We start from the raw sequence: 56,555 nt of genomic DNA, 5'->3' as shown, positions 1-56,555 counted from the left end.
TATGTCCAGCTCGAACAGCGGCAGATGATCGTCATCGCCAAGGTCGGCATGCTGCTGCTGACCCTGCTCGCCTCTTGGCTCGCCACCCTGACGCTGCCGGCGCTGTTCTCGCTGGCGGTGCTGGCCTACCAGGGCATCATCCAGCTCTCGGTCCCGCAGTTCCTCGGCATCTTCTGGAAGCGTGGGAACCGGCAGGGCGCGTTCGCCGGCATGATCCTGGGCTTCGTCACCGCGGTCGGGCTGGAGTTCGCCTATGGCGGGCACTTGCCCTTCGGCTATGGCCTGACCTCCGGCTGCTTCGGCCTGGTCGTCAATCTGCTCGTCTACGTCGCCTGCGCCTATCTGCTCCCGCACTCGGCCGACGAACAGCGCCGGATCGAGGACCTGTTCGCGGTCGTGCGGGCCAGGAGAGAAAGGCAGGCGGAGGTAAACCCTCAGACCCGACCGGTTCTGGCCTGAGGAGGCTCGCGATGGGAAGCTTCTACACGTCCGAGCAACGGGCGCTGCAGGACCGCTTCGGCACGCGCCGGCTGGCGGACACGCAAGAGCGGGCGATCGTCAGCGACTGAACCGCCCCGGGATTTTCGGAGGCAGTTTGGTTTGGATCAAGCGGCCAAGGCTTGGACCTCGGCCTGGGCATATTAGCGCGCTTCCGCCTCGGCGGGAGGGATGTTGCCGATCGGTTCAAGCAACGTGCGGTGGTTGAACCACTCCACCCATTCGAGGGTGGCGAACTCGACGGCCTCGAACGAGCGCCACGGCCCGCGTCGGTAGATCACCTCGGCCTTGAACAGACTGATCACCGTCTCGGCGAGAGCGTTAATCGTAGGTGTCGCCGACGCTGCCGACGGAGGGTTCGATGCCCGCCTCGGCGACGCGCTCGGTGTAGCGGATGCTCACGTATTGCGATCCGCGGTCGGAGTGACAGACGAGACCGCTGCCGGCGAAGGGGCGGCGCTCGTGCAGGGCCTGCTCAAGGGCATCGCGCACGAAGTCCGCCCAGGCTGAGCGCGACACGCGCCAGCCCACAATCCGGCGGGCGAAGACGTCGATCACGGAGGCCACGTAGACGAAGCCGCCTCAGGTCGCCACGTAGGTGAAATCCGCGACCCATAGCCGGTTCGGGCACTCGGCCTTGAACTGCCGGTTGACCCGTCGAGCGGGCAAGCCGCGGCCGGGTCGAGAACGGTCGTGCGAACTCTGCGTCCTCGGACGACGCCTTGCAGGCCCATCGTCCGCATCAGCCGGACCACCGTGCACCGCGCCAACGCGATCCCCTCGCGGGCGAGTTCCCGCCAGACCTTGCCCACGCCGTAGACCCGGAAGTTGGCCTCTTACACGCGCCGGATCTCGTTCATGAGCGCCGCATCCCGCCTGGCTCGGGCCGGTAGCCTTGCGGGATCGGCCGCCGCGCAGCATGGGCGTGATACGTCGACGGGGCGATCGACAGGACCCTGCAGATCGGCTCGACCCCGCCAGTGGCGCGATGCTCGTCGATGAAGGCGATCATCTCCGTGATCGGCGGTCGAGCTCCGCCACCGCAAAATAAGCGGATGCCTTCCTCAGGATCTCATTGGCCAGCCGGAGTTCGCGCACTTCCCGCTCCAGCGCCTTGATCCGCTCGCGCTCGTCCGTCGTCTGCCCGGCCTGCACGCCCCAGTCACGTTCGGCCTATCTCACCCAGTTGCGTAGCGTCTCACCGGAGCGGCCGATCTTGGCGGCGATCGAGCGGAGCGCTCCATCCTGCGAGTCGTGCTCGCCCTGGTGCTCCAGCACCATCCGCACCGCGCGTTCGCGGACCTCAGGAGAAAAGGGTGGGGTATGCTTCGTCATGGCTCCAGTCTCTCAAGAGTTGGAGCCTCCGGGAAACCCGGGGCGGTTCAACATTGCGACGCGATGATTAAGTGCCTGAATCGCACCAACGATGGTCTCTCATCCGTGACGACTGAGCGCTCGGCACGAGGAGCCGCCGGTACGAAGCCCGCAGTCGCGAGATCAGTGGATCATCGTGTTCCGAGCCGAACATAGTCCGAGAGGCCCCGATACGCGAGGCGTTGCCTGCCCGTCCTCAAAAAGTGTCCCCAAACACGCGAGATTGGAGACCCATCGCCGGCTATACTTTGCCGTGCCTTCGTGAGGCGCAGTAGAATTTATTGCAACCGAGTTCTATTTACTGTGTCGTCCAGCTGCCGTTCTTTACGGCGCGCAGTTCGAGCTCGACCGGAAGCTTGGTCTGGCCATTCTCGTCGAAGCTGGTGTGACCCATGGCGCCGTCGTACTGCGTCTCGCGGATCGCCTTCGCGATGGCGGCCTTGTCCTTCGTGCCCGCCTTCTTCAACGCTTCGATGATGATGTTGGCCGCGTCGAAGGCATTCTTCGTGTAGGTCGTCGCAGGCTCGGAGAACTTGGCCGCTTGGTAATCCTGCGTCAGCTTCGCGAGTTGCGGATTGCCCTTCTCCTTCGCGATGCCGGCGATGGTGCCTTCAGCCGCCGGGCCTGCGATCTTGATGAACTCGGCGTCGTGGAAACCGTCGACACCGATCATGGGCGCGGTCATTCCGAGTTCCGCCATCTGCTGGCGGACGAGGGCGGCCTCCGTCACGACGCCGCCAAAATAGATGGCGTCCGGCGACAAGGGCTTGATCTTGGTCAGCAGCGCTCGGAAATCGGTCGTGCCGACCGGCGCGGCCTCCGTGGCGACGATCTTGCCACCTGCCGCCGTGTAGAACTTCTCGAAATTCTTCGTGTTCGCTGCCCCGTAATCGCTCGTGTCGGACACAATGGCGATCGACTTACCGATGTTCTTCGCCGCCCAGGCGGCCAGCGGCTCGTTGGTGTTGACCAGCGTCGTCACCACCCGGGAAATCATGGGGTTGTTGCGCTCGGTGATCTTTGGCGAGATCGCGCCCCAGACGACAAAGGGGACGCCGGCGCGCTGGAAGACCGGGATGGTCGCGAGCGCGACGCCGCTGTTCCAGTGCCCGGTCGCCGCAACGACCTGGCTGTCGTTCGTCAGCTTCAAGGCGGCGGACACGCCGGTTTGCGGATTGGCGGCGTCGTCGAGAATGACCGGCTCGATTTTGAAGGGCAGGCCCGCGGCGTTGGCTTGGTCGATCGCGAGCTGGAAGCCGTTGCGTGCGGAGAGACCCTGCTGGGCATTGCCGCCCGATAGCGGGCCGATGAAGCCGATCTTCACGCTCTCTTGGGCGAACGCGCCGCTCGCGCCGCCGGCCAGGATCGCGGCGGTCGCCAGCGCGAGGACAGCGCCAAACCGGCCCGCAAGAAACCTGGATCTAGAGCGCATTGACCCCTCCCTCAAAGGCGCCCGCGGCGGGCGCGTCGGCTCGGGCGACCCTCCGGCGGCCCACGCTCAAGCATCCGTTCTTCGATACCGCAGGCAAATCGGATGTTTGGAAGCCGAGGTGCTTTTTTTCCGAAGCAGCTGCGAGGGCGCCGGAGCGCCTGTTCCTTTCGCTGCGGCGAAGCGCAGGTTCAAAAAATTTAACCCCTGTCCCTCCCTTCCCCGGTCTACGGTCCGCGGAAGAGCCGGCACCCGCGTGGCCAGCCGCACGTTCGGGCGAGGGAGTATATGGCCGCGCAGATCACACAGCAGCTCCTGAATTTCATTACTCTCGGCGCGATCTACGCCCTTATTGCCGTCGGCTTCAGCCTGCTCTTCGGGGTGCTCAATATCATCCATTTCTCGCACGCGGACGTCGCACTGACGGCGCCGTTCCTGGCGCTCGCCATCGTGCCGGTGCTCGGCGGCGCCTTCGGAGTGGCCCCGCTCCCGGTCGGGTTCGCGCTGGCGGCTCTGCTCGCAGTTCTGGTGACGGGTGCCCTGGGCGGTGCGCTCTACGCCACGATCATCAAGCGGTTCCGTAACGCGCCCGCCATGATGGCGCTGGTGGCCACCGTCGCCCTCGGCATCGTGCTGCGCGAGCTGATACGGCATGTGTTTCCGAACGGCTCGAACCCCCACGCTATCCCGCGCCTCTTCACGGGCAGCATCGACCTGTTCGGGACCGCGGTGCCGCTGTTCAGCCTCGTGGCGATCACGGTGTCGGTCCTGTGCGTGGGCAGCCTCTTCCTGGTTCTCGGCCGGACCCGGCTCGGCCTGCACATCCGGGCAGTGTCGCAGGACCGCGACGCGGCACGCCTCATGGCGATCTCGCCGGAGCGGATCTTCCTGCTCACCTTCTTCATCGCATCGGCCATCGGCGCGTTGGGCGGCCTGTTCTTCGCGGGCTACGCGGGCATCGTCCGCTTCGATTTCAGCATCGATGTGGGGCTCATCGGCTTCTCGGCGGCGGTGGCGGGGGGCCTCGGCTCGATGCCGGGCGCGATCATCGGCAGCCTGCTCATCGCCGGCATCGACACCTTGGTGCAGGCCACCATCCCGAATGGCGCCTCCTATCGCCTCGTCTTCGTCTTCCTGCTGGTGATTGCCGTGCTGGTCTTTCGTCCAAGCGGGCTCCTGGGCCGCACCGTCGTCGAGAAGGTCTGAGACGATGTTCGCATCGACCCCTGCGTCGAATCCCGCCCCGGCGGCCGTCGCCAGCCCCGCCGTCACAGCGCCCCGGGCCATCGCCCTGGTCGCAGCGATCGAGATCGCGGGTGCCCTGTTCCTGCGCCAGTTCCTGCTCGCCGAGGATTGGCGCGTCGTCGTCGCGCTGCTCGTCCTGTTCGGCGCCGCGCTCGTCGCCATGCAGTATCGCCCGGCTTTGGAGGCACGGATCGAGACCGCCTTCGCCGATCAGGCGCGCTTCGCCATCCTGCTCGGTCTCGTCATCGTCCTCGCCTTCCCCTTCGTCGTGGAGAGGAGCACCTATGCGCTGCACCTCCTCGTCCTGGCGCAGCTCTACGCCGTGCTGGCGCTGGCGCTGAACTTTCAGCTCGGCAGCGCCAACATCCCGAACTTCGCGACCGGCGCCTCCTACGGGATCGGCGCCTACGCCTCGGCGCTCCTGGCGCTGAACTGGGACGTCAGCTTCTGGCTCGCCCTGCCGGCCGCCGCGATCGTCGCCACGTTCTTCGGATTCCTGCTCGGCGTTCCCTCGATGCGCACGCGGGAGAGCTATCTGGCGCTGGTCACGATCGCCTTCGGCGTCGTGATCCACCAACTCCTGAACAACCTCGACTTCACCGGCGGCCCGAACGGCCTCGTCGGCATCCCGGTACCCGAGCTGTTCGGGCATTCCTTCGCCGCGCCACTGGTCATCTTCGGCTACGAGCTGCCGTCGCAGGCGAACTTCTACTATCTCTCGGCGGTGCTCGTCGGGATCGCGATCCTGTTTGCCCGGCGCGTGCACGATTCGCGGGTGGGTCTCGCATGGAACGCGATCCGGGCGGACGAGCTCGCGGCGCGCTGTCAGGGCATCAACACGACCTGGTACAAGGTCCTGGCCTTCGCGGTCGATGCGTTCCTGGCGGGGTTTGCCGGCACGATCTACGCGTTCTACGTCGGCTTCATCTCGCCCGACAATTTCACCTTCCTGGTCTCGGTGACCATCATGACGATGGTCATCGCCGGCGGCATGGACAACACGCTCGGCGTCATCGTCGGCGCTTTCCTGCTCACGCTGCTGCCGGAGAAACTGCGCGCCTTCTCCGATTACCGGATCTTGTTTTTCGGCGTGACGGTGATCGCCTTCCTGATGATCCGGCCGCAGGGCATCTTCCCGCAGCGCCTGCGTCGCTACGGAGCCTGACCATGCGCGCCACCGACGCGGTCCCCGTCGTCCTGGAGGGACAGAACCTCACCATGCGCTTCGGCGGCCTCGTGGCGATGGCGGAGGTCGACTTCACCCTGCGACAGGGCGAGATCCTCGGCATCATCGGCCCGAACGGGGCCGGCAAGTCGACGCTCCTGAACATCATCACCGGGCTCTACAAGCCGTCCTCCGGGACGGTACGGCTCGCAGGCGAGCGGATCGACGGGATGCCCGCCCACCGGATCGTCGCCCGGGGTATCGCGCGCACCTTCCAGTCGAGCCGCCTGTTCGGCGACCTCTCGGTGATCGACAACGTCGTGATCGGCCGGCACGCGCACATGAGAAGCGGCCTGCTCGACGCCATCCTGCGCCGGGGCCGCGCGCAGGCCGAGTTGCACGACGCGGCCGAGCGCGCAGCCACCCTGCTCAAGGCTGTCTCCCGCGATCTCTACGCGCAACGCCACCGCCCGGCCGCCGAACTGCCGCAGGCCGACCGGCGGCGCCTCGAGATCGCCCGGGCATTGGCGAGCGAGCCGCGAGTGCTCCTCCTCGACGAGCCGTCCTCCGGCATGGACGACGCGGACACCGACGCGCTGATGGCCGACATCCGGGCGATCTGTGCGGAGCGGCCGAACCTCGCACTCATGATCATCGAACACGACATGCGCCTCGTCGCATCCCTGCCGCACCGCGTGCTGGTGCTCGATTACGGCCAGAAGCTCGCCGAAGGTACCTACGAAGACGTGCGCCAGATCCCCCGGGTGCAGGAAGCCTATCTCGGCAGAAAGGTGGTCCGGCATGCTCACGCTTGAGGGCGTCGACACCACTTACGGCGCGGTCGCGATGCTGCGCGACGTCTCCTTCGAGGTGGCGGAGGGCGAGCTGGTCTGCATCCTGGGGCCCAACGGCGCCGGCAAGACCACGACCTTCCGCGCCCTGTCGGGCCTCCTGCCGCTGGCGCGCGGGCGCGTGCGCATCATGGGGAAGGACATTGCCGGCCTGCGCACCGAGGCGCTGAGCGGCCTCGGGGTCGGCTTCGTGCCGGAGGGACGGCGGCTCTTCGCCGACATCACGGTCCGCGACAACATCCGCCTCGGCTTCGAGGCGCAGCGCGCCAGCGATTTCGCCGCCCGGCTAGAGGAGATGCTGGAGCTGTTCCCCCGCGTGCGCGAGCGCATCGGGCAGCGGGCGGGGACTCTCTCGGGCGGCGAGCAGGCGATGGTGGCGCTCGCCCGGGCCCTCATCGGCAAGCCGCGGCTCGTCGTGATGGACGAGCCATCGCTCGGCCTCTCGCCCAAGCTGATCGACGAATATTTCGACACCGTCGCCGAAGTGAACCGACAGGGTACGACGGTCCTCCTCATTGAGCAGAATGCCGAGACGGCGCTCTCGATCGCTCATCGGGGCGTCATGCTGGTGAAGGGCCGCGTCGTCGCGGCCGGCAGCGCCCGCGAACTTCTCGACACCGACGCCGTCCGGCATCTCTACCTGTGATCGCCGTCACGGCGAGGCAGGCAAGCCGGGAAGGGGACGCGATGGACACGCTCACGTTGCTCGATCGGTTGATTGCATTCGAGACGGTGAGCCGGGGCCCGAACCGACCCCTGATCGACTTCGTGCGCACCGTCCTCGCCGAGCACGGGATCGCTGCCGAACTTGTCGAGGCCGAAGACGGGGGCAAGGCCAACCTCTTCTGTACGATCGGGCCGAGCGACCGCCCCGGTATCATGCTGTCGGGCCATACCGACGTCGTGCCGGTCACCGGCCAGGATTGGACGAGCGATCCGTTCCGGCTGCGCATCGCGGACGGGCGCGCCTACGGCCGCGGCGCCGCCGACATGAAGGGCTTCGTCGCCTCGGCCCTCGCGATGGCCATGCGGGCCGCCGGCCGCGATCTCGCCGTGCCCCTCCACCTCGCCTTCAGTCACGACGAGGAGATCGGCTGCGTCGGCGTGCGCTCCCTGATCGACCGCCTCGCCGCACGGGGCTTCCGCCCGCGCCTCACCATCGTCGGCGAGCCGACCGGAATGCGCATCGCCACCGGCCACAAGGGTAAGCTGGCCGCCCGCGCCACTTGCCGCGGGGTCGCCGGCCACTCGGCCCTCGCGCCGCAGGCCCTCAACGCGATCCATCTCGCCTGCGATGTCGTCGGCGCCCTGCGCGCCCGCCAGGATGCACTGGCCGAGAGCGGCGCCCGCGACCCCGACTACGCGGTGCCCTACACGACGATCCATGTCGGACAGATCGCGGGCGGCACCGCGCTCAACATCGTGCCGAACCGCTGCACCCTCGATTTCGAGATCCGCAACGTCGCGGCGGACAATCCCGAGACGATTCTCGCCGAGATCGTCGCCGCCGGCGAGGCGATCGCGGCCGCGCAGCAGGCCGACTTTCCCGAGGCCCGCATCGCGATCGAGCGGCTCAACGCCTATCCCGGCCTCGCGACGCCCGTCGACTCCGAGGCCGTGGCGTTTCTGGGTTCCCTGGTCGGGTCCGGCGAGACCCACAAGGTGGCCTTCGGCACGGAAGGCGGGCTCTTCGCCGGCCACCTCGGCACGCCGACCCTCGTCTGCGGTCCGGGCTCTATGGACCAGGGGCATAAGCCCGACGAGTTCGTCACCCTCGCGCAACTCGCGGCGTGCGACGCCATGATGGACCGCCTCCTCGACCGGCTGGCGGCGTGAGCGCCTCCACCCTCCGCCTGCAGGTGTGTCGCGGCATTTCGGGAAAACCGAAGCACGGCCAACCCGAAATGTAATGGGCGAGGTCTGGTCCGAAAGATAACGTGCCGGTGGACGTGTCTCAGCGACCAATACCGGAAGAGTCAACGATGTCTGTCGAGACGGTGGATACGCTGGTCGTCGGTGCCGGCCAGGCGGGCGTGGCGATGAGCGAGCATCTGAGCCGGTGTAGCATCGGCCATCTCGTGCTCGAACGGGGCCGGATTGCCGAGCGCTGGCGCTCCGCCCGCTGGGACTCGCTGGTCGCCAACGGCCCCGCCTGGCACGACCGCTTCCCCGGCCTCGAGTTTCCCGGCACCGATCCCGATGCGTTCGTCGGCAAGGAGCAGGTGGCCGATTACTTCGAGACCTATGCCCGCATGGTCGATGCGCCGATCCGCTGCGGCGTGGAGGTGCGCGAGGTCCGCAAGCTAGCGCGGCGCCCCGGCTTCCGCGTCGAGACGTCGACGGGCGTGATCGAGGCGCTGAGCGTGGTGGCGGCGACAGGGCCCTTCCAGAACCCGGTCATCCCGCCCCTGGTCCCAGAGACACCGGGCCTGACCCAGATCCATTCGAGCGGCTATCGCAATCCCCGCGATCTGGCGGAAGGCGCCGTTCTCGTCGTCGGCGCGGGCTCGTCGGGGGGCCAGATCGCGGACGAATTGCTGCGCGCCGGCCGGACGGTCTATCTATCGGTCGGGCCGCACGACCGTCCGCCACGGGTCTATCGCGGGCGCGATTTCTGCTGGTGGCTCGGCGTCCTCGGCAAATGGGACGCCGCGACCCCGGGCCCCGGTGCCGAGCACGTGACCATCGCGGTCAGCGGCGCCCGCGGCGGCGAGACGGTCGATTTCCGCCGGCTCGCGGCGCAGGGAATGCTCCTCGTCGGCCGGACGGAATCCTGCCGCGACGGCGTGCTCACCTTCGCGCCCGATCTCGTCGACAATCTCGCGCGGGGCGATGCCAATTACCTGTCGGTGCTCGATGAGGCCGACGCCTATGTCGCCCGCAACGGCCTCGACCTCCCGGACGACCCCGGGGCCCGCGCGATCGTGCCGGACTCGCCCTGCGTGACCGACCCGATCCGGAGCCTCGACCTGGCGGAAGCGGGGATCACCACCATCATCTGGGCGACGGGTTTCGCCGCGGATTACCGGTGGCTCGCCGTCGATGCCTTCGACGAGCGGGGCCGGCCAAAGCACCAGCGCGGCGTCTCGGCGGAGCCCGGCATCTACTTTCTGGGTCTGCCCTGGCAGTCGCGGCGGGGATCGAGCTTCATCTGGGGCGTCTGGCACGACGCCGCGTATGTCGCCGACCACATCGCCACGCAGCGCCGGTATCTGGCCTACCACGCGGCCGCGAGCCGCGAGGCGGCCGCCTGACGCGGCTTGCCGGACCCCCGATTCCCTCTTTCCAGGAAAGCCCGATGGTGCACACGCGGATCCGACCGTTCAATACGAAGGATACCTATCCGGAACAGAAGCTCGACAACGACCTCTGCCACGCGGTCGTCACCCGTGGCGGCCGGACGGTCTACCTGCGCGGCCAGTGCCCGCAGGATCTCGACACGGCGCAGAACATCGCCAGCCACGATCCCGTCGAGCAGACCCACAAGGTGATGCAGAACATCCGCCAGCTCATCGAGGAGTGCGGCGGCCGGATGGAGCATCTGGTCAAGGTGGTGGTCTACATCACCGACGTGCGCCACCGCGAGGCGATCTACCGGACCATGGGCGAGTACATCCGCGGCGTGCACCCGGTCTCGACGGGCCTTGTCGTCCAGGCCCTGGCGCGACCTGAATGGCTGGTCGAGATCGACGGCACCGCCGTCATTCCGGACGACGTGCCATGACATTCTCGATCGCGGCGCGCTGCGCCGAAACCGGCATGTTCGGCGTCGCCGTCTCCTCGTCCTCCCCCGCCGTCGCGGCGCGGTGCGCTCACGCCCGCGCGGGCGTCGGCGCCGTCGCCAGCCAGAACGTCACCGATCCATCGCTCGGCACCCGCGCCCTCGACCTGCTCCGTCTCGGCGCCAGCGCCGAGCAGGTCATCGGAGTGCTGCGCGGATCCGCGCCGCACATGGACTTTCGCCAGGTACTGGTGGTCGATGCGCAGGGAGGGTCGGCGATCCATTCGGGCCCCCGGGCGCTCGGAATCTGGGCCGAGGCGCGGGCCGCGAACGTGGCCTGCGGTGGCAATCTCCTGGCCGATCCGGGTGTGCCCCAGGCGATGGTCGAGGCCTTCGGGCGAGCGAGCGGCCCCCTCGGCGACCGCCTGATCGCAGCGATGCGGGCCGCGCTCGCTGCCGGCGGTGAGGCCGGCCCCGTCCACTCGGCCGGCATGATGCTGGTGCGCGAGGTCCCGTGGCCCGTGGCGGACCTCCGGATCGACTGGACCGAGGAGTGCCCGATTGCCGGTCTCGCCGCGCTTTGGGAGCGCTACAAGCCGCAGCTCGACGATTATGTGACCCGCGCCCGCGATCCCTCCGCCGCCCCGAGCTACGGCGTGCCGGGCGACCTCTAGGCCCCCGGCGGCCCGGCGCGCTGCTACCGGGCCGCCGGGCCGCATGGTATGAGCCGTCACATGCGGTTCACCTTGCGACAGCTCGAATACTTCATCGCTGCCGGTGAAACCGGAAGCATCACGCTGGCCTCGGAACGGATCCACATCTCGCCGCCCTCCATCTCCACGGCGATCTCGCATCTTGAGAAGGAGCTGAACGCGCAGCTCTTCGTGCGTCACCATGCGCAGGGCCTGTCTCTTACATCGGCAGGGCGAACGCTGCTTAGCGAGGCGAAGCGCGTCGTCGCGCAGGCCGAAGGGCTGTATACCGTCGCTTCGCAGACGAGCCTGACCGTGCGCGGCTCGCTCTCAGTCGGCTGCATGGTGACGCTCGCGCCGATGCTGGTGCCGGAATTGAGCCAGTCCTTCATGACGGCGTTCCCAGCCGTCCAGGTAAGCCACGTCGAGGGGCATCAGGAAGATCTGCTTGAGGGCCTGCGCCGCTGTGAGACCGACATCGCCCTGATCTACGACCTGCAGCTTGCCGACGACATCGCATTCCACCCCCTCGTCAGCCTGCCGCCCTACGCGGTCGTCTCCGACAAGCACCGGCTCGCCGCGCAGGCGGCAGCCACGCTGCAAGAGTTGGCGGAGGAGGCCCTCGTCCTGCTCGACCTGCCCTTGAGCCGGGAATACTTCATGGCACTCTTCCTGAATGAGGGGCTGGTGCCGCGTGTCGCCGCGCGCTCGGCGCATCAGGACGTCGTCCGGACGATGGTCGCTAACGGTTTTGGCTACGCCCTCTTCAACGCACGGCCGAAATCGAGCCAAGCGCTCGACGGGCGCGGCCTGACCTCGGTCCGCATCGTGGGCGAGCACCGTCCGATGACGATCGGTGTCGCGACGCTGCGCGAGTTGCAGCCTTCGCGGCTGGTCGAGGCCTTTCACGCCCATTGTCGGGCTCACATCTCGCGCTCGTACATCCCCGGAATGATCGCTCCGGTCGGTTCAGAGCGGGTACGCGTCGAGTAATTTGAGGGAGGATGCTCGGTCTGGCCGCCTCGTCCGGACGTGGCGGCTTTTCTGGTAGCATAATACGCGTCATCTCGGGCGTGACCGGTCGATAACCAATATAGACTTGCGTGCCTCCGATCCGACATTTGTGAAAATACGCTCGACATCGACCTCGACGAAAAGGCAGTCTCCGGCCTCCGCCCAAACCCCACGCTCAGCTCGGATCCGGCCGACCGCTCGCGCTACCGCATTGCGATGTTGCGCGAGGCCACCCCCGCGGCGGCTCGCAGACTATCCACGACGCCTTCCATGTCGGGCGCCGGGTGCGGTTCACGCCCCCGCGCAACCACGTCGCGCCGGCCCAGGCCCCCACCACCTGCTGATCGCGGGCGGCACTGGCGTGACGCCGATCATCGCGATGGCCTACGCTCTCGCGGCCAGGGTGGAGGATTTCGCCTGGCACTCCTGCGCTTACAACGGCGTCACCGCACCGTTCCTGGTGGAACTGGAAGCTGGCTCGTTCGGCAATAGCCTCCAAATGCATCTGAGTGGCGAGGAGAACGGCCGCGTTTCGATCCCCAGTTGTGCTGGCAGCCGAACCCAGCTCCATCCACACCTATGTCTTCGGGAGCATGCGCCTGCAGGACGGCGGTGCGGCGCCGCCGATCTCAGCGGGGGCATGGCCCACCTCCACCGCAAACGCTTCAAAGCCGATGTCGACCGCTGGGGCGACGCGTTCCACATCACTACGGCGCGCTCCGGGATCCTTGTCGAAATTACGCCCGAGCGCAGCGTCTGCCAAGTGCGGGCCAAGCATGGGGTCGAGATCGAAGTCTCCTATGAGCAGAGATTGTGCGGCACCTGCGTGACTTGTTCGCTCGACGGAGTGGTCGATCATCGGGATCTGTTCCTGTCTGAAGTCGATAAGTCCCGGGGGCACCATCACGATATGCTGTTCTATTGGAGCAGCTCGGCTTGTGAGTCTGAGTTGCGCCATCAATAGACCTTGACTCGTCGCCGAAAAGCCAGCCTTCAACTCGCGCCTACAGATGTCATTCTGGCTGTTTTCCGCGGTTGACCGATCTCGGCAGTTCGTGCCGGAAATAGCGTCTAATCGAATTCCAGAGCGCCTGACAGCGGTCAATCGGAATGACACCAAGGCAGTCGCGTTACGACGAATTTGCGGAAGCTGACCAATGAATCGATTTAGTCAACTGATCTTCCAGCTAGGTCGTCGACCGCCGTGAGGATCTCGTGACCGGCGTTAACGCGGCTAAACGCATCGGCGGTCTCGGCGGTGCGGCGTCGGAATGCAGGTTCGTCGAGCACGTGCAGGATTGCCAAGCGAAGGGCCTCTACGGACGGCACGTCTGTCGCAAGGTCGATCCCGACACCCGACCAACTAATGCGCGCGCCGACCTCGGCCTTGTCCTCCGTCCGGCCGGCCGAGACGATAGGTACGCCCGCAGCGAGCGCCTGCGATACGCTGCCGTAGCCGCCATTGGTCACGAGTAGGTCCACCTTCGGCAACAGCAGGTCGAAAGGCAGAAAGCTCGCAGCCCGGGCGTTTGGCGGCAGGCTGCCGCGAAGGGAGTCCAAAGGGCGGCCGCCGGTTGTCGCAACGACGAGGAGGTCGCCTCGGTCAGCAAGCGCAGCCAGCGTCGGTTCAACCAGCGCCCCAAAATCTGAGTTGGCGAGTGTGCCTTGCGTAACAAGGACGACGCGCTTGCTCCCATCGAGTTCGTGCCACCACGCGGGCAGCGGGATGTCGGTATGGGGACTGGGCAGCAGACCGACGAAGCGCAGGCCGGGCGGAAGCACCCCGAAGTCATACTCGAAGGCCGGAACAGTCGGCTGGAGGAAGAGGTCCGGCAACACAACGATCGAGTGCGGAAGCGAGGCCGGCAACGGCCGCAGTCCAAGCTCCGCAAGGAGCACATCGGTATGCGCACGCACGGGATTGACGAAGGCAGCGTCCGTGCCCGCCTTCAACGCTGCGTAGCGCACTCTCTCGGCGGCGTCCTTGGCTGGGGGTAGGCCGGCACCCACCGGCGCTTGGTCGGGCCGATCGAGGAAGAGGAAGCTCACGTTCAGGACAGCAATCGGTGGCCGCGCCCGCGTATCGAGGAGCAGGGGCAGGACGCCAAGGAACAGGCTGCCGGCGATCACGACATCGGGCCGATGATCCGCGATCAACCTTCGCAGGCCCGCAGCCTGGCCCGGCATGCCGTTAATGAAGCGCTGCTCGAACTCGTGCCGCCAGCGTTCCGGTCCTGGCGGCAGATCGACGTCGAGGTAAGCGGCAGCGCCCCCATCATTGCAGGGGGCGAAACGCAGTCCTGCCGCCTCGATCCGAGACTGAAAGGTCTCGGACGTGGTGAACAGCACGTCGTCGCCGCGGGCGTGCAGCCGGTGACCGATGGCCAGTAGCGGATTGACGTGTCCCGTCAGGGCAGAAGCTGCGATCAGGACCCTCATATTGAACCTGACTCTGCTTGTGTAAACCGCGCACTTCAGCGCACGACTTCGCTCATAAAGGCCCTAGTTGCGTTGCGTCGGCTCTCCACGACCAACTTCGGCTACGGCCTGTCACAATTTGTCTGGCATGAATTCCGCCGCGTCCACATCCGCTGAGTACGAGCCACGGCCGAGCACGAGTTCGAGCTTGCTGGTGCCGGCGGCCTCAACCTTGTGGGCGATCACGCCTATGAAGATCGCTAATTTCTCAACATGGACAGAAACAAATCAGCGGGAGTTGCGGATATTTGTGTATGTAACCTCCGGCACGAAACCCTCACGATTTGGCATTCGGACCTGCGCCAGATTGTCCTTAGAGAGGGTAGCGTTTGCTGGCATAATACCGTTTAGGTCGAGGATATAAGCCGTAACGGCATAGGTCTCATCTGATTTTAGGCTGCCGGGCGCTGGATAAGGCATCGCTCTGCGAATGTAGTCGAATAGCGTTGTAGCGTAGGGCCAGAAACTGCCCACAGTCTTAACCGGCCTAGCAGAGGCGAGAGTACCTTGGCCTCCGACAAGCCGATCCTTGATTCCGCCCTGTCCACCTTCGCCATGGCAGGCTGCGCATTTCTGCTCAAAGATCACCTTTCCTTGCGCTACTGTACCAGCGCCGGCCGGCAACCCTTGACCATCTGGCCGGACGTCGATGTCCCAAAGTTCGATCTCTTCCGGGCTCGCCGGACGGCCGAACTCGGAAGCTTGTACTGCTGAGGAAGCGGCCGTGAGGATGGCTGCGCTGAGAATGAACTTACGCCAGAACATTGCGGACGCTCCCAGCTTCGTCGATGCCCCAGGTCTGCTGTGCGCTGTAGTGGAACAGTGCATTGGTCCCGACTTGCGCGATGAAGCTGGCGCGGTCAGGCTGGACATTGCCCTTATCGTCTGTCGAGCGACTCACGATCTTAACTGGTCGCCCGTCCCACACCCAATCGCGCTGGAAGCGCGTTTGCGCCTTCGGAAGAACCTGCCCGGTCAGCGTCGCATCAGTCCAGGTCGTGCCACCGTCGGTGCTCACCTCGACCCGCGTGATTTGACCGTGGCCACTCCAGGCAAGTCCCGTGATGCGGTTATAGCCGGCCTTGATCCGCATCATGCCCGAAGGAGACGTGATGACAGAGTTGACGTCCTGCTTGAGCTGGAACTGACGCGCCTTGCCGTCTGTCTGCAACTGTGTGTAGCGAGCGGTCTCCCAGCGCGTCATGAAAGGCTGATCGCCAAATTTCAGCCGCCGCAACCACTTAATGTTTAGGTTGCCCTCGAAGCCAGGTAGGAAGAGCCGAACCGGAAACCCGTGCGCGGGCCTAAGCGGCTCGCCGTTCTGCCCGTAGGCCAAGATCCCTTCGGCGATGATTTCGTCGGTCAGGGGAATGCTGCGCGCGACGGCGGCTCCGTCGTCCCCTTCTGCCAACATCCAAGTCGAGGCACGCTCTACACCGACAAGGTCGATGAGGAAGGAGAGCGGTACGCCGGTCCACTCGTGGGTGCTGACGAGGCCGTGCGTATGCTGCACGGTGACGTTGTCGGGGGCTGCCTTCCAGTTCTCCCATCCGTTGCCCGTGCACTCTAGGAATGCAATGCGCGAAATCGACGGCATCGCTCGGAGATCGTCCAGGGATAGGACGAGCGGCTTCCTCACCATGCCATGGACAAGCACGCGATGCTTACTCGGATCGAGGTTGGGAACACCGGAGTGGCTGCGTTCGTAGTGCAGGTCGGACGGTGTGATCGCTCCCAAGAACTTATCGAGCGGCGACTTGGAATTGATCGCGACGCTTGGGTCTACGTTGCGCTGCCCAGGGGCTGCCTCGGGGATGCGGGCGATCTGCACGTAGGGTGAGCGGAGGCTGTATGCGGTGAGGTCATCGCCCGGCTCCCGTGGTGGCACGTCCGCCAACGTTTCGGCTACGGCAGGAGGCGCGATGATGCCGCCGGCGGTTGCCGCGGTTGCGGTCAGAAGGCGTCTACGCGACAGCTTACCGGCGTCAGGCGATGTCTTCAGCATGGGGGCCTCTCTCGTCGTTCGGCGTGTCCGCCGTGGTCGGCAAGTGGGATCGTGCCCTGGTGTTGCGCTGGCGGATCAAGGTCCGGCAGCAGGGGCCGTCACCGCCTCTGCGATGACCTTGCCGGCGGGCGCTAGCCGCTCGGCCATCCCAGACGGGAGGTCGTGCTTGCCTTCGAGAGTCGCGGCGGAGTTATAGACGACCCAGGCTCGGCCATTTCCGTCCTCGCGGACGAGGACTCGAAGTGGGAGTTCTAGCGCGAAATCCGGGGCGGCGACCATCAACGGCGTGCCGCCTCGCGGATTGCCGAAAACCAGCACGGTGGTCGGCGGCATTTCGAGTCCGACCGATTGAGCGGCGGCGCGGTGATCAATCGTGGCAAAGATCGTGAAGCCCTTGCTCTCCAATGCCGCGCGCAAGCGTCCGATCGTCTCGGCAAACGTGTAGATGCTCGGAAGACGAGTAGTTTCAGGATCCTGCCGCGCCATCTCACCACCTCCGATTTCCATGCTTGCGAGATATTCGACGATAGCTGGCACATCGGCCGGATCTACGGGCGCCCTGTAGGTGTGGATCATCTTGTCGACTTCGGACTGCCATTCTGTCCGGGTAAGCTGGGGCTGAGTCAGCACCATGCTGGCCGAGTGACAGGCCAGGCAGTTGTTGTTGATCGCATCCGCCTCCGATCCGCCTGGGAAGATACGGTCTACCGTCGGCAGATTGCCCTTTACCGAGCGGAACTGCATCGGCTCAGCGGCAAATGAGGGAGCAGCGAACGCGGCGAGGCCCGCTGTAAGCGTAAGGATACGCATCATCGCAGGCCTCCCTCAGGCTGCGGTCACGGAGACGGTCTCGACGCCGCCGCGCATGAAGCCGTTCGGATTCCAAGTCTGCTCCAGCGGCTGCGTCACGTCCTGCGCGTTGGTGCAGCGGGCTATCAGACTAACCTGGCCGGCTCTCGGCGCGGGCAGCACAACGTCGAAGCGCCGGAAGCTGTAGCGGCCCTCGTCCGACCCTAGGCGCGTGGGCAGCCATGTACGACCGCCATCGCTTGAAACCGTGATCGCTTTCACCCCGCAGTCGCCGCCGAGGGCAATGCCCCGCAGCGGCAGCGGTGCGCCGGCCTTCACCACGGCGTTCGGCGCCAGGTTCGTCAGGAAGGCGCGTGGCACCATCCGGCTGATGGGCATGGTTTGATAACCGATCTCGCTAGGTCGGACGCTACCTCCCGGTGTGTTGGGGATGCGATAGGCCACCTTCATCCAGAACTGGCCGTCGGGATAAGCGAGCACCTCAATGTCGCTCAGCATCTTCACCCAGTAGGTCGAGTACCACCCGGGCACGAGGAGGCGCAGCGGGAAGCCGTTGAGGAGGGGCAGTTGCTCGCCATTCATGGCGAAGGCAACCATCACCTCGCCATCGCGGGCGTGATCGATATTGAGGGACTTGCGGAAGTCCGGAGCCTCCGGGACAACCGGCGCGTCGAGTCCATCGAAACGGACCTGCACAGCTCCGGGCCGCACGCCGGCACGGTCGAGGAGATCCTTGAGGCGCACGCCCATCCAGCGAGCGTTGCCCATCGAGCCATGAGCCCACTGTGCTCCTGGAACGCGTGGCTCGAACAAGCCACGTGAGTTGCCGGAGCACTGATTGACTGCAGCGATCTCGACATGCGGCAGGCGTCCGATTTCGTCGAGTGAGAGTGACAGCTCGCGCTCGACGTGGCCGCGCACGCGCAGACGGAAGGCAGCTGCATCGATCTCGGTTGGGATCTCGGCCCAGTGCCAGCGCACGAAGAAGCGGTCGTTCGGGGTGAAGACGCCTTGATCGAAGACCTCCAAGGGCGTCTCCAACAGTGGAGGACGGGTGCGTTGCAGGATCATAGCGCCTTTGCCGGGAAAGGCCGTTGAGAGTGCCCGTTCGTTAGGTCCACCCGGCAGCGGAAGTCGGATCGACTGCGTGTCCGTGGCACCAGCCGGCCACACGCCGACCGTAGCGGCGAGGCTGCTCAGAAAAGCACGACGGTCCAGAACAGCACTCAGGCGCGACATGTCGATTTGACCTTCACCATATTTAAGTTCGATGGCCTTTAATGCGGAACATAACGCGTATCCGAGTTTTCAGTAAATCTAAAAATGTTCAGAAAATTTCAATTTGATAGCTGTTCGAGGTAGAGCCAATCTCAGATCGAATTTTTATGGGAATGAGTTGCGACTTAACACGCAGCATCGCTTCCTCATCAACTTCGCGATATTATTGGCCTTCGACTGATCGCTGGTTCGCGTCTCCACAGACAGGGCGACTTCGGCATGGCGGAGAACGCTGCGACGATCATCAGATTGCGGCACATGACGGAATTGTGTCTCAATTCATGATCGCTTCAAGAGTCCTGCCAACAAAAAACAATCTATCAGATTGTTATTAACTATATATTCAGATATACATCCGTAATTACGCAATATTACTACGGTTATAAGATACCAAAGTACTATAGGATATCATGACCGCACTCGACTTGGCATGACCACCTACCCGCTCGCATCCTTATTCCGGGCAGGGCCTTATAGTTATCAATCGCTGCCAGTCTGTTTTAGCTTCTTTTCCAGACCGCATCTCCGCGTGCCTGCGCCAGCGGCGCGGCCTGGACCGACGGTAGGCTTTGCCGTGAGGAGATCCGACCACCGGCGACGGTGGCAATCGGCCTTGCCGTCCTCAGATCTGGGCGGAGCCGCCATCCGCGAAGAGTTCCGAGCCGGTCACGTAGCTGCTCTCGTCGGAGGCGAGGAACAACGCCGCCGCCGCGATCTCGTCCACCCGCCCCATGCGTCCGAGCGGTGTCGCCGCAACCGTCAGCCGCTGCATCTCCCGATCCTGCTCTTCGGTCTGAGCCAGCCCGTGCCATCCGGGCGTCGACGTCGATCCCGGTGCAAGCACGTTGACCCGGATGCGGCGCGGGGCCAGATCTAGGATCCAGCTGCGCGCGAAGCTCCGGATCGCCGCCTTGCTCGCGCTGTAGACGCTGAAGGCCGGCGTGCCCGTCACGGCCGCGGTCGAGCCGGTCAGGATGACCGAGGCGCCGTCGCGCAGGAGCGGAAGCGCCTTCTGCACGGTGAACAGCGTCCCTTTGACGTTGCTGGAGAAGGTTCTCTCGTAATGGTCCTCGGTGATGTCCTGCAGCGGCATGAACTCACCTCCACCCGCATTGGCGAAAAGGACGTCGATGGCCCCGGCTTTCTCGCGTACGACCGCATAGAGGCGGTCGAGATCGGCGACGTTGGAGACGTCGCCCTGGATGCCATGCGCTGTGCTGCCGATCTCGCGCACGGCCGCGTCGAGCTCAGCCTGACGCCGTCCGGTCATAAAGACACGTGCGCCTTCGCTTGCGAACCGTTTCGCGGTCGCGAGCCCGATGCCGCTGTTCGCACCGGTCACCACGGCGATCTTGCCGCTGAGTCTCTGGGTCATCAGGACAATTCCGATTGATCGACGAGCGTTGGATGGCATCAGCTCGCGCAGAACCGGCTCGGCGTCGAATATCGACCATGAGAGTTTCGCCCGCTGAGAACCTGCACGGCCCGGCCCCGCGCATCTTGCCTGCCCGATACATCAATTGCTGCTGATCGTGCGGCCGAGAAAGTTTCCGATCAACGGCGCGATGACATCGAGCTTGTCTTCGAGCGCGAAGTGTCCGGTGTCGAACAGGTGCAACTTGGCATCGGGCAGATCCCGCAGGTAAGGATGCGCCCCGTCGGCCGGGAAGATCGTGTCGTTCTCACCCCAGACGATCAGTGTCGGCGGCTTGCGTTCGCGGAAGAAGGCCTGGAATTGCGGGTAGAGCGGCACGTTGCTGCCGTAGTCGCGGAACAGGTCGAGCTGGATGTCCTTGTTGCCCGGCCGGTCGAGCAGTATCTGATCATGTAGCCAGTTGTCCGGATCGATCCGGGAGACATCTGCGACGCCATCGACATACTGGAACTTCGTCGTCTCCGGAGCGACGAGGAAGGCGAGCGCTTCGCGCCGCTCCGGTGTATCCTCGCGCCAGTAGGCCTTGATGGGATCCCAAAACTCCTTCAGCCCTTCCTCGTATGCATTGCCGTTCTGGATGACGAGCGCACTGACGCGTTCGGGATGCTTGAGCGCGAGCCGATAGCCAACCGGGGCACCGTAATCCATCACGTACATCGCGTAGCGCTCGACACCGAGCTCAGCGAGCAGGCCGTCCACGATCTCGGCGTAATGCGCAAAGGTGTAGGCGAAGGTCTTGTGGTTGGGAGCATCGCTCTGACCGAAGCCCGGATAGTCCGGTGCGAGGACGCGGTAGCGATTGGCCAGGAGCGGGATGAGATTGCGGAACATGTGCGATGAGGTCGGGAACCCGTGCAGCAGAAGCACGACTGGTGCGTCCGAGGGTCCCGCCTCCCGGTAGAACACGTTCACGTCCGCGATTTTGGTGGTACGATAATGAACCACCGGTATGGTGACGGGACTCATCACGATCATTTCCCTCGCATCGATCCTGCTGCCGGAAGCTAAGGCATCGTGTGGCAAGGCAGAATGCCTAATCTGCGACAGTCTAGATTTCGCGGAGCGGAACAATGATCGACCGTCTCGATGCGATGCGGATCTTCGTCACGGCATTGGACGAGGGCAGCCTCGCTCGCGCAGGCCGGCGCCTGGCGCGCTCGCCTGCCGCCGTGACGCGAGCCATTGCCGCTCTCGAGAGCCATGTCGGTACCCAACTCCTGCACCGGACGACCCGACGGCTCCAGCTGACCGAAGCAGGTGAACGGTATGCCGCCGTCTGTCGCCGGGTGCTCACGGATCTCGAGGAAGCCAACTTCTCTTTGGCGGGAGACAAGGCCGCCCCGCGCGGTGTTCTGACGGTCACTGCCCCGGTGATGTTCGGGACACGGGTGCTGCGCCCGATCGTGGGCGAATTCCTGAGAGCAAACCCGGAGGTGCAGGTCCGCTACCTGCTGCTGAATCGGATGACGAACTTCGTCGACGAAGGTATCGACGTCGCGCTCCGGATCGCGCCGTTGCAGGACTCCAGCCTGATCGCGGTCCGAATCGGCGAGGTGCGTCGTGTCCTTTGCGCGTCGCCGAAATACTTGGCAGACCGCACCCCGATCGAAGCCCTGTCCGACTTGGCTCGGCACGACTGCATCGGGATCGAGCCCACGAGCCCGAACGACATCTGGAGCTTCCCGCCCGCTGTCGGCGGCAGGGTCGTACGCACGGTTCAAATCAGGCCCCGCCTCATGGTCAACACCGACGAGGCTGCCGTCAGCGCGGCGGTGGACGGCGAAGGCATCGTCAGGGTTTTCTCCTACAAGATCCAGCGTGAAGTGACGGGCGGCAGCCTGGTCGTTCTGCTCCCTGAGTGCGAGCCTCCACCAGTGCCCGTGCATCTGATCACCTCGTCCGAGCGGCTGGCGCTCGCCAAGGTCCGGGCCTTCATGGATTTCGCCGCCGCCCGTCTCAGAGCCGACTTCGACCAGATGGCGCCGCAGCGCTTAACCTTGATGGCGACCGATGATGCCGGTCGTCACTCGGATCGGCCGTCGGTTCGCCGTGTCAGCGCCGCAGGTGGGAGTCGGCCTGCGTGACGCGACTGCGCAACGTGAAGACGCCGCTGCCCGACAGGATGGCGCTGCGGGCGAGCAGGCGGCCGTTCTCCCAGTTGGACAGTCCGAGCTCGGGTTGATCCAGGGCATATTGCCCGTCCACCCAGCGCGTGAACCCGTCGCTCACGAAGGGCGCGTTCACCATGTCGTAGAAGCGCCGATGTGCCGCCGGGTCGCGGCTGATCAATGAGGCCACGAATTGCGGGCTGTAGCGGTTGAACAGCGCAGCCGCATGATCGAGATCGTCCACGATCTTCAGGCTGACCTCGGGGGTGTCCTCCCATTCCCACTCGCGTCCGAGATCATGCTCCGGCAGAACCTCGGTCAACGGCTCGACCCGTTCACCCTCGGCGCGCCGGACGCGGACGGTGGCCGTGCGCCAAACATGCGGTAGGAATGGCTCGTCGCCGGCCACCACGTGGAGTTTGCAGCCGTGGCCCTGAGATCGTCCGGCGGTCTCCAGCGCCGTCAGGAAGGCCGGCACGAGATCGGCCATCCGTGCACGATGGATGCAGCAGACGTTCAGGGTGTTGCAGACCTTCCGATCCAGCGAGGCCTCGACCGCCGCGGCGAAGCGCTCCGGATCCGCGTCCCGGTCGGCAACCATCCACGCTCCGCCCGTCCCGTGCAGGCTGACAGCGGTTCCAGCCTGCCGCGCAACACTTCCGAGTTGGGCGACAGCATGCCCCGATCCGCGCGCTACCGCCAATGAGAGGCGTCGATCCGCGAAGAGAGCCCAGCCGGCCGATCGCTCCGGGCTCTCGACGAGCGAGATGGCACCGGGCGGAAGTCCGGCGACCAAAAGGGCTGGAGCGAGGGCGTAGCGCGTAATGGCTTGCGCCGTGCCCAGCGCATCACTGCCGATCCGCAGGACGGCCGTGTTGCCCGTCCGCAGGACACCCGCGGCATCGGCGAACACGTTGGGGCGTCCTTCGAAGACGAAGCCGACCACGCCGAGCGGAGCCGCCACCTGCTCGATCGTCCAGCCGGAGTGGGCGATACGTTCGACGATCCGACCTCGCGTCGTCTCGCTGTCTCGCCATGCCCGCAAGCCAGCAATCATGTCCTGTCGCATACGCTCGCTCGCCACGAGGCGCGTCGTCGAGCGGCCGCGGCTCTGTGCGCGCTCCGCGTCGCGGTGGTTCGCATCCGCGATTGCGCTCCAGACGAATGGGTCTTCCAAGAGAGTGGCGAAGCGGTCGAAGAACCGGCCGATGGCCCGATCGGGGACGGCCGACATCGCCAGGAAAGCCCCGTGAGCCTGATCCACCGCGCTGGCTGCGAGCGCGATCTGGGCTGCCGGGATATGGAGGAGATCGCCGGTCTCCTGCAGGATCAGCAGGTGATCGCCTTTCTGGAAGCGCTCGGCGAGCTCCGGCGTGATCACGGCAGCGCGCGTTCCGCCGAAGGGCACGAGCGAATTAGGAATGAGGCGGTCAAGGGCGATGGTCGTCATGGCAGCAGGCGCATAGGGCAAACCAGCCGCGCATACCAGTTGTGACCGCCGTCTTGCCGGCAAGGAAGCCGAGGCGATCGTGTATGTATTTTAAAGCTTTCCGGCGTTGCCGACCCTCGGAGACAAGGGATGGAATCATTTACTACCTGTCCCAGGCCGAAATAAAAAAACTTTTTATGGTCATATCGAACTCAATTACTTCCACATAACTAGACGTACAAGCTACGGCTCGAGGGCTCGTCGACAAATTCATCTCCATCAGCGACCGGCATTGGTGCCAGCCGCCCATCGGAGGAACTTACGATGTCCCGCAATCTCGTTCTCGCCCTGGCTCTGCTCGCCGGCACCGACGGACCTGCTGTCGCCGAGGGCACTCACACGGTCAACGCCTGGGGCGCCCGCTTCGAGGTCCCCGACGCTCCGGCCGGCGGCGCCGTCGTCGCTCCGGCGTCTTACGACAACCTCGCGCCGTTGGTCCGCAGCATGCCGCGGCTATAGCTCCGTGAAGAGCAACGTCGCGCCGGCTCCGACCTCGGGAACGGTCTCCGCACCAACCCGCACCCTCAACGTGTGGGGCGCCCACATCGACGTCCCAGCCTACTGATCGGTGACGCCTGCGCGACGGCGATTGGAGGCGGTCGAGCCTGATCGGCCGCCTCCGCGCGATGCGAGCCGTTCTCCGCCGGCGGATCAGCAGGCGCCGGAAATCTCTCAAGGCGTGTAGCGCGTGAAGACGAAGTCGTCCGCCTTGTTCGCCCGGGCATGGCAGGGAAAGCAGGTGTTCATCAACGCCTCGCTACGGTTCGGCTTGCCGTCCTCGAACTGGCCATAGCCCCAACCGCCTGTGTTGGCGTACTTCTCTATGTCCTTGACGCTGAACTGGATGTTCGTCGCATGTCCAGGCACGAACGATTGGACCTGACCGAAGATCGCGTTGTTCTCGTCCGACGGCACGTATCTCCAAGCCAGTCTTCCGATGATGGCGCCGTCGGGGAAGGGACGCGTCCCCTCCCGGTAGGCTTTGACCGCGATCCTGTTTCCGAGAACGGCGCGCAGATCGTTGAGGCTGCCGGCCTCGTGAGCCAGGCCGATCAACTGCCAGTCGCGATATCCGGCAGGAAGCTTGACGCCGAAGATCGGAGAGCCGTCGTCATCGACACCTCCGGCCGCGACGGGCATCAGGACGGCGACGCAGGCTGCCAGCGCAAACGCAGACGACACCAGGAATGTCTGCTTCATGGACCGTCCTCCCTCGACATCCGGTGTACTTCCGCGGTCGGAATCCGCGCCCCGTTGCAATCACTTCCAAGCGTCTGATGGGTCATCGTGCGCCGCGATGTAGCGGTAGCCGCAGCTGTCCCGCTCGGCATAGCCCACGCCGGGGTAGGGCCAGTGCTAGCCAAGCAGTTTCGCATGTTCGCTCGCTGCACGATCCAACAAACGCTTGCGGCTTGCGATGGCGTGCTCGTTATCGGCGTCGAAGCCGAACGTCCACGCCGGATGCGGGAAGAAGATGGAAGGCGTTGTCACGACATCGCCGACGACGATAAGTCCGTCACCTCCCGCGAGTTCGAAGGAGAGATGGCCTGGCGTATGACCTGGCGTCGCGATGGCGAGGATTACTGAGACAACCTCGTCACCTGGATGGATCATCGTCACCCGGTCGCGTATGGCGGCATATTGGCGCCAGTCGCCAGTCGCCAGTCGCCAGTCGCCAGTCGCCAGTCGCGAACGAGTGCTGGGCGCTTGGCAGCTTTGTCCAGACATCCTCGCCGTTCCAGAAGTCCCACTCGGACGCGCCAGATTAGTAGGCAGCGTTCGGAAAGCGCAGCGCGTCGTCGGCCAGCATGGTTCCCCAGATGTGATCCGGGTGCCCATGGGTGAAGATCACCTTCGCGATGCTGGCGGTATCGAAACCCCTCGACAGGAGATGGTGCGAGAGCTGACCAAGATGTGCCGGGAACCCGACGCCGCCAGTGTCGAACAGGATCCAGTCGGCGCCGCTCCGGGTATGCGCAATATTCGCTGCTGGCTGGTAGTTCTCGGAGACGATGAAGGCCGCTTCTAACGCCGCCGCTCGCTCGCGCGCCGGCGCCTCCGGGCCAGAAGCGAGGTGGTCAGCACCAGATGTCCGTCGCTGAAGACAACAACCTCGTGGGAGCCGTGTCGGAAACGGTGAGCTTCGAACTGCGTCACCTCGCTGGTTCGGCCGGGCGACAGGCCGGCAGCCGTGGGCGAACGATAATCGTCCGTCGAACGAAACTCTTCGGTCATGCTGTTACCCCCGTGAACAGGAAGATGCGCCCGAGCATTGTCGAAAATCCGGAATCGATGAGACGACCGGCAAAATGTAGGAACACCGTTAAAGCCGGCCACGTCCGCAAGCCTCGGATCAGATGATCCTCGCGAATGTTAAAATAGTGCGGTCCGCAGCAGAATAGCTGTCAGGCGAAAGTCGGGATTTCGCGGGATGGAACGGTGATGGATCGTCCGGCGTGAGGCGCGCGCATGGCCGCCCATGAAGATGCCGACCGATCTGATCCACCCCGACTGCATCGCAGCCTTGATATTCGTAGGTCCAGCAGTTCGCGATCCGGAGCTGCCTAGGCAAGTATACGATGCGCAGAATGAAGGGTGTACGCCACCATCGGATCGTAGACCGTGCGCTCGAAGCCGGGGTCGTCGAGGTTCGGTTCTGCGTAGCGATGCCCGGAGGATGCGACCATGACCAGTCTGTCGCCGTCCCGAGCCAGGGACGCGATCCGGTTCACGAACACGAAGTGGCCGAGATGGTTGGTGCCGAACTGGGTCTCGAAGCCGTCGGTCGTGGGACCGCGGGGTGTAGCCATGACGCCGGCATTCGCGATCACGACATCGAACGGCCTTCCGTCCGCTTGCAGCGCGTCCGCGCAGGCGCGCACGCTCGTCAGCGAAGCGAGGTCGAGCTCGACCAATTCGAGACTTCCGCCACCCGCTGCCTGATCGCGGACCCGAGCGGTCACCGCCTCTGCCTTGGCGAGGTCGCGGGCCGTGCCGACGACCTGTGCGCCGTGCGCCGCGATGGCACGAGCCGTCTCGACACCCAGACCCGCGGAGACACCGGTGACGAGGACGCGCTTTCCGCTGAGGTCTACGCCGGCAGGCACCTCATCGGTGGTTGAGGTGGCTCCGAATGATGCGGCCATGTTGCTCTCCTTGGATGGCAGACCTTCGTACGCTGCTGTGAGCCATTCGCGTTAGGAGCGCGAGCAGGCCGTCTTCGCCTGCAGGGCCAACCACCCGAAAGACCTTGACCACGCGATCATCGTCGTCGTCATGCCCCACCGCTATCCGGCAGGCCGAGGTTACGGCCGCCAAGCACATCATCGAGTGGCCGCGCGAGCGCTTCGACCTGTACCCGGCTCGGACGGTTCAGATGTATGCTGAGGCGAGGGCCGGCGAGCCTTCGAGCGCGTGGGCGAGCACTTCCAGTCCGTGCGTGATCTGCTGCCGGGTCGAGGGTCCGCCGAGACAGAGACGCACCGCCTCCGGCGGTGTCCCCGCGACGCAAAAAGGGTCGCTGCCGATTACGCCGAGCCCAGCCGACCGACCTTGGCTGGCGAAGGCCGAGCGCGTCCAGCCCTCCGGCAACGTGATCCAAACGTGGAAGGCATGCGGATCGGCTGTGTAAGTCCCGGCTGGAAGCATCGCGGCCGCGATGCGCTGGCGCGCGGCCGATTCCTCGCGAACGAACTGCACGATGGCCTCCGCCGTGCCATCCATGATCCAGCGCGTCGCCAATGCCGTCGCTATCGGCGAGGCCATGACCGTGGCGGCGCGCAGGGCGCCGCCCAGCGGCAGGGCGGAACGGGCGCTCGGGGCGACCAGAAAGGCGAGCCGAAGTCCGGCGCCCAGGCACTTGGCGAGACCCGCCACGTAGTAGGTGATCTCCGGCGCGAGTTCCGCAAAACTCGGCGGCGGAGTCGGGCAGATGCGCGCGTAGGCGTCGTCCTCGATGATGGTGACGGCGTATCGCCGCGCAACCGCGATAATGGCCTCGCGCCGCAGCCTGGGCAGGGTCGCGGTGGTGGGGTTCTGCAGCAACGGATTCAGGTAGATGGCCTTCGGTGCGACTTTGGTGCAGGCGGCGGCAAAAGCATCAGGGTCGACCCCGTATCGGTCCATGGGCAGATCGACGAGACGCAGTCGCAAGTGCGCCGCAAGCGCGCGGATGCCGGGATAGGTGATCCGCTCAGCGCAGATCGTGTCGCCCGCCCGGGCGACCTGCCCCAGTATGCTGAACAGGGCGCTGTGCGCACCTGGGCAGATGAGCAGGCGCTCTCGGGGCGTGACGACCCCGCGCCCCTTCAGCCAGCGCAGAGCCGCTTCCTTGTCCTCCTCCGTGCCGCCGAAGCCCTGGTAGCGCAGCAGGTTGGTGAGATTGCCGGACAGTTCCACGAACGAGGCTTGCATGCGTGCTTGCAGGGCCGGCGCGTCGGGCTCGGGGGGCAGGTTCATGGTGAAGTCGACCGGCCCGATCCGACGCGCTGCCGCGGCACCGGTCGAGCGGGGCGGGCGCGCCGGATCGACCACGAAGGTCCCCTGGCCGACGCGCCCCTCGATCAATCCGCGCTTATGGGCCTCGACGTAGCCGCGCGAAACTGTCGTGAAGTTCAGGTCGAGCGCCTCGGCTAGTGCGCGCTGAGTTGGTAGGCGCGTACCTGCCGTCAGGCGCCCAGTTCGGATGTCGTCGGCCAACGCCTCGGCAATGGCGAGATAATGAGGCTTGCCCCACCGCTTCAGATCCGGCGTCCAGCCCCCGGCCCCTCCAGTCTGCGGGTTCGGTCGTTCGTCTCGCCCTAGCGAAGTCATTCGTGGCCGCCCAGATCATGATGCGATCAATGCTCGATTGTATGGCTAGCAATAGCTGTACCGCAATCGCTGCCGGGCGCGCTCACCGAGCTGTCCATACAATGCTTACAATCGGCGATTGTCTAACGTGCATTTTCTGGACGATGAATAGGCATCCGCCGCACGGCGATTGGGCGCCTTGACGGCAAATTGGCAACAAGACACCCGCGATTGATCGTTTTATTGTATGCATATTATATCAGCGCATTGATGGCTTATTGATCGCCGCGCTTTGGCACACCGCTTGCCATGGATGACTTGTGACCGCCGGAAGCTCCGGCTGCTGCGGTCCAATCCATCGAGGAGAGAGATCAATGCCTGCCGTAAATCGCGAGCCTCACAAGAAGGGCGACTTCCTGGTCGATTACGAGGAGAAGGTCTTCGAGGACGTCAAGGCCGAGCCGGGCCAGAAGGCGCTGGTCACCTTCCACACCGTCGCGTTCGAGGGCTCCATCGGCCTCGTGAACCTGCTCCAGGCCACGCGCCTGCAGCGCAAGGGCTTCGAGACCTCGATCCTGCTCTACGGCCCTGGCATCACCCTGGGCGTCCAGCGCGGCTTCCCACGGCTCGGCGACGAGGCCTTTCCGGGGCACCTCAACTTCAACAACCAGCTTGAGAAGTTCATGGCCGAGGGTGGCAAGGTCTACGCCTGCCGGTTCTCGACCCAGGCCCTCTACGGCCACGGCGAGGCCGCCTTCATCGAGGGCATCCGCATGATCAACCCTCTCGACGTCCTCGACTGCATCCTCCTGCACAAGCGCGACAACGCTGTGATCATCGACACCTGGACCGTCTGACCGGCCCCTTGGCCCCCAGTCCGGGACGTCGCATCCGGCGGCCACGCGCGACGTGGCCGCCGTCACAGCCGGAGGATCAACCATGTCAGAGAACCGGATCGTGCGGGCCGCCGCCGTCCAGATCGCGCCGGATCTCGACCGGCCGGAGGGTACCCTGGAGCGGGTGCTGAACGCCATCGACGAGGCCGCCGCCAAGGGCGCGCGCTTCATGGTCTTCCCCGAGACCTTCGTCCCCTACTACCCCTACTTCTCCTTCGTGCTGCCGCCCGCGCTGCAGGGCACCGAGCACCTACGCCTCTACGAGCGCGCGGTGGCCGTGCCGGGACCCGTGACGCAGGCCGTCTCGGCCGCCGCGCGCCGCCACGGCGCCGTGATCGTGCTGGGGGTCAACGAGCGCGACCATGGCTCGCTCTACAACGCGCAGCTGATCTTCGATGCGGACGGCACGCTGAAGCTCAAGCGCCGCAAGATCACACCGACCTACCACGAGCGCATGATCTGGGGTCAGGGCGACGGCGCCGGCCTCGCCGTGGTCGAGACGGCGGTCGGCCGCGTCGGCGCGCTGGCTTGCTGGGAGCACTACAACCCGCTCGCCCGCTACGCCCTCATGGCGCGCCACGAGGAGATCCACGCGGCGCAGTTCCCGGGCTCGCTCGTGGGCCAGATCTTCGCCGATCAGATGGAGGTGACGATCCGCCACCACGCGCTGGAGGCGGCCTGCTTCGTGGTCAACGCCACCGGCTGGCTCACCGACGAGCAGGTGGCACAGGTCTGCCCGGACGAGCGCCTGCGCGGCGCTTGCCGGGGGGGCAATTGCACAGCCATCGTCTCGCCCGAGGGCAAGCACCTCGCGGATCCCCTCGGGCCGGGCGAAGGCATCCTCGTCGCCGACATGGACCTCGCGCTGGTGACCAAGCGCAAGCGGATGATGGACTCGGTCGGTCATTACGCGAGGCCCGAGCTCCTCAGCCTCGTCCACGACGACCGCCCGGCCTCGTTCGTGCACCCGCCGATGCGTTCCCAGACTGATTTCCGGAGCCTCGACCATGAGCAGTTCCCCGCTTCCGACGAGCCTTCTCTCGTTTCCGCCGGGCGTGGCGGGCCTGGTCGGGATGCCGACGGAACGCCTGATCAACGCGTTGCAGTCCTACGGCGTTAGGCTCGCCGACAGCCACGCCGGGGCGCCGAGCCGCCGCGGCGGGGCCGGCCCCTCCGACCACAAGGCGATGACTATCGCGGGGCGGACCGTGATGGTCCCGGTCCATACAGAGACCGCCTTCGACTCGCCCTTCCTGGTCCGCCGCCCGGACGCCAACGGGGTCTCGGTGATCGAGCACGACGGCGTTGTGATCGGACGCGCCACCTTCCCGGGCAAGCCGCGCTTCTACGCCCTCTCGACCTTCGACGGCGTGCCTTACTCGAAGATCGCCGTGCTGCACGGGCGCGACGTGCTCGCCACCACGGTGCTCCAGACCTGCATCCGATATGCCAGCCGCACCAAGAGCTGTCAGTTCTGCTCCATCGGACAGTCACTCGCCGCCGGTCGCACCGTCGCGCACAAGACGCCCCAACAGCTCGCCGAGGTGGCCCGCGCGGCCGTGCTCCTCGACGGCGTCAAGCACATGGTCATGACGACAGGCACCCCGAACGCGACCGACCGGGGCGCCGCCGTCCTCTGCGAGAGCGCCTTCGCCGTCAAAGCCGCGGTCGACCTGCCGATCCAGGCTCAGTGCGAGCCGCCGGATGACGACCGCTGGTTCGAACGCATGAAGGCCTCGGGCATCGATGCCCTCGGCATGCACCTGGAGGCCGTCACCCCCGAGGTCCGGGCCCGGATCATGCCCGGCAAGGCGAGCGTGCCTCTGGAGCGGTACTATGCGGCCTTCGAGGCCGCCGTTCCGGTCTTCGGGCGGGGCCAGGTCTCGACCTACATCCTGGCCGGCCTTGGCGACGCGCCGGAGGCGATCCTGGAGATGGCCGAGCGCCTCATCGGGATGGGCGTCTACCCGTTCGTGGTGCCGTTCGTGCCGATCTCCGGCACGCCGCTGGAGAGCCACCCAGCGCCCGGCCCCGACGTCATGCACGGCATCCTCAAACCCCTCGCGGACATGCTGGTCGGCGCGGATCTCCGCTCGACCGACATCAAGGCCGGCTGCGGGCGCTGCGGGGCCTGCTCGGCGCTCTCCACCTACGAGCGCGCGGGGACGGCCTCATGATCCTCGAACCCGTGCCGCCGTACTGGCCAAGCCACTTCCGCATCAAGTTCGCCACGAGTTCGTGGGAGCGGCACGCCTGCGCGGCCCTGCGCCGCCAGGTCTTCTGCGCGGAGCAGCGCATCTTCACCGACGACGACCGGGACGCCGTCGACGCGCACGCCATCCCGATCTGTGCCCTCTCGACGCTCGGCGGCGACGCCGATGCCGTCGTCGGCACCGTGCGCATCCACGAAAGTCAGGAGCGTCCCGGCGAGTGGTGGGGCTCGCGCTTGGCCGTGGCCGGACCGTTCCGCGGCACCGCCGCGCTGGGCGCCGGGCTCATCCAGGTCGCGGTCTCCTCGGCACACGCGCGAGGCTGCACCCGCTTCCTGGCCCACGTCCAGGAGCGGAACGTCCCGTTGTTCCAGGCCCTGCACTGGACGAGCCTCGACGAGGTCGACCTACACGGGCGGCCGCATCAACTGATGCAGGCGGACCTCACGGCCTACCCGCCGATGCACGATCCCGAGCACGGGCTCATCACGTTCCGAAGGGCTGCGTAATGACGGCGGCCGTCGACCTGCAGGCCCTGGCCCGCCAGATCCGTGACGCGCGCGGCGTCGCTCACAAGCGCGACATCGATGCCGTGGTCGCGCGGCTCGGGCTGAACAGCCGCCACGCCGCGGTGCCGGTCGGTGATGACTGCGCCGCCATTCCCGACGGCGACGGCCACCTGCTGCTCGCCATTGAGGGCTTCCTGGACAGCTTCGTCTCGGCCGATCCGTACTTCGCCGGCTATTGCGGCATCATGGTCAACCTCAGCGACATCGCCGCTATGGGTGGGAGCCCGCTCGCCGTAGTCGACGCGCTGTGGAGCCGGGATGCCGCGGCGGCGGACCCGATCCTGGCAGGCCTGTCCGACGCAGCGGCGCTCTACGGCGTCCCGATCGTCGGCGGTCACACCAACGCGCGCGCGCAGGCGGCCAACCTGGCGGTCGCCGTGCTCGGCCGGGCTGGCCCGTGCCTGCTCACGAGCTTCGACGCGGCGCCCGGCGATGACCTCGTCGCCGCGATCGACCTGCGCGGACGCTTCCGCGATCCATATCCGTACTGGGACGCCTCGACCGGCACGGCGGGCGAACGCCTGCGCGGTGATCTCGCGCTGCTGCCGGGCCTCGCGGAGGACGGCCTATGCCGGGCGGCCAAGGACATCAGCATGGCGGGCGTCGTCGGCACCGCCCTGATGCTGCTCGAATGCTCGAATGTCGGCGGTGTCATAGACCTCGACGCGATCCCGCGACCTGCGGTTGTGCCGCTCGCCCGCTGGCTCACCGCCTTTCCGAGCTTCGGCTACCTGCTGAGCGTTCGCCCTGAGCGCACGCCCGCCGTCCTCGCGCGGTTCGCCGAGCGGGACATCGCGGTCGCCACGGTGGGTCAGCTCGACGCAAGCCGGGTCGCCCGGGTGCGCGATGCCTCCTGCGGAGAAGCAGTGGTCTGGGACTTCACGGTGAGCCCGCTGATCGGCTGCGGCCAGGACGCCATGGGTGCCGTCCGATGACAGCCCTGCGCATCGCCGTCCTGACCCACTCCACCAACCCGCGGGGCGGGGTCGCGCATTGCCTCGCCCTTGCCGAGGCCCTGTGCGCGCTCGGGCACGAGGCGGTGGTCCACGCGCCCGATCCGTCCGGGCGCGGCTTCTTTCGTGCCGCCGCCTGCCCGACGATCTCGGTGGCCGCAAGGCCGGTTGCCGGAACGACGGTCGACGTCGTGCGGGCTCGCATCGACGACTACCTACGCCACTTCGCCTCGCCCGCCGCCTGTGACTTCGACGTCTTTCACGCCCATTGCGGCATCGGCGGCAATGCACTCGCAACGCTCAAGCATCGCCGCCTGATCCCCGGCTTCGTGCGCACGGTCCATCACCTCGACAGCTTCGCCGACCCGGTGCTCGCGGACTGGCAGGATCGCTCGATTCGTGAGGCCACGCGCCTGCTCTGCGTGAGCCGCGCCTGGGCCGACCGGATCGCGGGCGACCTCGGTGCGGAGATCGGCGTCGTCGGGAACGGGGTGGACCTGTCGATCTACCAAGCGGTGCCGACCGAAGCCGACGCGATCGTGCGGGCGCGCTGGGGCCTCGGTGACGGACCGGTCATCCTGAGCGTCGGCGGCTTCGAGGAGCGCAAGAACACCGCCGGGATCATCGAGGCCTTCGCGCTCCTGCGTCGACGCCATCCGCAGGCGCAGCTCGTGGTCGTGGGCGGCGCATCGCTCCTCGATCATGCGTCCTACGGCGCCCGCTGCCGCGCCGCGCTCAGCGCACACGGGCTTGTGGTCGGGCGCGGCGAGGCGGTGATCGAGACCGGACCGGTCTCGCAGGCGGAGATACCGGCCTTCTATCGGAGGGCGGACGTCCTCGCCTTTCCCTCCTGGAAGGAGGGCTTCGGCCTCTGCGTGCTGGAGGCGATGGCCTGCGGCACACCGGCTATCGTCTCCCGCCGGCCGCCCTTCACCGAGTACCTCCAGAGCGACGACGCCCTCTTCGTCGATCCTGGCGATCCCCGGGACATCGCCGACGCCATGACGGCCGCCCTGGCCCCGATGACCTGCGCAGGCCTGCAAGCTGCCGGGTCGGCCCGGGCCGCCGCCCACTCCTGGCGCGCCTGCGCCGAGCGTCACCTCGCGACCTACGCGGCCTGCGCCCGCGTCGAACAAGAGCCGATCCATGCCTGAGATGCATTTCCACATCCGCTGGCCCGATGGCCGGCGCGAGGCCTGCTACTCGCCCTCCCTCGTCGTGAAGGACTTCCTCACCGCAGGCGAGAGCTACGCCCTCGACGACTTCGTCGAGAAGACCCGCACGGCCCTCAACATCGCGAGCGAGCGGGTGCGCGAGAAGTACGGCTTCGCATGCTCGTCGGCGATGGCCCAACTCGCCCGGATCGAGGACGCGGCGAAGCGGCAGGACTCCGGTGGCCTCGTCACGGTCGAGACCTTCGAGCCCTGAAACAGCCGGGTCCTCTCAACACATCACGGAGTGAGAGCCATGACGTCCACGCCCCATCACGTCCCCGTCGCCATCGTCGGCGGTGGCCAAGCCGGCCTCTCGGTCAGCTATCACCTGAAGCAGCGCGGGATCGATCACCTCGTATTCGAGAAGCATACCGCCGCCCACACGTGGTCGAGCCAGCGCTGGGACACGTTCTGCCTTGTCACGCCGAACTGGCAGTGTGACCTGCCGGGGCACCCCTACGATGGGCCGGATCCGGACGGGTTCATGAGGAAGGACGAGATCGTCGCGTACCTGAAGGACTTCGTCGCCAAGGTAAACCCGCCGATCCGCGAGGGTGTCGCGGTCACACGCGTCGAGCGGCAAGCGGACGGCACATTCTTGGTCCAGACCTCGGACGGCGACTACACGGCGAACGAGGTCGTGGTCGCGTCGGGTGGTTATCACACCCCGATCATCCCGCGAATGGCCGAGAAGCTGCCGGAGAGGGTGACGCAGATCCACTCGAACCAATACCGGAACCCGGCCCAGCTGCCCGAGGGCGAGGTGCTTGTCGTCGGTTCAGGGCAGTCCGGCGCACAGATCGCCGAAGACCTGCATCTCGCAGGCCGAAAAGTGCATCTCGCAGTGGGCGATGCGCCTCGCTGCGCCCGGTTCTACCGGGGCCGCGACGTCGTCACGTGGCTCGCCGACATGGGCTACTACGAGATGACGGTCGACAACCACCCGCTGCGCGACGGCGTTCGCGACAACACCAACCACTACGTGACCGGCCGCGACGGTGGCCGGGACATCGACCTGCGCCGCTTCGCCAATGAGGGCATGAAGCTCTACGGCGTGCTGGAAGATTATGACGACGGTACTCTGCGCTTCCGCGACAACCTCAAGCGCTCACTCGACGGAGCAGACCGGACGTACAACGGCATCAACGCTGCCATCGACAAGTACATCACCGAGAACAATATCGACGCTCCGGTGCAGGAGCACTATACGCCCGTCTGGGAGCCGGGCGAGCCCGTCACCAGCCTCGCTCTCGCGGGCTCCGGCATCACCTCGATCGTCTGGTGCATCGGCTTCACGCCGGACTTCCGGTGGCTCGATGCGTCCGTGTTCAACGGCGCGGGGAGCCCCAAGCACAAGCGCGGGGTGACGAAGGAGGACGGCGTCTACTTCATTGGACTGCCCTGGCTGAACACCTGGGGCTCGGGCCGCTTCGGCGCGGTCGGCCGCGATGCCGAGTTCGTCGCGCAGGCCATCCAGAAGCGCCTCGGCGCTGAGCGGTTCGCCCTGAAGTTCGCCGTGTAGCCGGGCGCCCCTGAGGCGGCGCTCAAGGCATCCGCTCGTACGGCACCGATGGCTGCGTCGGCCCATATTAAAGACGACCTCGCCATCGCTTCCTCTCCGGTGCGGATGGAACCAAGCCTTGAAACCTGCTGCCACGCTGCCCCTCACACGCGCATAGGAGAAGGCCTGTGAGTCTGCACATCAGGCTTGATCGGGTTGGTCCGTCCCTGTCGAATGCCGCCCCCTACACATTGGGTATGCCGCATCTCTGCGCGAACGGTCTGTCGGAGAACTGGCTCCGGAAGGAGCTGGGACACCGCCATTGGGAGTTGATCGCTCAGGCGCCCGGTAGAGTAGCGGCTAAGTTCCGAGAAGTCGCCCTTGCTCGCAGCTCCGGGCTGCCGAAGCCATACGACCATGCGCCAACATTTTTCCGACGTGGTCGCTGACAAGCGTGCTTTCGCCGCAACACGAACAAATCCCCTCGTATCGGCCGTCGTTTTTGCAGTAGACTCAAAGTAAAATGTTGGCACACTTATAGTCGTTATGGAAATGCGTACAAATTGATCGCGTTTCCATACAACCAAGACACTGCAGTCCAACAACACAACCTATCGACATCTCTGCCGAGGTCTTTCGGCGAACGGGAACGCTCGGCCTGCGCTTGGCGGAAAGGGGATTGAGGATGCTGAACAGGATCACGGCAATGCTCGCGGGAGCTGCGGCCGTCGCGCTGAGCGCGACGGCCGCCTTTGCCCAAGCGACAACCATTCCGGGCGAACAGGTCGGGCTCGCCGCCGGCGCGCCGTTGCCCGAGGGCCTCTACGCGGTGGACACCTTTATCTACCGTCGCACCGATCAGCCATTCTCGCCCGACACCGCGATCAACGTCCCGTTCCTGCTTTGGTCGACCCCGCTGACCCCTCTCGGCGGCCGTATCGAAGCCCTCGTCGCTCAGCCCACCGTGTTCGCCTTCACCCGCAACGGCGGCGGCCAGCGAAACAAGGACATCTCGATCAACGTCGGCACCCTGCTCGCCGGTATCTGGGCGTTCGACCTCGGCAACAATTTCGGCGTCAGCTTCCTAGGCGGCGTTCACTTGAACGACCTTGATGCCGGCCGCGGTTCTCTTGGGACCGGATTGGCTGGTACGCCAGTGCTGCCGCAGTTCTCCTCGAACACTTACAGGTTCGGAGTCGCCGGCAGCTACACAGGCGACGGCTGGAACATCACCGCCAACCTGACCGGCAACGTCTACGACACGCCCGGTCGCTTCGGCGGCCCGGTCGGTGCAGCGATCGGCCCGATCCGCCTCTCGGATGCAATCCTGCTCGATCTGACCGCCACTAAGAAATTCGGCAACTTCGAGATCGGTCCGATCGCCTACGGCGCCTACAACTTCGATATCAGCCAGTTCAGCGCGGCGAACGGCAATCGCGGCCGCTTCGCGGTCGGTGGCCTCGTTGGCTACGATTTCAAGGCCTTCACCGTTCAGGCTTACGTTGCCCGTGACGTGATCACCGGCGCCCAGTACACGAACGCGCTCGGCCGGACGCGCGACAACTACTCGACCGATGGCTTCATCAGATTCATTGTCCCGCTCTACACCCCGCCGGCCCCTGCTCAGGTGGTGACGCCGCTGGTCCGCAAGGGCTGACGTCAAGCGATCATGCGCCGCGGTCCGCACACCGCCGCGGCGCGCTCGGTATCGAAGTGAAAATCCTTCCCAGGGTCTACGCTTCGATAGGGGCCGAGCGGCCCGGTCTCAACAGCTAAACCCGCTCGGCCCCGCCTATTTACGCTGGCGGCGCAATGCCACCGAAACGACCTCCGTAGGAACGGCCATGTTCCGGCACCGAGTAGACTGGCCTCAATAGTGAGGTTGGGTCACAAGCATTCGAATTCCCAACGTCGGCATTGCAGTACAGTTCGTTGGGCAGGAACCATTCAGTTATCTGCCAGCTCCGGTCTGCCGCTTCGCGCCCAAAGCAATCATAAGACACAGTGCGAGGATGTCTCCAAAGCGGACTTCGCAGGAGTCTAAGTTATGGGTCGCCTACTAAGCCGACCTTGACGTCAGACCGTTGCGCATCGACCGCGATCTTGGGGACAATCGTAACAGATTGTATATAATAAAAACTATGATTTCAATAAAAATTACAAATTAATTATGCCGCGTGAGCTCATCTCGAAATCCCATTTCCCCGAGAGCAGGCATCATATTGTCTGATGACCTAGATCAGTTTTGCTTGTTTGCTCACCGTCCTCGTGGCGTCTAGGTTTTCCGACAATGATCGGCCCTTCTCGCTCCCAGATCCGGGGGTGTTAGGACCAATGGGCGATCCCGAAGGAAACATGATGGATTTCGATGTCCCGCCCGCGCCGCGGCGTTACCGTTAGTCTGCGCCGATGCAACCGAATTGGATCGTCCTCTCCTTGACGTTAGCCTATATGGCGGCGATGGGGCTGATCAGCATCTCGGCCCGGCGCTACGCCAAGAGCGCGGGAAGCTTTACCTCCGGTGGCACGCGCTACCCCGCGTTCCTGATCGGCTTCCTGCTGATGTCGGAGTTCATCGGCACCGCCACCAGCGTTGGCACCACGCAGACGGCCTACAAGGTCGGCCTGTCAGCGGCTTGGAACGTACTGGCCCTCACAATCGGCTTCGTACTCTACGCCATCCTCCTGGCTCCCCGCTTCAAGCAGCTCGGCGAGAACACGATTTCAGGTGCGCTGGCCAAGGCCTACGGCCGCCCGACCAAGCTCGCCACCTCACTCATCATGATCTTCGCGCTGCAGATCGTGGCCGTGTCGACCTATGCGGGCGGCGGGACGATCCTGGCGGCCCTCCTCAATGTCGATCGGGCGAGTGCTATCGTCATCACGGGCGCCATCGCGACGCTCTACGTCAGTGTCAGGGGCATGCGCTCGGTGATCTAAACCAACGTCCTGCACGCGTTGGTCAAGTATGTCGACATTCTGACCGCTGTCGTCTTCGGACTCTCCCGGGTTGGCGGCCTCGCAACCCTGCAGGCGCGCCTGCCCGAGCGGATGTTCGCGATAGATGCGGTCGGCTGGCCGCAGATCTTCGCCTGGCTTGTAGCCGGCATCGGCGCCGTCTTCTCGACGCAATACGTAATCCAGGCGATCAACACCGTGCAGGACGGGCGCACGGCGCGGCAGGCGAGCTTCTATTGCGCCATCCTACTCGTCCCGTTCGGGATCTGCGCTGCCCTGGTTGGTGTCTGCGCGGCGGCTCTCCGGCCCGAGATCTCGGCGATCCATGCTCTGCCGGGGCTGATCACCCAGATGGACGACCTCCTCGCCGCTGTCGTCGTAGCAGGATTGGCAGGATCGCTGTTCGGAACGATCTCGGCCCTCAGGATCGGCGCCGCGACGCTGCTGTACAAGGACTTTTATCTCTCACGCCTCCGCACAGAGGAAGGGGCGTCGACCCTGCGCTTCGTGCGCGTCACCACGATTCTCGTTGGCCTGTTCCCGATCCCTCTGGCAATCTTCGCGCCCGACATCCTGAAGGTGACGTTCCTGGCGAAATCACTGCGGGCGACCCTCGCGGTTTTGGTCCTTTTCGCCTTCTATGCGCCGCGCTTCGGCAGCCCACGCGCCGCGGTCGTCAGCATCCTGGCCTCCCTCGTCCTGACGATCAGGTGGTTCTTGGCTGGGGACCCGAGGGGAATCGACAATGCCTACGTGGCGCTCGTCATCCCCATCGTCGTGATGGCGTTCGCTCAAGTCTGGAAGAGTGCCGCGCCCCGGAGCGAGCCAGCGACATCACCCTGAAGCGAATCGACTGCTCGGCCAGATCTGGCTGCGTCCCGGATGCCATGCTAAAAATTGTCGATGTCCGAGGCTCTTGAGATCGCCCATGGCGCCTTCGGCCGCGTCGCTCTCCTCGACATGGACCGCGGCCTCGTCCGCCACGCGCACCCGCATTGCCATGTGCTGCTGAAGGTCGAGGGGGACGACACGCAGTTCCTCGTCGGCGACCGCGTGGTGGCGCTCACCGATGATCAGGCCATCCTGGTCAACGCTTGGGAGACCCACGCCTACCTGCACGATCCGCGGCGCGACAAGGCGATGATCCTCGCACTCTATATCGAGCCGGACTGGCTCGGCGCCTTCCGGCGCAACTGGGCGGCGAGCGGGGCGCCCGGCTTCTTCGGCCAGTCGTCCGGCGGCGTGACACCGACGATCCGCCGGCTCGCCCATGACCTCGCCGCGGAAATGGTCTACGCGCCGCATTCCTCGCACATCCAGGACAAACTCCTGTCCGGCCTGATGATCGCGGTGATCGAGCGCTTCACGGCTTGGCGGGAGGCGGGCGAGGCCCTTCGCGCCGCCGCCCGGCGCAATGCCGGCGATTGGCGCATCCGGCGCGCCGTCGCGCAGATGCGAGCCGAGCCCGGCGCCGCACGCGGGACCGACGCGCTGGCGCGCCAAGCGGGCCTTTCCCGGGCGCAGTTCTATCGCCTGTTCGAGCAGTCTACCGGGGCTCCGCCCCATGTCTTCCTCAACGCGATCCGGGTCGAACAGGCCGTCGAGGCGATCGTGCGCAGCGAAGAGAGCCTTGCCGAGATCGGCACGCGCCTCGGCTTCGCCGCGCCCGCGCACTTCTCTCGCTTCTTCCGCGACCATGTCAGCGTGCCTCCGAGCGTCTTCCGCAGCATCGTCAGACGGGGCGGCGAGCCCGCGATCTGACGGGCTGTTCTCACGGGGACAGGGACTTTCACGCGCGGCAATACCCGCAAAATGAGACGTTTCGGTAAGTCGCGAGACGCGTCGGCATCGTCGCTCGCTCACCGGGCCGCCATCCTCTTCGCAGCACGGAACCCAAGAGAGTTCCGGCGGAGGAAGCGGATTGGGCATCGAGCACACGGCATTCATCGGACGATCGGTGGAGCGCGTCGAAGACGCCGCGCTGCTCTCGGGGCTCGGCCGCTATATCGACGATCTCGGCACCGGGCCCGGCACGCTGCACGCGGCGATTCTGCGTTCGCCCCACGCCCACGCGGACATCGTCGCCATCGACACCGAGGCGGCGCGGGCGCTGACCGGGGTCGTTGCCGTCGTCACGGGCCGGGACCTCGCCGCCATCACAACCGGCCTCGTCCCGGCGGTTCGGGCCGCCGTCGATGCCCGCGCGATCGCGGTCGACCAGGTGCGCTACGTCGGCGAGCCCGTCGCAATCGTGGTGGCGCGCGACCGTTACCTCGCGGAGGACGGCTGCGACCTGATCGAGCCGCAATACCGGGTGCGGCCGGCCGTCGTCGATCCCGTCGCTGCGCTCGCCCCCGACAGCGTGGTCCTGCACGAGGGTGTCGGTTCGAACCTCGTGAGCGACCGCCGGTTCCGGTACGGCGACCCCGAGGCCGCCTTCTCGGAGAGCCCGCACAGCCTGTCCGTGACGGTGCGCTATCCGCGCAATACCGGCACGCCGATGGAAACCTACGGCGTCGTCGCGTCCTACGACCCGACGGACGATTCCTATGACGTCCTGGCGAACTTCCAGGGACCGTTCAGCATCCACGCGGTGGTGGCGCGGGCGCTCAAGGTTCCGGGCAACCGCCTGCGCCTGCGCACGCCGCCGGATTCCGGCGGCAGCTTCGGGGTGAAGCAGGGCGTCGCCCCCTACGCGGTCCTGATCGCCGCGACGGCCCGCCTCGTCGGCCGGCCGGTGAAGTGGATCGAGGACCGGCTGGAGCACCTCTCGGCCTCCGTCTCCGCGACGAACCGGGTCACCACCCTCAAGGCCGCCTTCGGCGCGGACGGGCGCGTCACCGCCCTCGACTGGGACCAGATCGAGGATTGCGGGGCGTATCTGCGCGCGCCCGAGCCCGCCACGCTCTACCGGATGCACGGCAACCTGACGGGCGCCTACGCGATCCGGAACGTCGCCGTGCGCAACCGCGTGGTTCTCACGAACAAGACCCCGACCGGTCTCGTGCGCGGCTTCGGCGGGCCGCAGGTCTATTATCCCCTCGAACGGCTGATGCAGCGCATCGCCCGCACACTCGGCCTCGACCCTTTTGCGGTGATCCGCCGGAACCTGATCCCAGCCGACGCCTTCCCGTACCGCACCGCGACCGGCGCCCTCTACGATTCCGGAGACTACCAGCGCGCCCTCGACGAGGCAGCCCGGGACGGGGGCCTCGTCGAGCTGAAGCGGCGGCGCGACGCGGCACGGGCTGAAGGACGCCTCTACGGCATCGGACTGACGGCGGCGGTGGAGCCGAGCGTCTCCAACATGGGCTACATCACCACGGTGCTGACAGCGGCCGAGCGAGCCAAGGCCGGCCCGAAGAACGGCGCACAATCGACCGCCACCATCACTCTCGATCCTGTCGGCTCGGTGACGGTGCAGGTCGCCTCCGTGCCCCAGGGGCAGGGGCACAGGACGGTCCTCGCGCAGGTGGTGGCCGACGTCCTCGGGATCCCGATGGAGCAGGTCCGGGTCACGGCCGACCTCGATACGGCCAAGGATGCGTGGTCGATCGCCTCGGGCAACTATTCGAGCCGCTTCGCCGCCGCCGTGGCGGGCGTCGCGCATCTCGCCGCCACGCGCTTGCGCGACAAGCTCACGCGGATCGCGGCGGCACAGCTGAACCTGCGGCCCGAGGATCTGGTCTTCGCGGGCGGGCGCGTCGCCTCGCGCACGAACCCGGATGCGGGCCTGCCCTTCGGGCGCGTGGCCGCCGCGAGCCACTGGTCGCCGGGGCTCGTGCCCGAGGACGTCGGCGCGGCCATCCGCGAGACGGTGTTCTGGACCCCCCCGGAGCTGACGGCGCCCGACGCGGAGGACCGCGTCAATTCCTCCCTCTGCCACGGCTTCATCTTCGATCTGTGCGGCGTCGAGATCGACCGGGTCACCGGCAAGATCGGCATCGACCGCTACGTCACGATGCATGATTGCGGGCGCGTGCTGCATCCGGGCATGGTCGAGGGGCAGGTGCGCGGCGGCTTCGCGCAGGCGCTCGGCGCCGCCGTCTACGAGGAGCTCGCCTACGGCGACGACGGCGCCTTCCTGTCCGGCACCTTCGCGGACTACCTGTTGCCCACCGCCACCGAGGTGCCGGACCTGCGGATCCTGCATGTCGAGAGCCCCTCGCCCTTCACGCCGCTCGGCGCCAAGGGCGTGGGCGAGGGCAATTGCATGTCGACGCCGGTCTGCCTCGCCAACGCGGTGGCCGATGCCCTCGGCCTCGAAGAGATCGACCTGCCCCTGACGCCTGCCAAGCTTGCGAGGCTCGCGGCAGGGGGGGACGAACTGGCGCCCCCGGCCGGCCACGCCGCCTCGAAGCCGCCGACAAAGCCCGGCGATCGCACCCTGCGCGGCGAGGGCACGGCCGAGGTCACCGCACCACCGGAGTCGGTCTGGGCGATGCTCCTCGACCCGGATGTCCTCGCTTCCGTAATCCCCGGATCTCACGGGGTGCGGAAGCTCTCGGACACCCATTTCCAGGCCGATGTCAGCCTCGGGGTCGGCCCTGTGAAGGGCCGGTACAAGGCCGACGTGACCCTCTCCGACCTCGACGCGCCGCGGGCGGCGACACTGACCGGCACTGTCACAGGCGGCCTCGGCAGTGGTGGCGGCAGCGGCCGAATAACCCTGGAGCCCAATGCGACCGGGGGTACCCGGGTCTCCTACGTTTATGAGGCGTCCGTTGGCGGCAAGGTCGCGGCGGTGGGAGGAAGGCTCCTCGACGGCGCGGCGCGCGTGATCATCGGCGGGTTCTTCGCGGCCCTCGCCCGTCGGGCCGGCGGCTCGTCCAGCCGCTTTCCGCAGATCCCGGGCTTCCTGCGCCGGCTGCTCGCGCGCCTCGGAGTTTCGGCATGAAGCCCGCCCCGTTCGGCTACGTCCGCGCTGCATCCCTGGAGGAGGCCCTCGACGCTCTGCGTCAGCACGGCTCCGAGGCCCGGATCATCGCGGGCGGTCAATCCCTGATGCCGATGCTCAACATGCGGCTGACCAAACCCGCCATGCTCGTCGACGTGATGCGCATCCCCGCTCTTCAGGAACCTCGCGTCGAGCAGGGAGCCCTCATCGTCCCGGCCGGTGTGCGCCAGGCGATCCTGCTGGAGCGGCCCAAGCTCGCCGAGGACCTGCCGCTCCTGGCCGCCGCCCTGCCCTGGGTCGGCCATCTCCAGACCCGGGCGCGCGGCACGCTTTGCGGCTCCGTGGCCCATGCAGATCCGAGCGCCGAGATCCCCCTGTGCCTCCTGGCGCTCGGCGGCGAGGTGCGCCTGCGGAGCCGCCGGAAAGTCCGCGGCGTCGCCGCGGAGGCCTTCTTCACCGGCATGATGGTGACCGAAAAGGCCGACGACGAGATGATCGAAGCCATCGCGTATCCTCTGCGCCGACACAGCACCGGCTACGCCTTCGCGGAGGTCGGCCGCCGCCACGGCGACTTCGCGATCGTCGCCTGCGCGGCCGTGGTCGACGGCACGCGAATGCGGCTCGCGATCGGCGGCGTCGCGGACCGGCCCACCGCGCGAGACTTTCCCCATCTCGAAGGGTCGGCGCTCGACGATGCCCTCAACGCCTTCGCGTGGGACCTTGGGGCGGGCGACGATCTCCACGCCACTGCCCGCTACCGCCGCGACCTCGTGCGCAACCTCGGGCGGCGCGTGCTGCAAGACGCGGCCAAGGTAGCGAAGGGCGAGACCAACCGGGAGGCCGCGCCATGCCGCAGCTAGACGCGAAGGGGCGCCACACGGTCGCCTTCACCCTCAATGGACACCCGGCCACGGTCGAGGTCGAGACCCGCACGCTCCTGACCGACGCGCTCCGGCACGGGCTCGGCGCCACGGGCACGCATGTCGGCTGCGAGCACGGCGTCTGCGGGGCCTGCACGATCTCCATCGATGGCGTGCCGGCCCGCGCCTGCCTGACGCTGGCTATTGGAATCGAAGGCTGTGCGATCCGGACAGTGGAGGGCTTGGCCCCGGAGCCTGGTCGGCTCGGCATCCTCCAGGCGGCGTTCCGGCGCCGCCACGCCCTGCAATGCGGGTTCTGCACCGCCGGGATCCTGATGTCGCTCGATGCCTACCTCGCCCTGCGACCGCGCCCGTCGCGCCGGGAGATCACTGAGGTCATTGGCGGCCATCTCTGCCGCTGCACCGGCTACGCGCCGATCATCGAGGCCGCGCTGGAGGCGGCCGCGGAACTGCGGGGCGAGGGCCCGGCCCCGACCCCTTCGGAGAGCGCCCATGCTTGATCTCGGCACCAGCTTCCTGGCGAGCGTCTCGCGCGATCCGCGGGCGCTGGCCATCGTCGACGGCGACGTCCGCCTGTCCTACGTGGAGTGGATAGCGGTGATCTCCGCGACCGTCGCGGGCCTCGGCCGGATGGGGCTCAAGCCCGGCGACCACCTCGTTACCGTCCTGCAGAACCGTCACGAGGCGGCGACCCTGCACTGGGCCTGCCAGTTCGCCGGGATCGTGATCACGCCGATCAACTGGCGCGCGAAGCCCGACGAGATCGACTTCGCCGTTGCGGACGCGGAAGCCTGCGCGATCGCCTACGAGCCGGTCTCGGCAGAGAGCCTACGGGCCAGCGTGGGGCCGAGCCGGATTCCCCGCATCGCGGTTGGCATGGCCCCCGGCCCCGGCGACACGGCGTTCTCGGAGCTTGCCGCCGGAGAGGCCGCGCCAGCGAAGCCGCGCGCCGACGCGGAAGCGATCTCGCTGATGCTCTACACCTCCGGTACCACCGCCAAGCCGAAGGGCGTGCCGCGGCGGCACAGAACGGAACGGGCGGCGGCCCTCGCCCATGTGGCGCAGAATCTCTACGGACGCGCCGAGCGGACCCTCGGCGTCATGCCGCTCTACCACACCATGGGCGTGCGCTCGCTCCTGGCGATGTCGCTGATCGGCGGCACCTTCGTCTGCCTGCCGCGCTTCGACGTGGCCCGCGCCCTCCGGCTGATCGCGGCGGAGCGGATCACGAACCTCTACCTCGTGCCCACCCTCTACCACGACCTCGTCCACCACCCGGATTTCCCGGCGACCGACACCGGCTCCGTGCGCAAGCTCGGCTTCGCCGGGGCACCGATGACCGACGGATTGCTCGCGCGCCTCACCGAAGCGTTCCGGCCGGACCTCTTCGTGAACCATTACGGCTCGTCGGAGGTCTACACCTTCACGATCAACCACGAGGCCGCGACCAAGCCCGGCTCGGCCGGCCGGGCCGGGCTCAACACCATGGTGCGCATCGTGCCCCTGACGGGCACCCCGGACGCGCCCGCCGCGCCCGGCGAAGAGGGGGAGATCGCCGTCATTGCGAGTGGCGACGAGGCCTTCGAGGGCTATTGGCGCCGCCCCGAAGCCACCGCCAAGGCGTTCCGCGACGGCTGGTACTTCACCGGCGACATCGGCTTTGCCGACGCCAACGGCGACATCTTCGTCACCGGCCGGGTCGACGACATGATCATCACCGGCGGCGAGAACGTCTCGCCCGTGGAGATCGAGAGCCGGCTCTCGCTACACCCCGCCGTGTCCGAGGTCGCCGTCGTGGGCTTGCCCGACGAGCGCTGGGGCCGGATCGTCGCTGCGTTCATCAAGCGGAGCGGCCGCGTCGACGCGGCGGTCCTGGACGCCCACTGCCGGGAAGGCGGCCTACCAAGCCACAAGCTCCCGCGCCGCTACGTCTTCGTCGACGAAATTCCGAAATCGCCGGTCGGCAAGCTGCTGCGCCGCCAGCTCGTCGCCGGCGAGTACGTCCCTGAGCGCGCGGCCGAGCCCCGCGCCGAAGGGAATGCCGCGGCCTGACCGCGCCGTTTCGCGCGAACGTCGCCCCCTCAACGCCCAGAGAGCCCCGAAGCGAGAGCCCGAGTCCATGACGACAGATCATCAGACCACCGATCCACGCCTGACGAACCTCGACGGGTTCCGCGTGGAGATCGACGCGGAGCGCGAACGCGCCGACGTGATCCTGGCCCGGCCGCCCATGAACGTGATCGCGATGCCTCAGAGGGACGAGATCCGAAAGGTGTTCGAGGCCCTCGATGAAGATGAGCGCGTGCGTGTCATCGTCCTGCGCGCGGAGGGCGAGCATTTCTCCTCGGGTGGCTACATCAAGGGCTTTCTGGAGGCCTCGCCCGAGCACGTCTCCAGGCTCGCCTGGAACATCGCCGCGCCCGCCCGCTGTTCGAAGCCGGTGATCGCGGCCAACCGCGGCTACACCTTTGGGGTCGGCTTCGAGATCTCGCTGGCCTGCGACTTCCGCATCGTCTCCGAGACCTGCCGTTACGCGCTGCCAGAGCAGAAGCTCGGCCAGATCCCCGGCTCAGGTGGTTCGGCCCGGCTCCAGAAGATCGTCGGCATCACCCGCACCAAGGACATCGTGATGCGCTCCCGGCGCATCCCCGGCCATCAGGCCCTGGACTGGGGCATCGCCACGGAATGCGTGCCCGATGCGGAACTGGAGCGGGCGACGGACGCCCTCGTCGAGGAGCTGCGGGCCTTCTCCCCCATCGCGCAGCGCACCGCCAAGAAGCTCCTCAACGATACCGAGGACGCGAGCCTCTCGATCGCCATCGAACTCGAGGGTCATTGCTACAGCCGGCTGCGGCAGGCCGACGACTTCCGCGAGGGCGTCGAGGCCTTCCACGCGAAGCGGGCGCCCCGCTTCGTCGGCTCCTAGCCCCGCCGGGGCAGCGGCTGGTCCGACGGGGGGAAACGCGTAGGGACTGCCGCGACGCGGGGGCGGCACGCCATGCCCCCCGCGTCACCTCTGGAAACGATCGGTCGTCCCGCTCCGGCGGGACACGATGGCGCGCGCCCGGACAGGCCGCGCTCCGAGCCGGCGCGAAGACCGGCCGACGACGACCCAAGCAGCAACGACCGCATCCCAGGGAGGAAAGCCATGTCTACCGCCGCGGCGCTCACGCCCGATCCCCTCGCCCTCACCAAGGCTACGGGCCGACAGACCTTCACAGCCGCCCTGGCGTCGCTGTTCGGCTGGGGCCTCGACCTGTTCGATCTCTTCATCCTGCTCTATGTCGCGCCCGTCGTCGGGGCGCTGTTCTTCCCAGCCGACAAGCCGATGCTGTCGCTGGCCGGCGCCTACGCCTCCTTCGCGGTCACGCTGCTGATCCGGCCGCTCGGCTCGGCCCTATTCGGCTCCTATGCCGACCGCTTCGGCCGGCGCCGCGCCCTCATGTTGGCGGTGACCGGCGTCGGGCTGTCCACGGCGATCTTCGGCCTCCTGCCCACGGTCGGGCAGATCGGCTGGCTTGCCACCGCGATCTTCCTGCTGTTCCGCCTCGTCCAGGGCATTTTCGTCGGCGGCGTGGTCGCGGCCTCCCACACGATCGGAACCGAATCCGTGCCCGAGCGCTGGCGCGGCCTGATGTCGGGCGCGGTCGGCGGCGGCGGCTCGGCCATCGGCGGCCTCCTCGCCTCGCTCGTCTTCTACGTCGTCTCGTTCATCGCGCCGGGCGATGCCTTCGCCGTATGGGGGTGGCGGCTGATGTTCTTCTCAGGCCTGCTCACCTCGGTGATCGGCCTGATCCTGTTCCGCAACCTGGAGGAATCGCCGATCTTCCGGCAATTGCAGGCACGCAAGGCCGAGATCCGCGCAGGAGCCACCGCGGAGGCTTCGCCGCTCCGGACCCTGTTCTCGCCGGCCAATCGGACAAGCTTCGCGGTCTCGGTGCTGATCGCCTTCGGGGGTGGGGCGGCCTACTACCTGACCTCGGGCTACCTGCCGACCATCCTCAAGCTTGTGAACGGCGTGCCCAACGCAAGCGCCTCGATGATCCTGGTCGGCGCCAATGTCGCGGCGGCGGTCGGGGCCTGCGGCATGGGCGCGTTGAGCCAGCATCTTGGACGGAAAAAGTCCTTCATCCTGATGGGGGTAATCCGCCTCTTCGCCTTCCCGGCCCTGTTTCTGACCATGGCGAACACGACGAGCCTCGCGGGGGTGGCGGCCTGCGCCTGCCTTCTCGCGCTTATCGCCAACGCCAGCTACGGGCCGCTGTTGATCTTTCTGAACGAGAAATTCCCAACGGCGGTGCGCGCCACCGGCACCGGCCTGACCTGGAATATCGGCTTCGCCCTCGGCGGCATGTTGCCGACCCTGGTCTCCCTCGTCTCCGATGGACCGAGCCAGATCCCGATGGTTCTCGCCGTGGTCACGACCGGCGTCACGTTGGTCTATCTCGTGGGTGCCTTCCTGACCGAGGAGACGCAGGGCAATCTCGACCTGACCTGAGCACTCCAGCGCGCGAGGCGGCGCATCCCGATGACCGGCGATCCTCTCTGGACCTTCGCCTGCGAACTCTACGGCCGGCCCGGCATCGCCCAGGCCTGCCTCGCCCTGCAAGACGAAGGCGGCGTCGACGTGCCGCTCCTCCTCTACCTGATCTGGTGCGACCGGACCGGGCGGCCGGTGGACGCGACGGCGATCATGCGGGCAAATGCCCGGGTCGCCCCCTGGAGGGGACAGGTGATCGCACCGCTGCGGGCGATCCGCCGGGCGATGCGGTCAGAGCTCCTGCCGGGGCAGCCGACAGAGGCACTCCGGGAGCGGATCAAGGCTGCGGAACTCGACGCGGAGCGCCTCGCCCTCGCGGCTTTGTCGGAGGCCGCGCCGGCACCGAACGGCCCCGCAGGTTCGGGCACGGACGCCCTTGCGCACTACGCCGCCCATCTCCGCCTGCCTTGGCCGGACGGGCCGCTACAGGTCCTGACGGCGGCGCTGGCCACAGGCTGATCGCCAATCAGGCCTCCTCGGCCCGCCAACGCCGCACCCCGTGAAAATCGATGTCGAACAGGTCGAGTACCCGCCCGAGCGTGTGGTCCACCATGTCGGCGAGGCTCTCGGGACGTGCGTAGAAGGCCGGCACCGGCGGCGCGATGATCACCCCCATCTCGGAGAGCGCCGTCATGGTGCGCAGGTGCCCGGTATGGAGCGGGGTCTCCCGCACCATCAGGACCAGGCGTCGGCGCTCCTTCAGCGTCACGTCGGCTGCCCGCGTCAGCAGACCAGAGGTGACGCCAGTGGCGATCTCGGCCTGGCTCCGCATGGAGCAGGGCGCTACGATCATGCCGCGCGTCCTGAAGGATCCGGACGCGATCGACGCGCCGATATCGGCTTGGGCGTAGGTCCTGGCTGCCAGTGCCCGCACGTCGGCGACCTTAAGGTCGGTCTCGTGGGCGAGCGTCACTTCCGCCGACCGCGACATCACGAGATGCGCCGGGATCGCGAGGTCGCGCAGGATCTCCAGGAGACGGACACCGTAGATCACCCCGGAGGCCCCGGAGATGCCAACCACAAGGGGCAGGGTGTTCATCACTCCTCCCGGTCCCGTCGCATTGGGCGCGGCGCTTTCGCCGCAAAGTATCGGGGTGCGGGCGCGCCTGTCGAATAACGTTGGCTGATCGGCGCCATCAGGCTCGGAGGAGCCTAACCGGTGATGATGTGCGCCTGCAGCGCGGCAGCCGCAGCGCTCAGCTCCTCCGTGAGAATAGCGAGGAAGAGCTGCGCCGCCTTGCTCAGCGGGTTCTTCGGGTGGTGAATGATCACCAACTCGCGCGCGATGCGCGGCGCCACGATGCGGTAGGCCTTGAGGGATCCGTCCGCGAGCTGGCGGCTGACGGCGATGCTCGGCAGCACGGTGAAGCTCGCGGAGCGCGCCACGAAATCCGCGATCGCGGACGGCAGGTCGAGTTCGAGCTTCGGGCTGAGGGTGACGTCGGCCGACCCGACGCGGCGGTCGAGTTCGAGGCGCAGACCGTGCCGGGTCGAGGGCAGGATCAGGTCGAGGGCGGCGAGGTCGGCCATCCGGAAGGGCAGTGGCACCGGCAGCGGCGTGTCGCGCCCGCCCACGACCACCATCTCCTCGTCGAGGAGCGGTGCCGTGACGAGGCCGAGCCGGCGGGCGGGCCGGTTGATCACCGCGAGATCGAGGGCGCCGGTGCCGACGCCCTCGATGAATGTGCTTGTGTAACCGTCGGCCAGCGACAGCTCGACATCCGGATAGGCCGCCGCAAAACGCACGAGGACGCTCGGCACCACGCTCATCGATAGGGACGACAGGATGCCGACCGTCACGCGCCCGGAGACCGTCTGCGAGAGGCGCGCCATGACGGCGCGGGCCTCGGCAACGTCCCGCTGAATCGGCTGGACCAGCCGGTGCAGGGTGCGGCCAGCGGCGGTTGGCATCATCGCCTTCGGCTGGCGGTCGAACAGGCGCTGGCCGAGTTCGCGCTCAAGCTTGGCGATCTGCATGCTGAGCGCGGGCTGGACCACGTTCATCCGCTGCGCCGCGCGAGTGACGCTGCCCTCCTCGAACAGGGCGACGAAGTAGGAGATCTGGCGAAGGTCCATGGGCGGGACTCGGGCTGGCATGGGCGGCGGACGCCAAGGGATCATGCCTGGGACGATGCGGGCAATTCAGACCGGGTGATGCACGGCATCAGCAATCGTTATTTTTCCCGCGTGCTGGAAGGGCTTAACGCTTCCATCCATGACGGCACCGGCCGAGAACGCCCCCTCCGCGAGGACAGCATGAACGCGCCCGCCCCCGTCCGTTCACTGCGCGACTGGCTCGATCGGCTCGCCGGGAACGGGCGCCTGGCCGTGGCACGTCCGGGCATCGGACTCCGGCACGAGGCGGCGGCCGTGGCGAACCGGCTCGACGGACGCCGCGCCAGCCTGTTTCCGCAGCCCGGCGGGCATCCGGGAACCATCGTCTCGGGCCTCGTCTCAAGCAGGGCCTGGATGGCGGAGGCGCTCGACATCTCGCAGGATCGCCTCGTCGCCCATTTCCGGCGCGCCGCGGCCGAACCGCTGCCCTGGCGCGAGCGGGCCTCCGCCCCCGCACAGGAGGAGGTGCACCGGGAGGGCATCGACATCCTGAAGCTCCTGCCGGTCCCGACCCTGAACGAGCACGACAGCGGCCCCTACATCTCGGCGGGCCTCATGATCTCGCGGGATCCCGAGACCGGCCTGCAGAACGTCGCCATCCTGCGCTGCCAGATCAGCGGTCCGGACCGGATCGGCGTGCTGGTGCTGCCGCGGCACACCGACAACTTCTACCGCAGGGCGGAAGCTCAGGGACGGGGCCTTGAGGTCGCCCTGGTGGTCGGTGTCGATCCCGCGTGCCTCTTGGCCTCACAGGCGATCGTCCCCCTCGGCAGCGACGAATTGGAGATCGCCGGAGCCCTCACCGGCCGGCCCCTCGACGTGGTGAAGTGCCTGACGAACGACGTGCGCGTGCCGGCCGAGGCCGAGATCGTGATCGAGGGACGGCTCCTGCCCGAGGTCCGCGAGCCCGAGGGTCCGTTCGGGGAATTCCCGCAATATTACGGGGAGCGGGCCAAGCGGCACGTCATGCAGGTCGATGCCGTGACGCATCGGCCCAATCCGATCTTCCACATGATCGTCGGCGGCGGCCTCGAGCACCTGCTGCTCGGCGCGATCCCCCGGGAAGCGACCATTCTCGCGACCCTCCAGCGCAGCTTTCCCGGCGTCGAGGACGTGCATCTCTCCCTCGGGGGTGTCGGGCGCTACCACCTCTACGTCCGGCTGCGGAAATCGCAGGAGGGCGAAGCCAAGAACGTGCTGCTCGGGGCGTTCGCGGCCCATTACGACATCAAGCATGCCGTCGTGGTCGACACGGATGTCGATATTCACGACCCGAAGGAGGTCGAGTGGGCGGTCTCGACCCGCTTCCAGGCGGATCGGGACCTCGTGGTGGTCCCGAACGCGCAGGGCTCGAAGCTCGACCCCTCCGGGCGCGACGGCGTCGGTGCCAAGATGGGCCTCGATGCGACGGCTACCCTCGACGCCCCCCCCATGAAGTTCAAGCGCATCCGGGTCCCGGGCGAAGCCGAGGTCGATCTCGATGCGGTGCTCGCGCCCGACGCCGACTGGCGCAAGGCCGTCGGCTGAGCCGCCCGTGAGCACCCTGCCCGAGGCGGTCGATGTGTTGATCGTTGGCGGCGGCTCGGCCGGCTGCGTGCTGGCGAACCGCCTCTCCGCCGATCCGCGTCGCCGCGTGCTCCTCGTCGAGGCCGGAATCGACACCCCGCCCGGTCGGGTGCCGCCCGAGATCCTCGACAGCTACCCAATGCCGCTGTTCCACGGCGACACCTATGTCTGGCCTGGCCTCGACGCCGCGGTGACTCGCGATGCCCGCGGACAGGTTCGTCGCCGGGCCTACGAGCAAGGTCGGGTGATAGGCGGTTCATCCAGCATCAACGTCCAGGCCGCCAACCCCGGATTGCCTCGCGACTACGACGCCTGGGCCGAACTTGGTGCCGAGGGTTGGGCCTGGGACGACGTGCTCCCGTATTTCCGCCGGCTTGAGACCGACCTCGATTGCGGCGGCCCCTTGCATGGATGCGACGGGCCGCTGCCGATCCGGCGCATCCTAGAGCCCGCTTGGCCACCTTTCGCGCATGCGGTGGCCCGCGCCTTCGACGCGAGTGGCCTACCCCGCTGCGTTGATCAGAATGGCGAGTTCACGGACGGGATCTTTCCGCCAGCTTTTTCCAACCGCGACGACGCGCGGGTGTCGGCTGCCGCGGCCTATCTCGATGCCAGGACGCGGGCGCGATCAAACCTTGCCATCGCCGCCGAGGTCGAGGTCCGCTCGCTGGTGATGGATGGCCGCCGCGCGGCCGGAGCGGTGCTGCGGAGGGACGACGGATCAGAGCAGCGGGTGGAGGCATCCTCCGTCGTGATCTGCGCAGGCGCCCTCCAATCGCCGGCTCTCCTCCTGCGCGCCGGGATCGGCCCGGGCGACGCGCTCACCGCCTGCGGGATCCCGGTGCTGGTGGACCGTCCGGGCGTCGGAGAGAACCTGCGCGACCATCCGGCCCTGACCATCGCACAGATCCTACCGCGCGCCCTTCGGCTGCCTGCGGAGTTCCGGCGGGCCAGTCTTCTGGCACTGCGCTACACGTCCGATCACCCGGACGGCAGCGCCTCCGACATGTACCTCACCGCCTCGGCTCGGGCCGGCTGGCACGCACTCGGCGCGCGCCTCGCCCTTTACTTTCTGTGGGCGAACCAGCCACATTCGGTCGGGCGCCTGCGCCTCGACCCAGCGAACCCGGCCGGGCCGCCCGACATCGACCTCAACCTGCTGTCGGACCCCCGCGACCTCGACCGCCTCGCCTCCGGGGTCCGGTTCCTCGTCGATCTCGTCGTCTCGGCCGCCCTGAATCCCGATCCGGCCGACCTGTTTCCAGCGAACTACTCCCCGCTGATCAGGCGCCTCAGTGCCGTATCGGACCGGAACCGCCGCATCACCGCGCTGCTCGCGCGCCTCCTCGACGCGCCGGCCGTCCTGCGACGCCCGATGCTCCGCGCGTTCACGGGGGGCAGGGACTGGGCCACGCTGATCCGGGACGACGCGGCACTTCGCGGTTTCGTCCGCGACAACGTCTTCGGGGTCTGGCATGCGAGCGGCACCTGCCGAATGAGCCGCGCGGACGACCCTCGCGCGGTGGTCGACCCGGCGGGCCGCGTCATCGGCACCGAGAACCTTCTCGTCGCCGACGCATCGGTGATGCCGCGCCTGCCGAGTGCCAACACCAATGTCCCGACCCTGATGATCGCGGAGAAGATCGCCGACCAGATGAGATCGGGGGTGGGATGACTTGCCTCTAGGCCACCGGCTTCCTCGATGTCGATAACGTTCGCCTGGAATACAACTTCTTCGGCCAGCAGCCGGACGCGGCTCCGACGCTGGTGCTGCTTCACGAGGGGCTCGGCTCCGCGAGCCAGTGGGGCTTGCTGCCGAAAACCTGATCCTCCCTCGGTTCACGGACACCTCTGATACGCTCTGGCGGAGCGAGGAAGGTGTCGGATGGCGCAGACGAGACGGGCGTTCACGCCCGAGTTCAAGCGCGAAGCGGTCGCCCTTCTGGAGAGCAGCGGCCGGCCGCAGATGCAGATCGCGGCCGAGCTCGGGATCCAGCCCTCGATGTTGCGGCAATGGCGTGCAACGCTGAACGGAGCCCCACCCCGACCGCGGCCGGCAGGATCGACCGGGGCCTTGCCACCAACTGCGGTCGCATCGCCGTCTGATCAGGCCGCCGAGATCGCCCGCCTGCAGCGTGAGCTCGACCGCACGCGGGACGAGGCGCGGGCGGACGTGTTTGATTACATCGAGCGCTTCTACAACACGGTACGGCGGCACTCGACGCTCGGCTATCTCAGCCCGGTCGAGTTCGAAAACCGAGCCAAACCAGCTTAGGCCGGTGTCCACCGAACCGGCAGCAGGCCATTCATCGGGCGTCAGTACGGTGGAGCGTGGCCCTTTCGGACCCATGGCGGCGTCCGCCGTCGTCCGCCGAGCGCGCCACTTCTGTACTGTTGTCGGGCTGACCCCGTAGCGCCGGGCGGTGGCCCTCACACGCTCTTGACGTAGCTGTATTGCGCGACGGACCGCCTCCATCCTGTGGGCGCTGCCGGGACGAACCTCGCCCATGGTGCATCCCTCGCAGCGAGGTGGTCAATTCTAATATCACACTGCGCGATCAAATCCCTGGGCGACCGACCTCCGCCTCAGACTCGGCCTTGCGGGTGCTCTCCGGCGAAGCGCCGCCCAACGCCGCATACACCACATCTCTCGGCGTTTTCGATATCAGGACCTTGGAAACCCGGGTCGGAGCAGTCGAGACACCCCCCTTCGAGAACACTGCGCAAAGATTGCGATATTTAACGCACTTGTTATTGCGAGGCCTCAACTTTTCTCCGCGTCGTGTCTTCCAGAACACAGGCGCGCCACCCACGGGTGCTACTCGCGAGCTTCCCGCCCGCAAGTTTAAAACTTTATTTTGAAAAGAAATGTTGCCGAGCGTAACGGCTCAGGCATGATCCGGAGCCAGCAAGCATTCATGATTTGTGAACTTGCTGGAGCCCGCCACCAAGACGCAGGCCCGAACAAAAACGAGCGGCGTGACCCGGAAAACCGGGCATCGCCCAGGCTACGGGTCTCGAATGTTTTGGGGGTACGGATGAGATTTTTGAAAGCATCGCTGCTTGGGTCCGCTGCTGCATTCGCGGCCGTCGGGGCCGGCCAAGCCGCTGACCTGCCGGTCAAGAAGGCCGCCGCAGTCGAGTATGTCCGCGTCTGCAATGCTTACGGGGCGGGATTTTTCTATATCCCCGGAACCGACACATGTCTTCGAGTTTCGGGCCGGGCGCGTTTTGAGTACCTGTACCAGAACAGCGGCAACCGGAGCGGCACCAACGGCGACGTCTCAGGCTACCGATCGGTCGCCCGCATGAACCTCGATGCGCGGACGCAGACTGCGTACGGCACCCTCCGTGCCTTCACCCGTATCGAGATCCAGAACCGGACCGGGCCGTACTTCACCTCCGGATCGCGCCAGAGAGAAGCACTTGCCTTCCCTGCGCTTGGCGCGGATGCGTTCGGGCGAGCGCAACAATACGTCGATATCGACAAGGCCTTCATCCAGTTCGCCGGCATCACGGCCGGTCGCGCGTCGTCGTTCTTCGATTTCTACGCCCACGACTACGAGTTCATCGGCGGCACGACGGGCTCCGATACGTACAGCACCAACCTCCTCGCCTATACCGCCACGCTCGGCGGCGGACTGAGCGCGACGATCTCGGCCGAAGATCCGACGTTCCGGCGCTTTCCAGTCTTCGGCAGCGGATCGAACACCGCCGCCTCTCCGCTCGCGTTCAACGGCGGCTTCGCGCCCTTCGGGTCGGCGACGTTCCTTTCGCCGATCGTGGTGGGCACGAACCAGATCGCCCTCGTCGACGTCACGCAGAAGAACCGTGTCCCCGACGTCGTGGGCGTTCTCCGCCTCGACCAAGCC

General features: G+C 66.6%; 51 protein-coding genes, 3 pseudogenes and 1 other annotated feature (1 of these 55 running past the window's edge). Of the genes and pseudogenes, 36 read left to right on the top strand and 18 right to left on the bottom strand.

From position 1 onward, the window contains the following. A protein-coding gene (locus Q8W67_RS15165) for a sodium:solute symporter (RefSeq protein ID WP_305546901.1) crosses the window boundary here: on the top strand, window positions 1–459 show its 3' end. The gene continues 1,056 nt to the left of window position 1, outside the view; the window shows 459 of its 1,515 coding nt (coding positions 1,057–1,515); its start codon lies beyond the left edge, outside the window; the stop codon is at window positions 457–459. 182 nt (window positions 460–641) lie between these two features. Here the strand turns inward: Q8W67_RS15165 and Q8W67_RS15160 are convergent. Both Q8W67_RS15160 and Q8W67_RS15155 read right to left on the bottom strand, forming a co-directional pair. Further along, window positions 642–1,833: pseudogene (locus Q8W67_RS15160) on the bottom strand (IS3 family transposase). After that, window positions 1,436–1,552: a sequence feature (AL1L pseudoknot), on the bottom strand. (Overlaps the previous pseudogene by 117 nt.) A gap of 337 nt (window positions 1,834–2,170) precedes the next feature. Continuing rightward, entirely contained in the window at window positions 2,171–3,304 is a 1,134-nt protein-coding gene (locus Q8W67_RS15155; protein ID WP_305546899.1) for a branched-chain amino acid ABC transporter substrate-binding protein, read from the bottom strand. Between the two features lie 285 nt (window positions 3,305–3,589). Between Q8W67_RS15155 and Q8W67_RS15150 the strand changes: the two genes are divergently transcribed. The 10 genes from Q8W67_RS15150 (at window position 3,590) to Q8W67_RS15105 (ending at window position 12,953) form a co-directional block, all read left to right on the top strand. After that, a complete protein-coding gene (locus tag Q8W67_RS15150; protein ID WP_305546897.1) occupies window positions 3,590–4,507 on the top strand; it encodes a branched-chain amino acid ABC transporter permease in 918 nt (305 codons plus the stop codon). A gap of 4 nt (window positions 4,508–4,511) precedes the next feature. Continuing rightward, the gene (locus tag Q8W67_RS15145; RefSeq protein ID WP_305546895.1) at window positions 4,512–5,711 is read left to right on the top strand and encodes a branched-chain amino acid ABC transporter permease; all 1,200 of its coding nucleotides are present in this window, start codon (window positions 4,512–4,514) and stop codon (window positions 5,709–5,711) included. Window positions 5,712–5,713: 2 nt separating this feature from the next. Then, window positions 5,714–6,526, top strand: coding sequence for an ABC transporter ATP-binding protein (locus Q8W67_RS15140; protein ID WP_305546892.1), 813 nt, complete (start codon window positions 5,714–5,716; stop codon window positions 6,524–6,526). Next, window positions 6,513–7,208 carry an ABC transporter ATP-binding protein gene (locus tag Q8W67_RS15135; RefSeq protein ID WP_305546890.1) on the top strand — a complete coding sequence of 232 codons (696 nt, stop codon included), beginning with the start codon at window positions 6,513–6,515 and terminating at the stop codon, window positions 7,206–7,208. The genes Q8W67_RS15140 and Q8W67_RS15135 overlap by 14 nt, the downstream gene beginning before the upstream one ends. A gap of 41 nt (window positions 7,209–7,249) precedes the next feature. Beyond that, the gene (gene argE / locus Q8W67_RS15130) at window positions 7,250–8,398 is read left to right on the top strand and encodes an acetylornithine deacetylase (protein ID WP_305546888.1); all 1,149 of its coding nucleotides are present in this window, start codon (window positions 7,250–7,252) and stop codon (window positions 8,396–8,398) included. Between the two features lie 146 nt (window positions 8,399–8,544). After that, window positions 8,545–9,816, top strand: a complete 1,272-nt coding sequence (locus Q8W67_RS15125; protein ID WP_305546886.1) for an NAD(P)/FAD-dependent oxidoreductase — start codon at window positions 8,545–8,547, stop codon at window positions 9,814–9,816. 44 nt (window positions 9,817–9,860) lie between these two features. Next, window positions 9,861–10,286, top strand: a complete 426-nt coding sequence (locus Q8W67_RS15120) for a RidA family protein (protein ID WP_305546884.1) — start codon at window positions 9,861–9,863, stop codon at window positions 10,284–10,286. Further along, window positions 10,283–10,957, top strand: coding sequence for a DUF1028 domain-containing protein (locus Q8W67_RS15115; RefSeq protein ID WP_305546881.1), 675 nt, complete (start codon window positions 10,283–10,285; stop codon window positions 10,955–10,957). Before Q8W67_RS15120 ends, Q8W67_RS15115 begins: the two co-directional genes overlap by 4 nt. A 60-nt stretch (window positions 10,958–11,017) precedes the next feature. Next, entirely contained in the window at window positions 11,018–11,968 is a 951-nt protein-coding gene (locus Q8W67_RS15110; protein ID WP_305546879.1) for a LysR family transcriptional regulator, read from the top strand. Between the two features lie 382 nt (window positions 11,969–12,350). Then, window positions 12,351–12,953, top strand: coding sequence for a hypothetical protein (locus Q8W67_RS15105; RefSeq protein WP_305546877.1), 603 nt, complete (start codon window positions 12,351–12,353; stop codon window positions 12,951–12,953). Window positions 12,954–13,156: 203 nt separating this feature from the next. Here Q8W67_RS15105 and Q8W67_RS15100 read toward each other — a convergent pair whose 3' ends face one another. From Q8W67_RS15100 to Q8W67_RS15065, 7 genes are all read right to left on the bottom strand, one after another. Further along, window positions 13,157–14,428, bottom strand: coding sequence for a glycosyltransferase (locus Q8W67_RS15100; RefSeq protein ID WP_305546875.1), 1,272 nt, complete (start codon window positions 14,426–14,428; stop codon window positions 13,157–13,159). A 267-nt stretch (window positions 14,429–14,695) separates the two neighbouring features. Then, a complete protein-coding gene (locus Q8W67_RS15095) occupies window positions 14,696–15,232 on the bottom strand; it encodes a c-type cytochrome (protein WP_305546872.1) in 537 nt (178 codons plus the stop codon). Beyond that, window positions 15,219–16,472: a sulfite dehydrogenase gene (soxC, locus tag Q8W67_RS15090; RefSeq protein WP_305546870.1), complete on the bottom strand. Its 1,254-nt coding sequence runs from the start codon at window positions 16,470–16,472 to the stop codon at window positions 15,219–15,221. Before soxC ends, Q8W67_RS15095 begins: the two co-directional genes overlap by 14 nt. A gap of 75 nt (window positions 16,473–16,547) precedes the next feature. Next, on the bottom strand, window positions 16,548–17,285 hold the full coding sequence (locus Q8W67_RS26865) for a DUF302 domain-containing protein (protein WP_370693885.1): 738 nt from the start codon (window positions 17,283–17,285) through the stop codon (window positions 16,548–16,550). A 12-nt stretch (window positions 17,286–17,297) separates the two neighbouring features. Then, on the bottom strand, window positions 17,298–18,521 hold the full coding sequence (locus tag Q8W67_RS15075) for a molybdopterin-dependent oxidoreductase (protein ID WP_305546868.1): 1,224 nt from the start codon (window positions 18,519–18,521) through the stop codon (window positions 17,298–17,300). Window positions 18,522–19,182: 661 nt separating this feature from the next. Continuing rightward, a complete protein-coding gene (locus Q8W67_RS15070) occupies window positions 19,183–19,935 on the bottom strand; it encodes an SDR family NAD(P)-dependent oxidoreductase (RefSeq protein ID WP_305546866.1) in 753 nt (250 codons plus the stop codon). A gap of 141 nt (window positions 19,936–20,076) precedes the next feature. Beyond that, a complete protein-coding gene (locus Q8W67_RS15065; RefSeq protein WP_305546864.1) occupies window positions 20,077–20,961 on the bottom strand; it encodes an alpha/beta fold hydrolase in 885 nt (294 codons plus the stop codon). Between the two features lie 107 nt (window positions 20,962–21,068). On the opposite strand from Q8W67_RS15065, the gene Q8W67_RS15060 reads away from it, so the two are divergent. Continuing rightward, window positions 21,069–22,079 carry a LysR family transcriptional regulator gene (locus tag Q8W67_RS15060; RefSeq protein WP_305547008.1) on the top strand — a complete coding sequence of 337 codons (1,011 nt, stop codon included), beginning with the start codon at window positions 21,069–21,071 and terminating at the stop codon, window positions 22,077–22,079. Here the strand turns inward: Q8W67_RS15060 and Q8W67_RS15055 are convergent. After that, entirely contained in the window at window positions 22,048–23,484 is a 1,437-nt protein-coding gene (locus Q8W67_RS15055) for an aldehyde dehydrogenase family protein (RefSeq protein ID WP_305546862.1), read from the bottom strand. The two genes, Q8W67_RS15060 and Q8W67_RS15055, sit on opposite strands and share 32 nt — an antisense overlap. Window positions 23,485–23,856: 372 nt before the next feature. On the opposite strand from Q8W67_RS15055, the gene Q8W67_RS15050 reads away from it, so the two are divergent. Continuing rightward, a complete protein-coding gene (locus Q8W67_RS15050) occupies window positions 23,857–24,051 on the top strand; it encodes a hypothetical protein (protein WP_305546860.1) in 195 nt (64 codons plus the stop codon). A gap of 213 nt (window positions 24,052–24,264) precedes the next feature. Here Q8W67_RS15050 and Q8W67_RS15045 read toward each other — a convergent pair whose 3' ends face one another. From Q8W67_RS15045 to Q8W67_RS15030, 5 genes and pseudogenes are all read right to left on the bottom strand, one after another. Next, complete coding sequence (locus Q8W67_RS15045) at window positions 24,265–24,792, bottom strand: cytochrome P460 family protein (RefSeq protein ID WP_305546857.1); 528 nt, start codon at window positions 24,790–24,792, stop codon at window positions 24,265–24,267. A 156-nt stretch (window positions 24,793–24,948) separates the two neighbouring features. Beyond that, on the bottom strand, window positions 24,949–25,206 hold the full coding sequence (locus Q8W67_RS15040; protein ID WP_305546855.1) for an MBL fold metallo-hydrolase: 258 nt from the start codon (window positions 25,204–25,206) through the stop codon (window positions 24,949–24,951). 151 nt (window positions 25,207–25,357) lie between these two features. Continuing rightward, the gene (locus Q8W67_RS26860; protein ID WP_370693888.1) at window positions 25,358–25,573 is read right to left on the bottom strand and encodes an MBL fold metallo-hydrolase; all 216 of its coding nucleotides are present in this window, start codon (window positions 25,571–25,573) and stop codon (window positions 25,358–25,360) included. A gap of 589 nt (window positions 25,574–26,162) precedes the next feature. Next, window positions 26,163–26,738 (bottom strand): annotated as a pseudogene (locus tag Q8W67_RS15035) (SDR family NAD(P)-dependent oxidoreductase); the annotation flags it as partial. Window positions 26,739–26,964: 226 nt separating this feature from the next. Further along, window positions 26,965–28,404 carry a PLP-dependent aminotransferase family protein gene (locus Q8W67_RS15030; RefSeq protein WP_305546853.1) on the bottom strand — a complete coding sequence of 480 codons (1,440 nt, stop codon included), beginning with the start codon at window positions 28,402–28,404 and terminating at the stop codon, window positions 26,965–26,967. Between the two features lie 353 nt (window positions 28,405–28,757). Here Q8W67_RS15030 and Q8W67_RS15025 point away from each other — a divergent pair, with 353 nt between their 5' ends. The 19 genes from Q8W67_RS15025 (at window position 28,758) to Q8W67_RS14935 (ending at window position 49,461) form a co-directional block, all read left to right on the top strand. Further along, window positions 28,758–29,240 carry an MSMEG_0572/Sll0783 family nitrogen starvation response protein gene (locus tag Q8W67_RS15025; RefSeq protein WP_058191264.1) on the top strand — a complete coding sequence of 161 codons (483 nt, stop codon included), beginning with the start codon at window positions 28,758–28,760 and terminating at the stop codon, window positions 29,238–29,240. Window positions 29,241–29,322: 82 nt separating this feature from the next. Beyond that, a complete protein-coding gene (locus Q8W67_RS15020; RefSeq protein ID WP_305546848.1) occupies window positions 29,323–30,399 on the top strand; it encodes a Nit6803 family nitrilase in 1,077 nt (358 codons plus the stop codon). Beyond that, window positions 30,353–31,456 (top strand): MSMEG_0568 family radical SAM protein, encoded by a 1,104-nt coding sequence (locus Q8W67_RS15015; protein WP_305547006.1) that lies wholly within the window; start codon window positions 30,353–30,355, stop codon window positions 31,454–31,456. Before Q8W67_RS15020 ends, Q8W67_RS15015 begins: the two co-directional genes overlap by 47 nt. Further along, complete coding sequence (locus tag Q8W67_RS15010; protein WP_305546846.1) at window positions 31,453–31,998, top strand: MSMEG_0567/Sll0786 family nitrogen starvation N-acetyltransferase; 546 nt, start codon at window positions 31,453–31,455, stop codon at window positions 31,996–31,998. The genes Q8W67_RS15015 and Q8W67_RS15010 overlap by 4 nt, the downstream gene beginning before the upstream one ends. After that, complete coding sequence (locus Q8W67_RS15005; protein WP_305546844.1) at window positions 31,998–32,993, top strand: sll0787 family AIR synthase-like protein; 996 nt, start codon at window positions 31,998–32,000, stop codon at window positions 32,991–32,993. Before Q8W67_RS15010 ends, Q8W67_RS15005 begins: the two co-directional genes overlap by 1 nt. Beyond that, window positions 32,990–34,165, top strand: coding sequence for an MSMEG_0565 family glycosyltransferase (locus Q8W67_RS15000; RefSeq protein ID WP_305546842.1), 1,176 nt, complete (start codon window positions 32,990–32,992; stop codon window positions 34,163–34,165). Before Q8W67_RS15005 ends, Q8W67_RS15000 begins: the two co-directional genes overlap by 4 nt. Then, the gene (locus Q8W67_RS14995; RefSeq protein WP_305546840.1) at window positions 34,158–34,439 is read left to right on the top strand and encodes an MSMEG_0570 family nitrogen starvation response protein; all 282 of its coding nucleotides are present in this window, start codon (window positions 34,158–34,160) and stop codon (window positions 34,437–34,439) included. The genes Q8W67_RS15000 and Q8W67_RS14995 overlap by 8 nt, the downstream gene beginning before the upstream one ends. A gap of 39 nt (window positions 34,440–34,478) precedes the next feature. Then, complete coding sequence (locus tag Q8W67_RS14990) at window positions 34,479–35,747, top strand: MSMEG_0569 family flavin-dependent oxidoreductase (protein WP_305546838.1); 1,269 nt, start codon at window positions 34,479–34,481, stop codon at window positions 35,745–35,747. Between the two features lie 664 nt (window positions 35,748–36,411). Continuing rightward, window positions 36,412–37,383, top strand: a complete 972-nt coding sequence (locus Q8W67_RS14985) for a transporter (protein ID WP_305546836.1) — start codon at window positions 36,412–36,414, stop codon at window positions 37,381–37,383. 779 nt (window positions 37,384–38,162) lie between these two features. Further along, complete coding sequence (locus tag Q8W67_RS14980) at window positions 38,163–38,666, top strand: hypothetical protein (RefSeq protein WP_305546834.1); 504 nt, start codon at window positions 38,163–38,165, stop codon at window positions 38,664–38,666. 111 nt (window positions 38,667–38,777) lie between these two features. Further along, on the top strand, window positions 38,778–39,527 hold the full coding sequence (locus tag Q8W67_RS14975) for a hypothetical protein (RefSeq protein WP_305546832.1): 750 nt from the start codon (window positions 38,778–38,780) through the stop codon (window positions 39,525–39,527). Window positions 39,528–39,587: 60 nt separating this feature from the next. Next, complete coding sequence (locus Q8W67_RS14970; protein ID WP_305546830.1) at window positions 39,588–40,445, top strand: AraC family transcriptional regulator; 858 nt, start codon at window positions 39,588–39,590, stop codon at window positions 40,443–40,445. A 160-nt stretch (window positions 40,446–40,605) separates the two neighbouring features. Then, entirely contained in the window at window positions 40,606–43,581 is a 2,976-nt protein-coding gene (locus tag Q8W67_RS14965; protein WP_305546827.1) for a molybdopterin cofactor-binding domain-containing protein, read from the top strand. Continuing rightward, entirely contained in the window at window positions 43,578–44,441 is an 864-nt protein-coding gene (locus tag Q8W67_RS14960) for a xanthine dehydrogenase family protein subunit M (protein WP_305546825.1), read from the top strand. The genes Q8W67_RS14965 and Q8W67_RS14960 overlap by 4 nt, the downstream gene beginning before the upstream one ends. After that, window positions 44,429–44,962: a (2Fe-2S)-binding protein gene (locus Q8W67_RS14955; protein WP_305546823.1), complete on the top strand. Its 534-nt coding sequence runs from the start codon at window positions 44,429–44,431 to the stop codon at window positions 44,960–44,962. The genes Q8W67_RS14960 and Q8W67_RS14955 overlap by 13 nt, the downstream gene beginning before the upstream one ends. Beyond that, a complete protein-coding gene (locus Q8W67_RS14950; protein ID WP_305546821.1) occupies window positions 44,955–46,514 on the top strand; it encodes an AMP-binding protein in 1,560 nt (519 codons plus the stop codon). The genes Q8W67_RS14955 and Q8W67_RS14950 overlap by 8 nt, the downstream gene beginning before the upstream one ends. Window positions 46,515–46,581: 67 nt before the next feature. Beyond that, the gene (locus Q8W67_RS14945) at window positions 46,582–47,388 is read left to right on the top strand and encodes an enoyl-CoA hydratase/isomerase family protein (RefSeq protein WP_305546819.1); all 807 of its coding nucleotides are present in this window, start codon (window positions 46,582–46,584) and stop codon (window positions 47,386–47,388) included. 222 nt (window positions 47,389–47,610) lie between these two features. Continuing rightward, window positions 47,611–48,960: an MFS transporter gene (locus tag Q8W67_RS14940; RefSeq protein WP_305546817.1), complete on the top strand. Its 1,350-nt coding sequence runs from the start codon at window positions 47,611–47,613 to the stop codon at window positions 48,958–48,960. A 30-nt stretch (window positions 48,961–48,990) separates the two neighbouring features. After that, window positions 48,991–49,461, top strand: a complete 471-nt coding sequence (locus tag Q8W67_RS14935; protein ID WP_305546814.1) for a TIGR02444 family protein — start codon at window positions 48,991–48,993, stop codon at window positions 49,459–49,461. A gap of 7 nt (window positions 49,462–49,468) precedes the next feature. Here the strand turns inward: Q8W67_RS14935 and Q8W67_RS14930 are convergent, their stop codons facing one another. Beyond that, entirely contained in the window at window positions 49,469–50,041 is a 573-nt protein-coding gene (locus tag Q8W67_RS14930; RefSeq protein ID WP_305546812.1) for a UbiX family flavin prenyltransferase, read from the bottom strand. 113 nt (window positions 50,042–50,154) lie between these two features. Continuing rightward, complete coding sequence (locus tag Q8W67_RS14925; protein WP_305546810.1) at window positions 50,155–51,078, bottom strand: LysR family transcriptional regulator; 924 nt, start codon at window positions 51,076–51,078, stop codon at window positions 50,155–50,157. Window positions 51,079–51,258: 180 nt separating this feature from the next. On the opposite strand from Q8W67_RS14925, the gene Q8W67_RS14920 reads away from it, so the two are divergent. The 3 genes from Q8W67_RS14920 to Q8W67_RS14905 all read left to right on the top strand — a co-directional run bounded on the left by Q8W67_RS14920 (window position 51,259) and on the right by Q8W67_RS14905 (window position 54,958). Beyond that, entirely contained in the window at window positions 51,259–52,644 is a 1,386-nt protein-coding gene (locus tag Q8W67_RS14920; RefSeq protein WP_305546808.1) for a UbiD family decarboxylase, read from the top strand. Window positions 52,645–52,651: 7 nt separating this feature from the next. Beyond that, window positions 52,652–54,358, top strand: a complete 1,707-nt coding sequence (locus Q8W67_RS14915; RefSeq protein WP_305546805.1) for a GMC family oxidoreductase — start codon at window positions 52,652–52,654, stop codon at window positions 54,356–54,358. A gap of 210 nt (window positions 54,359–54,568) precedes the next feature. Continuing rightward, a complete protein-coding gene (locus tag Q8W67_RS14905; protein WP_305546803.1) occupies window positions 54,569–54,958 on the top strand; it encodes a transposase in 390 nt (129 codons plus the stop codon). Window positions 54,959–54,988: 30 nt separating this feature from the next. On the opposite strand, the pseudogene Q8W67_RS14900 reads toward Q8W67_RS14905, so the two are convergent. Further along, window positions 54,989–55,192 (bottom strand): annotated as a pseudogene (locus Q8W67_RS14900) (helix-turn-helix domain-containing protein); the annotation flags it as partial. A gap of 529 nt (window positions 55,193–55,721) precedes the next feature. Between Q8W67_RS14900 and Q8W67_RS14895 the strand changes: the two are divergent. Beyond that, on the top strand, window positions 55,722–56,555 hold an 834-nt coding region (locus Q8W67_RS14895; RefSeq protein ID WP_305547004.1), incomplete at its 3' end, for a porin.

The sequence above is a fragment of the Methylobacterium sp. NEAU K genome, assembly GCF_030700285.1.
Lineage (GTDB): Bacteria > Pseudomonadota > Alphaproteobacteria > Rhizobiales > Beijerinckiaceae > Methylobacterium.
Note: the sequence above shows the minus strand (reverse complement) of the source record. Positions and strands in the feature narration are given on the sequence as shown.

Bases quoted from the DNA above. Each gene is read 5' to 3' on its own strand.
- Q8W67_RS15155 (WP_305546899.1), bottom strand. From the start codon at position 3,304: ATGCGCTCTAGATCCAGGTTTCTTGCGGGCCGGTTTGGCGCTGTCCTC.
- Q8W67_RS15150 (WP_305546897.1), top strand. From the start codon at position 3,590: ATGGCCGCGCAGATCACACAGCAGCTCCTGAATTTCATTACTCTCGGC.
- Q8W67_RS15145 (WP_305546895.1), top strand. From the start codon at position 4,512: ATGTTCGCATCGACCCCTGCGTCGAATCCCGCCCCGGCGGCCGTCGCC.
- Q8W67_RS15140 (WP_305546892.1), top strand. From the start codon at position 5,714: ATGCGCGCCACCGACGCGGTCCCCGTCGTCCTGGAGGGACAGAACCTC.
- Q8W67_RS15135 (WP_305546890.1), top strand. From the start codon at position 6,513: ATGCTCACGCTTGAGGGCGTCGACACCACTTACGGCGCGGTCGCGATG.
- argE (WP_305546888.1), top strand. From the start codon at position 7,250: ATGGACACGCTCACGTTGCTCGATCGGTTGATTGCATTCGAGACGGTG.
- Q8W67_RS15125 (WP_305546886.1), top strand. From the start codon at position 8,545: ATGTCTGTCGAGACGGTGGATACGCTGGTCGTCGGTGCCGGCCAGGCG.
- Q8W67_RS15120 (WP_305546884.1), top strand. From the start codon at position 9,861: ATGGTGCACACGCGGATCCGACCGTTCAATACGAAGGATACCTATCCG.
- Q8W67_RS15115 (WP_305546881.1), top strand. From the start codon at position 10,283: ATGACATTCTCGATCGCGGCGCGCTGCGCCGAAACCGGCATGTTCGGC.
- Q8W67_RS15110 (WP_305546879.1), top strand. From the start codon at position 11,018: ATGCGGTTCACCTTGCGACAGCTCGAATACTTCATCGCTGCCGGTGAA.
- Q8W67_RS15100 (WP_305546875.1), bottom strand. From the start codon at position 14,428: ATGAGGGTCCTGATCGCAGCTTCTGCCCTGACGGGACACGTCAATCCG.
- Q8W67_RS15095 (WP_305546872.1), bottom strand. From the start codon at position 15,232: ATGTTCTGGCGTAAGTTCATTCTCAGCGCAGCCATCCTCACGGCCGCT.
- soxC (WP_305546870.1), bottom strand. From the start codon at position 16,472: ATGCTGAAGACATCGCCTGACGCCGGTAAGCTGTCGCGTAGACGCCTT.
- Q8W67_RS26865 (WP_370693885.1), bottom strand. From the start codon at position 17,285: ATGATGCGTATCCTTACGCTTACAGCGGGCCTCGCCGCGTTCGCTGCT.
- Q8W67_RS15075 (WP_305546868.1), bottom strand. From the start codon at position 18,521: ATGTCGCGCCTGAGTGCTGTTCTGGACCGTCGTGCTTTTCTGAGCAGC.
- Q8W67_RS15070 (WP_305546866.1), bottom strand. From the start codon at position 19,935: ATGACCCAGAGACTCAGCGGCAAGATCGCCGTGGTGACCGGTGCGAAC.
- Q8W67_RS15065 (WP_305546864.1), bottom strand. From the start codon at position 20,961: ATGAGTCCCGTCACCATACCGGTGGTTCATTATCGTACCACCAAAATC.
- Q8W67_RS15050 (WP_305546860.1), top strand. From the start codon at position 23,857: ATGTCCCGCAATCTCGTTCTCGCCCTGGCTCTGCTCGCCGGCACCGAC.
- Q8W67_RS15045 (WP_305546857.1), bottom strand. From the start codon at position 24,792: ATGAAGCAGACATTCCTGGTGTCGTCTGCGTTTGCGCTGGCAGCCTGC.
- Q8W67_RS15040 (WP_305546855.1), bottom strand. From the start codon at position 25,206: ATGATCCATCCAGGTGACGAGGTTGTCTCAGTAATCCTCGCCATCGCG.
- Q8W67_RS15030 (WP_305546853.1), bottom strand. From the start codon at position 28,404: ATGACTTCGCTAGGGCGAGACGAACGACCGAACCCGCAGACTGGAGGG.
- Q8W67_RS15025 (WP_058191264.1), top strand. From the start codon at position 28,758: ATGCCTGCCGTAAATCGCGAGCCTCACAAGAAGGGCGACTTCCTGGTC.
- Q8W67_RS15020 (WP_305546848.1), top strand. From the start codon at position 29,323: ATGTCAGAGAACCGGATCGTGCGGGCCGCCGCCGTCCAGATCGCGCCG.
- Q8W67_RS15015 (WP_305547006.1), top strand. From the start codon at position 30,353: ATGCCGACGGAACGCCTGATCAACGCGTTGCAGTCCTACGGCGTTAGG.
- Q8W67_RS15010 (WP_305546846.1), top strand. From the start codon at position 31,453: ATGATCCTCGAACCCGTGCCGCCGTACTGGCCAAGCCACTTCCGCATC.
- Q8W67_RS15005 (WP_305546844.1), top strand. From the start codon at position 31,998: ATGACGGCGGCCGTCGACCTGCAGGCCCTGGCCCGCCAGATCCGTGAC.
- Q8W67_RS15000 (WP_305546842.1), top strand. From the start codon at position 32,990: ATGACAGCCCTGCGCATCGCCGTCCTGACCCACTCCACCAACCCGCGG.
- Q8W67_RS14995 (WP_305546840.1), top strand. From the start codon at position 34,158: ATGCCTGAGATGCATTTCCACATCCGCTGGCCCGATGGCCGGCGCGAG.
- Q8W67_RS14990 (WP_305546838.1), top strand. From the start codon at position 34,479: ATGACGTCCACGCCCCATCACGTCCCCGTCGCCATCGTCGGCGGTGGC.
- Q8W67_RS14985 (WP_305546836.1), top strand. From the start codon at position 36,412: ATGCTGAACAGGATCACGGCAATGCTCGCGGGAGCTGCGGCCGTCGCG.
- Q8W67_RS14975 (WP_305546832.1), top strand. From the start codon at position 38,778: ATGTTCGCGATAGATGCGGTCGGCTGGCCGCAGATCTTCGCCTGGCTT.
- Q8W67_RS14970 (WP_305546830.1), top strand. From the start codon at position 39,588: ATGTCCGAGGCTCTTGAGATCGCCCATGGCGCCTTCGGCCGCGTCGCT.
- Q8W67_RS14960 (WP_305546825.1), top strand. From the start codon at position 43,578: ATGAAGCCCGCCCCGTTCGGCTACGTCCGCGCTGCATCCCTGGAGGAG.
- Q8W67_RS14955 (WP_305546823.1), top strand. From the start codon at position 44,429: ATGCCGCAGCTAGACGCGAAGGGGCGCCACACGGTCGCCTTCACCCTC.
- Q8W67_RS14950 (WP_305546821.1), top strand. From the start codon at position 44,955: ATGCTTGATCTCGGCACCAGCTTCCTGGCGAGCGTCTCGCGCGATCCG.
- Q8W67_RS14945 (WP_305546819.1), top strand. From the start codon at position 46,582: ATGACGACAGATCATCAGACCACCGATCCACGCCTGACGAACCTCGAC.
- Q8W67_RS14940 (WP_305546817.1), top strand. From the start codon at position 47,611: ATGTCTACCGCCGCGGCGCTCACGCCCGATCCCCTCGCCCTCACCAAG.
- Q8W67_RS14935 (WP_305546814.1), top strand. From the start codon at position 48,991: ATGACCGGCGATCCTCTCTGGACCTTCGCCTGCGAACTCTACGGCCGG.
- Q8W67_RS14930 (WP_305546812.1), bottom strand. From the start codon at position 50,041: ATGAACACCCTGCCCCTTGTGGTTGGCATCTCCGGGGCCTCCGGGGTG.
- Q8W67_RS14925 (WP_305546810.1), bottom strand. From the start codon at position 51,078: ATGGACCTTCGCCAGATCTCCTACTTCGTCGCCCTGTTCGAGGAGGGC.
- Q8W67_RS14920 (WP_305546808.1), top strand. From the start codon at position 51,259: ATGAACGCGCCCGCCCCCGTCCGTTCACTGCGCGACTGGCTCGATCGG.
- Q8W67_RS14905 (WP_305546803.1), top strand. From the start codon at position 54,569: ATGGCGCAGACGAGACGGGCGTTCACGCCCGAGTTCAAGCGCGAAGCG.